At 38.1% G+C, this 57,671-nt stretch carries 59 protein-coding genes (2 of these 59 only partly in view); 31 read left to right on the forward strand and 28 right to left on the reverse strand.

Annotated elements, in window-relative coordinates:
* The 4 genes in view from FW768_RS02590 to leuB are tightly spaced (at most 31 nt apart) and all read left to right on the forward strand, a layout consistent with a single transcriptional unit that may run on beyond the window.
* Positions 1 to 1,104, forward strand: partial view of a 2-isopropylmalate synthase gene (locus tag FW768_RS02590; RefSeq protein ID WP_153392114.1) — the 3' portion only. It extends 60 nt beyond the left edge of the window; only the last 1,104 of its 1,164 coding nucleotides appear in the window; its start codon lies beyond the left edge, outside the window; it ends in the stop codon at positions 1,102 to 1,104.
* 24 nt (positions 1,105 to 1,128) lie between these two features.
* Positions 1,129 to 2,517, forward strand: coding sequence for a 3-isopropylmalate dehydratase large subunit (leuC, locus tag FW768_RS02595; RefSeq protein WP_153399748.1), 1,389 nt, complete (start codon positions 1,129 to 1,131; stop codon positions 2,515 to 2,517).
* A 31-nt stretch (positions 2,518 to 2,548) separates the two neighbouring features.
* Complete coding sequence (gene leuD, locus FW768_RS02600; RefSeq protein WP_153392116.1) at positions 2,549 to 3,154, forward strand: 3-isopropylmalate dehydratase small subunit; 606 nt, start codon at positions 2,549 to 2,551, stop codon at positions 3,152 to 3,154.
* Positions 3,135 to 4,259 (forward strand): 3-isopropylmalate dehydrogenase, encoded by a 1,125-nt coding sequence (gene leuB / locus FW768_RS02605; protein WP_153392118.1) that lies wholly within the window; start codon positions 3,135 to 3,137, stop codon positions 4,257 to 4,259. The genes leuD and leuB overlap by 20 nt, the downstream gene beginning before the upstream one ends.
* Positions 4,260 to 4,368: 109 nt before the next feature.
* On the opposite strand, the gene FW768_RS02610 is transcribed toward leuB, so the two are convergent.
* The 9 genes from FW768_RS02610 to FW768_RS02650 form a co-directional block, all read right to left on the reverse strand.
* Entirely contained in the window at positions 4,369 to 5,049 is a 681-nt protein-coding gene (locus FW768_RS02610) for an IS110 family transposase (protein WP_185151925.1), read from the reverse strand.
* Between the two features lie 518 nt (positions 5,050 to 5,567).
* A complete protein-coding gene (locus tag FW768_RS02615; protein WP_153392122.1) occupies positions 5,568 to 5,753 on the reverse strand; it encodes a hypothetical protein in 186 nt (61 codons plus the stop codon).
* Between the two features lie 13 nt (positions 5,754 to 5,766).
* Positions 5,767 to 6,372, reverse strand: coding sequence for a DUF4230 domain-containing protein (locus FW768_RS02620; RefSeq protein WP_153399750.1), 606 nt, complete (start codon positions 6,370 to 6,372; stop codon positions 5,767 to 5,769).
* Between the two features lies 1 nt (position 6,373).
* The gene (locus FW768_RS02625; protein WP_153392124.1) at positions 6,374 to 6,940 is read right to left on the reverse strand and encodes a TlpA family protein disulfide reductase; all 567 of its coding nucleotides are present in this window, start codon (positions 6,938 to 6,940) and stop codon (positions 6,374 to 6,376) included.
* Between the two features lies 1 nt (position 6,941).
* Complete coding sequence (locus FW768_RS02630) at positions 6,942 to 7,409, reverse strand: pyrophosphohydrolase domain-containing protein (protein WP_153392125.1); 468 nt, start codon at positions 7,407 to 7,409, stop codon at positions 6,942 to 6,944.
* A gap of 326 nt (positions 7,410 to 7,735) precedes the next feature.
* Complete coding sequence (locus FW768_RS02635) at positions 7,736 to 8,155, reverse strand: hypothetical protein (protein ID WP_153392127.1); 420 nt, start codon at positions 8,153 to 8,155, stop codon at positions 7,736 to 7,738.
* Between the two features lie 10 nt (positions 8,156 to 8,165).
* The gene (locus tag FW768_RS02640; RefSeq protein WP_153392129.1) at positions 8,166 to 8,870 is read right to left on the reverse strand and encodes a glycohydrolase toxin TNT-related protein; all 705 of its coding nucleotides are present in this window, start codon (positions 8,868 to 8,870) and stop codon (positions 8,166 to 8,168) included.
* Between the two features lie 398 nt (positions 8,871 to 9,268).
* On the reverse strand, positions 9,269 to 12,199 hold the full coding sequence (locus FW768_RS02645) for a reprolysin-like metallopeptidase (protein WP_153392130.1): 2,931 nt from the start codon (positions 12,197 to 12,199) through the stop codon (positions 9,269 to 9,271).
* A gap of 203 nt (positions 12,200 to 12,402) precedes the next feature.
* On the reverse strand, positions 12,403 to 13,542 hold the full coding sequence (locus FW768_RS02650) for an acyl-CoA dehydrogenase family protein (protein WP_153392132.1): 1,140 nt from the start codon (positions 13,540 to 13,542) through the stop codon (positions 12,403 to 12,405).
* A 191-nt stretch (positions 13,543 to 13,733) separates the two neighbouring features.
* On the opposite strand from FW768_RS02650, the gene FW768_RS02655 reads away from it, so the two are divergent.
* From FW768_RS02655 to purF, 5 genes are all read left to right on the forward strand, one after another.
* A complete protein-coding gene (locus FW768_RS02655; RefSeq protein ID WP_153392134.1) occupies positions 13,734 to 15,599 on the forward strand; it encodes an endonuclease in 1,866 nt (621 codons plus the stop codon).
* A 266-nt stretch (positions 15,600 to 15,865) separates the two neighbouring features.
* Positions 15,866 to 16,471, forward strand: a complete 606-nt coding sequence (locus FW768_RS02660) for a SatD family protein (RefSeq protein WP_153392136.1) — start codon at positions 15,866 to 15,868, stop codon at positions 16,469 to 16,471.
* Between the two features lie 2 nt (positions 16,472 to 16,473).
* Positions 16,474 to 16,680, forward strand: a complete 207-nt coding sequence (locus FW768_RS23920) for a DUF3307 domain-containing protein (RefSeq protein ID WP_310000206.1) — start codon at positions 16,474 to 16,476, stop codon at positions 16,678 to 16,680.
* A gap of 34 nt (positions 16,681 to 16,714) precedes the next feature.
* Positions 16,715 to 17,434, forward strand: coding sequence for a phosphoribosylaminoimidazolesuccinocarboxamide synthase (purC, locus tag FW768_RS02670; RefSeq protein WP_153392138.1), 720 nt, complete (start codon positions 16,715 to 16,717; stop codon positions 17,432 to 17,434).
* Positions 17,435 to 17,512: 78 nt separating this feature from the next.
* Positions 17,513 to 19,012, forward strand: coding sequence for an amidophosphoribosyltransferase (gene purF / locus FW768_RS02675; protein ID WP_153392139.1), 1,500 nt, complete (start codon positions 17,513 to 17,515; stop codon positions 19,010 to 19,012).
* Positions 19,013 to 19,096: 84 nt separating this feature from the next.
* Here purF and FW768_RS02680 read toward each other — a convergent pair whose 3' ends face one another.
* From FW768_RS02680 to aroB, 5 genes are all read right to left on the reverse strand, one after another.
* Complete coding sequence (locus FW768_RS02680; RefSeq protein ID WP_153392141.1) at positions 19,097 to 19,798, reverse strand: porin family protein; 702 nt, start codon at positions 19,796 to 19,798, stop codon at positions 19,097 to 19,099.
* Between the two features lie 356 nt (positions 19,799 to 20,154).
* Complete coding sequence (locus FW768_RS02685) at positions 20,155 to 21,864, reverse strand: DUF262 domain-containing protein (RefSeq protein ID WP_153392143.1); 1,710 nt, start codon at positions 21,862 to 21,864, stop codon at positions 20,155 to 20,157.
* Between the two features lie 328 nt (positions 21,865 to 22,192).
* Entirely contained in the window at positions 22,193 to 22,876 is a 684-nt protein-coding gene (locus FW768_RS02690; RefSeq protein WP_153392145.1) for a porin family protein, read from the reverse strand.
* A 369-nt stretch (positions 22,877 to 23,245) separates the two neighbouring features.
* Positions 23,246 to 23,869, reverse strand: coding sequence for a porin family protein (locus tag FW768_RS02695; RefSeq protein ID WP_153392146.1), 624 nt, complete (start codon positions 23,867 to 23,869; stop codon positions 23,246 to 23,248).
* Positions 23,870 to 24,150: 281 nt separating this feature from the next.
* Positions 24,151 to 25,197, reverse strand: a complete 1,047-nt coding sequence (gene aroB / locus FW768_RS02700; RefSeq protein ID WP_153392148.1) for a 3-dehydroquinate synthase — start codon at positions 25,195 to 25,197, stop codon at positions 24,151 to 24,153.
* 101 nt (positions 25,198 to 25,298) lie between these two features.
* Here aroB and FW768_RS02705 point away from each other — a divergent pair, with 101 nt between their 5' ends.
* Positions 25,299 to 26,480, forward strand: a complete 1,182-nt coding sequence (locus FW768_RS02705) for a pseudouridine synthase (protein ID WP_231128617.1) — start codon at positions 25,299 to 25,301, stop codon at positions 26,478 to 26,480.
* A 109-nt stretch (positions 26,481 to 26,589) separates the two neighbouring features.
* Here FW768_RS02705 and pncA read toward each other — a convergent pair whose 3' ends face one another.
* Entirely contained in the window at positions 26,590 to 27,195 is a 606-nt protein-coding gene (gene pncA, locus FW768_RS02710; RefSeq protein WP_153392150.1) for a bifunctional nicotinamidase/pyrazinamidase, read from the reverse strand.
* 97 nt (positions 27,196 to 27,292) lie between these two features.
* Between pncA and FW768_RS02715 the strand changes: the two genes are divergently transcribed.
* Genes FW768_RS02715 through FW768_RS02730 form a run of 4 tightly spaced genes read left to right on the forward strand, consistent with a single transcriptional unit; the run spans position 27,293 to position 29,251 of the window.
* Positions 27,293 to 27,829 carry a YfiT family bacillithiol transferase gene (locus FW768_RS02715; protein WP_153392152.1) on the forward strand — a complete coding sequence of 179 codons (537 nt, stop codon included), beginning with the start codon at positions 27,293 to 27,295 and terminating at the stop codon, positions 27,827 to 27,829.
* Positions 27,823 to 28,284 (forward strand): DUF1569 domain-containing protein, encoded by a 462-nt coding sequence (locus tag FW768_RS02720; protein WP_231128618.1) that lies wholly within the window; start codon positions 27,823 to 27,825, stop codon positions 28,282 to 28,284. The genes FW768_RS02715 and FW768_RS02720 overlap by 7 nt, the downstream gene beginning before the upstream one ends.
* Positions 28,281 to 28,658: a bacillithiol system redox-active protein YtxJ gene (gene ytxJ, locus FW768_RS02725; protein WP_153392154.1), complete on the forward strand. Its 378-nt coding sequence runs from the start codon at positions 28,281 to 28,283 to the stop codon at positions 28,656 to 28,658. Before FW768_RS02720 ends, ytxJ begins: the two co-directional genes overlap by 4 nt.
* Positions 28,658 to 29,251 carry a Crp/Fnr family transcriptional regulator gene (locus tag FW768_RS02730; RefSeq protein WP_153392156.1) on the forward strand — a complete coding sequence of 198 codons (594 nt, stop codon included), beginning with the start codon at positions 28,658 to 28,660 and terminating at the stop codon, positions 29,249 to 29,251. The genes ytxJ and FW768_RS02730 overlap by 1 nt, the downstream gene beginning before the upstream one ends.
* Here the strand turns inward: FW768_RS02730 and FW768_RS02735 are convergent, their stop codons facing one another.
* Entirely contained in the window at positions 29,252 to 30,664 is a 1,413-nt protein-coding gene (locus FW768_RS02735; RefSeq protein ID WP_153392158.1) for an aminotransferase-like domain-containing protein, read from the reverse strand. It abuts the gene before it with no gap.
* A gap of 95 nt (positions 30,665 to 30,759) precedes the next feature.
* On the opposite strand from FW768_RS02735, the gene FW768_RS02740 reads away from it, so the two are divergent.
* From FW768_RS02740 to FW768_RS02785, 10 genes are all read left to right on the forward strand, one after another.
* Complete coding sequence (locus FW768_RS02740) at positions 30,760 to 31,641, forward strand: DMT family transporter (RefSeq protein WP_153392160.1); 882 nt, start codon at positions 30,760 to 30,762, stop codon at positions 31,639 to 31,641.
* Between the two features lie 481 nt (positions 31,642 to 32,122).
* Positions 32,123 to 32,719, forward strand: coding sequence for a Crp/Fnr family transcriptional regulator (locus tag FW768_RS02745; RefSeq protein ID WP_153392163.1), 597 nt, complete (start codon positions 32,123 to 32,125; stop codon positions 32,717 to 32,719).
* A gap of 56 nt (positions 32,720 to 32,775) precedes the next feature.
* Entirely contained in the window at positions 32,776 to 33,390 is a 615-nt protein-coding gene (locus tag FW768_RS02750; protein WP_231128619.1) for a Crp/Fnr family transcriptional regulator, read from the forward strand.
* Between the two features lie 176 nt (positions 33,391 to 33,566).
* On the forward strand, positions 33,567 to 33,869 hold the full coding sequence (locus tag FW768_RS02755; RefSeq protein WP_153392165.1) for a hypothetical protein: 303 nt from the start codon (positions 33,567 to 33,569) through the stop codon (positions 33,867 to 33,869).
* A gap of 12 nt (positions 33,870 to 33,881) precedes the next feature.
* Positions 33,882 to 34,265 carry a hypothetical protein gene (locus FW768_RS02760; protein WP_153392167.1) on the forward strand — a complete coding sequence of 128 codons (384 nt, stop codon included), beginning with the start codon at positions 33,882 to 33,884 and terminating at the stop codon, positions 34,263 to 34,265.
* A gap of 93 nt (positions 34,266 to 34,358) precedes the next feature.
* The gene (locus FW768_RS02765) at positions 34,359 to 34,868 is read left to right on the forward strand and encodes a CinA family protein (protein ID WP_153392169.1); all 510 of its coding nucleotides are present in this window, start codon (positions 34,359 to 34,361) and stop codon (positions 34,866 to 34,868) included.
* 93 nt (positions 34,869 to 34,961) lie between these two features.
* A complete protein-coding gene (locus tag FW768_RS02770; RefSeq protein WP_153392171.1) occupies positions 34,962 to 35,639 on the forward strand; it encodes a response regulator transcription factor in 678 nt (225 codons plus the stop codon).
* Positions 35,640 to 35,754: 115 nt separating this feature from the next.
* Positions 35,755 to 37,038 (forward strand): sensor histidine kinase, encoded by a 1,284-nt coding sequence (locus tag FW768_RS02775; RefSeq protein ID WP_153392173.1) that lies wholly within the window; start codon positions 35,755 to 35,757, stop codon positions 37,036 to 37,038.
* Positions 37,039 to 37,107: 69 nt separating this feature from the next.
* A complete protein-coding gene (locus tag FW768_RS02780) occupies positions 37,108 to 37,893 on the forward strand; it encodes a phosphatase PAP2 family protein (RefSeq protein WP_153392174.1) in 786 nt (261 codons plus the stop codon).
* Between the two features lie 10 nt (positions 37,894 to 37,903).
* On the forward strand, positions 37,904 to 38,938 hold the full coding sequence (locus tag FW768_RS02785; RefSeq protein ID WP_153392176.1) for a sulfite exporter TauE/SafE family protein: 1,035 nt from the start codon (positions 37,904 to 37,906) through the stop codon (positions 38,936 to 38,938).
* On the opposite strand, the gene FW768_RS02790 is transcribed toward FW768_RS02785, so the two are convergent.
* Entirely contained in the window at positions 38,935 to 39,738 is an 804-nt protein-coding gene (locus FW768_RS02790; RefSeq protein ID WP_153392178.1) for a helix-turn-helix domain-containing protein, read from the reverse strand. The two genes, FW768_RS02785 and FW768_RS02790, sit on opposite strands and share 4 nt — an antisense overlap.
* Positions 39,739 to 39,804: 66 nt before the next feature.
* On the opposite strand from FW768_RS02790, the gene FW768_RS02795 reads away from it, so the two are divergent.
* A complete protein-coding gene (locus tag FW768_RS02795) occupies positions 39,805 to 40,947 on the forward strand; it encodes an Atu1372/SO_1960 family protein (RefSeq protein ID WP_153392180.1) in 1,143 nt (380 codons plus the stop codon).
* 389 nt (positions 40,948 to 41,336) lie between these two features.
* On the opposite strand, the gene pdxR is transcribed toward FW768_RS02795, so the two are convergent.
* On the reverse strand, positions 41,337 to 42,770 hold the full coding sequence (gene pdxR / locus FW768_RS02800; protein WP_153392182.1) for a MocR-like pyridoxine biosynthesis transcription factor PdxR: 1,434 nt from the start codon (positions 42,768 to 42,770) through the stop codon (positions 41,337 to 41,339).
* A gap of 101 nt (positions 42,771 to 42,871) precedes the next feature.
* On the opposite strand from pdxR, the gene FW768_RS02805 reads away from it, so the two are divergent.
* From FW768_RS02805 to FW768_RS02815, 3 genes are all read left to right on the forward strand, one after another.
* Positions 42,872 to 43,327: a cupin domain-containing protein gene (locus FW768_RS02805; protein ID WP_153392184.1), complete on the forward strand. Its 456-nt coding sequence runs from the start codon at positions 42,872 to 42,874 to the stop codon at positions 43,325 to 43,327.
* A gap of 139 nt (positions 43,328 to 43,466) precedes the next feature.
* A complete protein-coding gene (locus FW768_RS02810) occupies positions 43,467 to 44,348 on the forward strand; it encodes a dihydrodipicolinate synthase family protein (RefSeq protein ID WP_153392186.1) in 882 nt (293 codons plus the stop codon).
* Between the two features lie 9 nt (positions 44,349 to 44,357).
* Positions 44,358 to 44,591, forward strand: a complete 234-nt coding sequence (locus tag FW768_RS02815; protein WP_153392188.1) for a thioredoxin family protein — start codon at positions 44,358 to 44,360, stop codon at positions 44,589 to 44,591.
* 86 nt (positions 44,592 to 44,677) lie between these two features.
* On the opposite strand, the gene FW768_RS02820 is transcribed toward FW768_RS02815, so the two are convergent.
* The 5 genes from FW768_RS02820 to FW768_RS02840 all read right to left on the reverse strand — a co-directional run bounded on the left by FW768_RS02820 (position 44,678) and on the right by FW768_RS02840 (position 47,107).
* Complete coding sequence (locus FW768_RS02820; protein WP_153392190.1) at positions 44,678 to 45,184, reverse strand: pyridoxamine 5'-phosphate oxidase family protein; 507 nt, start codon at positions 45,182 to 45,184, stop codon at positions 44,678 to 44,680.
* A 144-nt stretch (positions 45,185 to 45,328) separates the two neighbouring features.
* Positions 45,329 to 45,688: a rhodanese-like domain-containing protein gene (locus tag FW768_RS02825; RefSeq protein ID WP_153392192.1), complete on the reverse strand. Its 360-nt coding sequence runs from the start codon at positions 45,686 to 45,688 to the stop codon at positions 45,329 to 45,331.
* On the reverse strand, positions 45,685 to 45,987 hold the full coding sequence (locus FW768_RS02830; RefSeq protein WP_153392194.1) for a DUF3817 domain-containing protein: 303 nt from the start codon (positions 45,985 to 45,987) through the stop codon (positions 45,685 to 45,687). Before FW768_RS02830 ends, FW768_RS02825 begins: the two co-directional genes overlap by 4 nt.
* 2 nt (positions 45,988 to 45,989) lie before the next feature.
* Positions 45,990 to 46,448, reverse strand: a complete 459-nt coding sequence (locus tag FW768_RS02835; RefSeq protein ID WP_153392196.1) for a hypothetical protein — start codon at positions 46,446 to 46,448, stop codon at positions 45,990 to 45,992.
* 68 nt (positions 46,449 to 46,516) lie between these two features.
* Positions 46,517 to 47,107, reverse strand: a complete 591-nt coding sequence (locus FW768_RS02840; protein WP_153392198.1) for a TetR/AcrR family transcriptional regulator — start codon at positions 47,105 to 47,107, stop codon at positions 46,517 to 46,519.
* Between the two features lie 148 nt (positions 47,108 to 47,255).
* Here FW768_RS02840 and FW768_RS02845 point away from each other — a divergent pair, with 148 nt between their 5' ends.
* Positions 47,256 to 48,470, forward strand: a complete 1,215-nt coding sequence (locus FW768_RS02845) for an MFS transporter (protein ID WP_153392200.1) — start codon at positions 47,256 to 47,258, stop codon at positions 48,468 to 48,470.
* A gap of 280 nt (positions 48,471 to 48,750) precedes the next feature.
* Here the strand turns inward: FW768_RS02845 and pdeM are convergent, their stop codons facing one another.
* From pdeM to FW768_RS02870, 5 genes are all read right to left on the reverse strand, one after another.
* On the reverse strand, positions 48,751 to 49,395 hold the full coding sequence (pdeM, locus tag FW768_RS02850) for a ligase-associated DNA damage response endonuclease PdeM (RefSeq protein ID WP_153392202.1): 645 nt from the start codon (positions 49,393 to 49,395) through the stop codon (positions 48,751 to 48,753).
* A 107-nt stretch (positions 49,396 to 49,502) separates the two neighbouring features.
* Positions 49,503 to 51,956 carry a ligase-associated DNA damage response DEXH box helicase gene (locus tag FW768_RS02855; RefSeq protein ID WP_153392204.1) on the reverse strand — a complete coding sequence of 818 codons (2,454 nt, stop codon included), beginning with the start codon at positions 51,954 to 51,956 and terminating at the stop codon, positions 49,503 to 49,505.
* Between the two features lies 1 nt (position 51,957).
* On the reverse strand, positions 51,958 to 53,538 hold the full coding sequence (locus FW768_RS02860) for an ATP-dependent DNA ligase (protein WP_153392206.1): 1,581 nt from the start codon (positions 53,536 to 53,538) through the stop codon (positions 51,958 to 51,960).
* Positions 53,535 to 54,557 (reverse strand): ligase-associated DNA damage response exonuclease, encoded by a 1,023-nt coding sequence (locus tag FW768_RS02865; protein WP_153399758.1) that lies wholly within the window; start codon positions 54,555 to 54,557, stop codon positions 53,535 to 53,537. Before FW768_RS02865 ends, FW768_RS02860 begins: the two co-directional genes overlap by 4 nt.
* Positions 54,558 to 54,802: 245 nt before the next feature.
* Positions 54,803 to 55,258 carry a PPC domain-containing DNA-binding protein gene (locus FW768_RS02870; RefSeq protein ID WP_153392207.1) on the reverse strand — a complete coding sequence of 152 codons (456 nt, stop codon included), beginning with the start codon at positions 55,256 to 55,258 and terminating at the stop codon, positions 54,803 to 54,805.
* A gap of 346 nt (positions 55,259 to 55,604) precedes the next feature.
* Here FW768_RS02870 and FW768_RS02875 point away from each other — a divergent pair, with 346 nt between their 5' ends.
* Both FW768_RS02875 and FW768_RS02880 read left to right on the forward strand, forming a co-directional pair.
* Entirely contained in the window at positions 55,605 to 56,264 is a 660-nt protein-coding gene (locus FW768_RS02875; protein WP_231128620.1) for a chloramphenicol acetyltransferase, read from the forward strand.
* A gap of 313 nt (positions 56,265 to 56,577) precedes the next feature.
* Positions 56,578 to 57,671 carry the 5' portion of a tellurite resistance TerB C-terminal domain-containing protein gene (locus tag FW768_RS02880; protein ID WP_153392209.1) on the forward strand. Its footprint extends 367 nt past the window's final position, so 1,094 of the gene's 1,461 nt are visible here — the first part of the coding sequence; its start codon is at positions 56,578 to 56,580; its stop codon lies off the right edge, out of view.

Raw genomic sequence — 57,671 nt, forward strand, 5'->3', positions numbered from 1 at the left:
GGATGTAAGCTGAATACCCAGCAAAAGCTGATTATCGCTGAAAGCCTTGATGAGCTAGGGATTGATGTAATAGAAGCCGGTTTCCCGATTTCAAGCCCCGGAGATTTTGAATCGGTTTCAGAAATTTCAAAGCTGATGCGAAATGCTAAAGTATGCGGACTGACAAGAGTTAATAAAAAAGATATTGATACCGCTGCGGAAGCTCTGAAATATGCAAAGAAACCACGTATCCATACCGGAATAGGGACTTCAGATTCTCATATCCGATACAAATTCAATTCAACAAGAGAAGCTGTTCTGGAGCGGGCTGTAGAAGCTGTAAAATATGCCAAAAGCTATGTGGAAGATGTAGAATTCTATGCGGAAGATGCCGGAAGAACAGATAATGCCTATCTGGCAAAGGTTTGTGAGGAAGTCATTAAAGCAGGCGCTACGGTTCTTAATATTCCGGATACCACAGGATATTGTCTTCCTGAAGAATACGGCCGGAAAATAAAATACCTGAAAGAAAACGTAAAAGGTATTGAAAAAGCAATTTTATCCTGCCATTGCCATAATGATCTGGGGCTGGCTACGGCCAATTCCATTGCAGGAGCGGCTAACGGTGCACGTCAGATTGAATGTACAATCAACGGATTGGGAGAAAGGGCTGGAAATACAGCTTTGGAAGAAGTGGTTATGATCCTGAAACAGCATAAACACTTAAATCTGCACACCGATGTGAATTCCAGGATGCTTAATGAAATGAGCCTTATGGTTTCAGATCTGATGGGAATGCCGGTACAGCCTAATAAAGCGATTGTAGGAGCCAACGCATTCGCTCACAGTTCCGGAATCCACCAGGACGGTGTCATCAAGAACAGGGAAACCTATGAAATCATTGATCCTGAAGAAGTAGGAGTGAATGCATCTTCTATCATCCTTACAGCAAGAAGCGGGCGTTCAGCTTTGGCCTACCGTTTTAAACACATTGGATATGATATTACCAAAAATGAATTAGACTTTCTGTATCAGGAATTTTTGAAGATAGCAGATCTAAAAAAGGAAGTTAAAAATGATGATCTGTATCTGATGATGGAAACTTTCAGCAGAAAAATAGGATAGATGAAGATGAATAATCAAGACCATATGACAATGAATAAAAAAACTCTTTTTGACAAAGTATGGGATGCCCATGTTGTGGAGACTGTTCCGGACGGACCACAGATTATCTATATTGATAAACATCTGATTCACGAAGTAACCAGCCCTCAGGCCTTTGCAGAGCTTGAAACCAGAAACCTGAAAATATTCAGACCGGAGCAGATTGTTGCCACCGCTGATCATAATGTCCCAACATTGGATCAGGAACTGCCGATCAGGGACGACCTTTCCCGGAATCAGGTAGAGCAGCTGGAAGAAAACTGCGCAAAAAATAATATTGAACTTTTTGGCCTTGGACATCCGTATCAGGGAATCGTACATATCATTGCCCCGGAGCTGGGAATTACCCGTCCCGGAATGAGTATTGTATGCGGAGATAGCCACACTTCCACACATGGTGCTTTCGGAGCGATTGCTTTCGGGATAGGAACCAGCCAGGTTGCACAGGTTTTTGCCAGTCAGTGCCTGCTGCTGAACAAGCCTAAATCGATGAGGATTACCGTGAGCGGAAAACTGAATAAAAATGTCCAGCCTAAAGATGTGATCCTTTATATTATCTCCAAAATAGGGACAGACGGTGGAACCGGTTACTTCTGCGAATATGCAGGGAATGTATTTGAAGAAATGTCGATGGAAGGAAGAATGACCGTCTGCAATATGAGTATTGAAATGGGCGCAAGAGGCGGTATGATCGCTCCTGATGAAACGACTTTTGACTATGTGAAGGGAAAACCTTTTGCCCCTCAGGGTGAAGAATGGGAGGCTGAACTGGCGTACTGGAAAACACTAAAAACGGATGAAGGAGCCGTATTTGATCAGGAACTGAGTTTTGATGCTTCAGAAATTCATCCTATGATCACTTATGGAACCAATCCGGGAATGGGTATTTCTGTGAATGAAGTAATTCCTGCCCCACAGAATGAATCTGAAGAAAAAGCCCTCCGATATATGGGATTAAATGCAGGACAGACGGTTTCAGACATCAAAGTGAATTATGTATTTATAGGGAGCTGTACCAATGCCAGGATAGAAGATTTCAGATCGGCAGCACAATATATTAAAGGAAAGAGTAAAGCGGACAATGTTAAAGCTTTGATTGTTCCCGGATCTCAGCAGGTGGTAAAACAGATTTACGAGGAAGGTCTTGACCGGATTTTTAACGAAGCAGGGTTTCAGATTCGCCAGCCCGGATGCTCCGCGTGTCTTGCGATGAATGATGATAAGATTCCGGAAAGTGAATACTGTGTTTCCACTTCCAACAGAAATTTTGAAGGAAGACAGGGACAGGGAGCCAGAACAATACTGGCCAGTCCGCTTACAGCAGCCAAAGCAGCCATTGAAGGCAGAATTTCAGCTTTTGAAAATTTAAATTAAAAAGGTTTTAAAATATATTTTTTAACAACACATGCAACAATTAAAGCGAATACAATCCCGCGCAGTTCCGCTGCCGGCAGAAAATATAGATACAGATCAGATTATTCCTGCAAGATTTCTTAAAAGTATAGAAAGGCAAGGTTTTGGCGAAAATCTGTTCAGAGACTGGAGATTCAATATCCATACGGGGGAGCCCAATCCGGATTTTGTCCTGAACAACCCCAGATATAAAGGGGAGATTCTTGTAGCAGGTAATAATTTCGGGTGTGGAAGCAGCAGGGAACATGCAGCATGGTCCTTAACGGATTATGGTTTTAAAGTGATCATCTCCAGTTATTTTGCAGACATTTTTAAGGGAAATGCCTTGAATAACGGCCTTCTTCCGGTAAAAGTCTCCGAAGAATTCCTGAAAGATATTTTAAAAATAAGCACAGAAAATCCTGAAACTGAAATCACGGTGGATGTGGAACAGCAAACCATCAGCTGTAATGGAAAAACCGAAACTTTTGAACTCGATTCTTATAAAAAGATATGCCTTCTTAACGGCTATGACGATATTGATTTTTTAATCAGCAAAAAACAGGCGATAGAGCAATTTGAACTAAAAACACAAAAGTATGAGCAAAAAACAGTTTAAAATAGCAGTGCTTCCCGGTGATGGAATTGGTCCTGAAGTAGTTGGAGAAAGTATTAAAGTACTTGAAGCTGTTGGTGAGGTTTTCCAGTGTGAATTTCACACGGAATACGGACTGATTGGTGCGGAAGCTATTTTTAAAACAGGAGATCCATTACCAGAAGAAACCTTGCAGATCTGCAGAAATTCAGATGCAGTGCTGTTTGGAGCGATAGGGGATCCTGTTTTTGATAACGATCCTGATGCGAAGGTGAGGCCGGAACAAGGACTGTTGAAACTCCGTAAGGAATTAGGTCTTTTTGCCAATATAAGACCTTTGAAAACGTATGCTTCTCTGATTGAAAAAAGTCCTTTAAAAAGAGAAATCATTGAAGGAACAGATATTCAGATCTTCAGAGAGCTGGTGAGCGGAATCTATTTCGGAGAAAAATTTACCGATCCGGAAGGTGCTTACGCTTATGATATCTGCAAATACAGCCGTGAAGATATTGTTCCTATCGTTCATATGGCTTTTAAAGAAGCGGAAAAGAGAAATAAAAAGCTTACCCTTATTGACAAAGCCAACGTTCTGGATACTTCAAGGCTTTGGAGAAAGATTTGTAAGCAAATTGCGTCTCAGTATCCGGGCGTTCAGCTGGATTATCTGTTTGTTGACAATGCGGCCATGCAAATGATCCTTAATCCCAGACAGTTTGATGTGATCCTGACTGAAAATATGTTCGGAGATATTATCTCAGATGAAGCAAGTGTGATTGGCGGGTCCATAGGGCTTCTTCCTTCAGCTTCTATTGGTGAGGAAAATGCCCTGTTTGAACCTATACACGGTTCTTATCCCCAGGCAAAAGGGAAAGGCATTGCCAATCCTGTGGCTTCTATTCTGAGTACAGCCATGATGCTTGATCATCTTGAACTTTATGATGCTGCAGATAAATTGAAAAGAGCTGTAGAACACGCCCTAGAAAATAAATATGTTACGGTGGATCTTAATGCGGAACAGCATTATTCCACACAGGAAGTGGGAAGCTTTATTTCCGATTACATCCGGTATTCTGAAAAATCCTATTATAATTTTGAAAATATCAAGATCGGAAAATCTACCATTGTATAGACACCACAGCCCATATAATAATAGATTAGAAAGAAAGGTTCTGCTCCGGCGGAACCTTTTGATTTTGGATAAGTACTATTGGCCTACATGTTGGCTTACGCAAAGATTTCTATGTTAATAAACAAATATTATTAGAATTTTTTATTGATAAAAATTCTTCCTTTGGTAAAAATGGCTGTTTTCGTTTGATTACGGCCATTATTCGGTGTACTAATTTATTTCTTACGGCATTGAGAACACTCATTTTATTTTTACCCTGCTCTACTTTTCTCTGGTAATACGTTAATAGCTTAAACACATACACATCGTGGCTCTTAGCTTCCCGCAATTGATTTTCCAGTGCTGTCTTCTGCAATAGCAGTGTATCACGGGATTTGGCCAGTACATTCATTTGTTGTATAACTTCCTCTGGTTCTTCATAAGGCATTATTTTATCATGATAACGCACAGCATATTCTGCAATTTTTCTGGCATCTTTCCTATCGTCTTTTCCTCTTAAATCACTTGCTGCTTTTTTGATTTTCAAAGGATATTCCACCCAAAGTAGATATTCTGATTTTGAACAGACTTTTTCCAATGGACGGTTATAAATCCCCGTATTTTCGCAACAAATCAAAAGATCTTCTTTTGTTATTTTTAGCATTTTTAAAAGATCTTTTAAAAAAATAGTAATTCCTTTCTCTGTATTGGGGATAATCAGCTCACATTGAACTTTGTATTCAAAATTCATTACTGTACAATCTAGTTTTAATTTGGAAATATCGATGCCAATAACATACTTTTGTCTCATAACTTTTGAGTTTATCATTCACATTGAGAGTTTTGTCTAAGCCCTTGATAATAGGTCCTAAACCTAAATTTCTATTATGACCTTGCTCTCAAAGAAACAGGGTTCATAATCTTTGCATAGGTCTAAGAATCCTCTGACGCAATATGGTTCACCCTGTTTCTTGTGAATGGTTTAATTCTGTAAACTTAATTTCTTTTTACAAACTAAAGGACGCTATTTTTCTTTTACATGCTGTGGTATAAGGCGCCAGGATTTTATCTTCGATAAAATTGGGATCATGTATATTTTGCCTGGAACTTTTTTAGACTTAGTTTTAGCACACATCAAAAATTTCATTCTTGAATTTGTGGTACATAAAACACGGAAATTTTTATCCCCAGATTTTACAGATATATAAACCTGCTTAATCTGCTAGATCTGCCGAGAGAAAATAAAAACAGAAATCTTTACAATTCTCTATAAATTTTCAAGGTGATAAAATAAAAAAGGCTCTGCTATTGAGACAGAACCTTTGGGTTTTATTTTTCAGTGTTATCCGTTTTTCCCGACTTGTTTTTGGAAGACTTTTGAACATCTTCCTTGTCAATATCAGGCGGATTGGTCTTTTCTGATGATGCAGGAATATTCTGAAAATCCTGATTTTGCTTTTTCGTTTCTGCTGAATTCGCAGATTCTTTCTTTTTGTGATTGTCTTCTGAATTCATAGCTTCTATATTTTTAGAGTCCTAAAATACCGAGTTTGCCGGTTTTATCTTCTATAGTATAATTCAAAGCTTTTGCCAAAACGAAAATATTATTCAGATTTTCCATTAATTGTTTACGACCTTCAGTCCGAAGCTGATTCTGATCAATAGATTTCATAGCAGTTTCCTTGGCTTTCTGAGTTACATTCTTAATGTCTTTTTCAGAAATCCTGTTGAAGAACGAATCATCCAGAGACTGGATTTCAACACTTGGTGTAATTCTTATATCCGCATCGGGAAGTTCTGTGATCACCAGCTTTTTGTTGATGGAGTCCACTTCTATCTTCATTTTGTTCAGATCATAAGAAACCTGGGCATTGGTTTTCGTGTAAGTGATGATACTATTGCTTGAAACTTCCTTTCCAAACACCTCGTAACCCATTTTGGTTTTCTGCATACTGGAGGTATTTTGTTCCATCACCACCATTTTATTCATCTTGGAAATCTGGTTGGTCAGGATATAATAATCTGACTGTTCCGTTTTTCCGCCAAGATTCAGACATGATTTAAGGCCGAAGAATAGAATCAGCATAGCAAGAACTCCTGCTGCAAACGATATGATTACTTTATAATTTCTCAACTTATTTGCCAAAAATTTCTTTAATTACAGAACCGTCATCTTTTTTCAGGATTTCAACCAGGTCTCTTTCGATATAGCCGGTTTTAGGCATTTCAATAATCCTTCCGATTTCTTTTCCATATTTTTCTACAATAATGGTAGGAACCTTTTGAATGTTGTAGCGCACTTCATCTCCGTTTGGAGATTCTTTTTTCCTGTTGACAGCAATAATCGTTAGTTTATTGTCCGGGTATTTCAATTCTTCCAGAATTCTCATCAGTCTTGGAAAATCCCTGTGGCTGTCTTCACACCATGTTCCCATGAAAACGACAAGTGAATACGTGTTTAGTTTTCCTTTTCTCAGTTCGCTGATCGCTTTCTGGTCAAGGGCATATTCATCATATTCCTTCACATACCAGTCTGCATACGGAGCCTTTAAAAACTGTTCTTTCAGCTGATTTCCCAAAAGCATTTTACCGTCATTCTGAGTCTCTACCTCACGGTTTACTACCACTTTTTGAGCGCTGAACTGTTGGGCAGCCAGAACAATACATGAAACGGCAACAATCTTTGTAATAAATTTCTTCATATTATTTTTCGATAATTGTTTTCAGATCTGCAGGGGAGTAGTATTTGTTTTTTAATACTTTATGATCTGCCTGTCTGTAAACATTGAATTTTTCTCCAGACTTTTCATAAAAAGATTCTACTTCCTTTGCTTTATAAAACTCAACAGTTTCCTGTGCCTGTTCTTCATTGTCACAAGCTTTCGACATATTGGAACGCTGAACTTCGTTGAATAACTCTACAAATTTACTGCCAAGTCCGAATTCAAGCACAGCTCCGCTTAAAACATACTGAAGATCACACAGTGCATCAGCAATTTCTACAATATTATTGTCGGCAATGGCCTGTTTTAATTCATTAAGTTCTTCCTGTAAAAGTTCTACTCTAAGGTTGCATCTTTCGGGAGAAGGGATTTGCGGAGTATCTAAAATAGGGGCTTTGAAAGTAGTATGGAATTCTGCTACTTGGTTCAGACTGTCAATTTTATCCATGAAATTTTTTATTTACGCAAAGATAGAAAACGATTTGTAAATGGGGAAATTCTAAAGATATAATCCTTTTGTAAATAAGCAGTGTGCTGTATTTTAATAATTTGATGAGACTTTAAATGTTAAAAATAACTTGTGAATGATGAAAGGCATATGTTTATTGCTAAACCTATAAGGTTTGAACGTAATTCAGCCATAACTTCCTCACAGATCAGCAGGTTACTACGGTTAATATCAACAAAAATCTGCTCCATCTGCGAGCAATAAAAAATCCACAACCTAAAATTGTGGACCTTGTTTTTATTATTCGTAAATATATTCAATATCAATTATTTAAGTTCTTTATATTTCCATATACCTGAAATCTGTAATGCCGTTAGTCCCGGCTGCTTTTCTCCATAACTAAATATACCGATATACTTTGCAGGGCAGGTTTTACAGCTGGTTCCGAAATATAAAGTGGGCAAATTATTGACAGTCAATTCCCCGAAATGAATCATTCCTTTTGAGGTTTCAGCAGCCATCCCGTTTTGAAGCAATTCGTTTTTAGATAGTATTTTATCTTCGTGGTACACCTGAAAAATAGGAAATCCGGATTGATAAGGAATGATTTCAACCATATTTTCATGGCTGCAGTCACAGCAGATGAATTTTGTAATGGCTGAAGGGTTTATTTCACCATTGGTGAAGATGCTTTTTTCAATGAGGGCTTTTTTGCTGATGCTTATTTTTGTTGATATTGAATACATTTGAATGGTTTTATTGCTGAATAACTGTACCTGCTAAGTTATTATATTTTCCGCTTGGACTTTTCTTAATCGTGATTTTTACATATCCTTCAGCTGCCAGCTTATTCCACGTTTTCTGATAACCTGTAGCTGGGTCAATCGGGATCTTCCACATGGTCTGCTTACCATTTCCTGCCTGATTAAACCATGGAATAATATCTGCCGTCTGAGACTGGAAAGGTAATGAATTCAGGACATCTATTTCATAATAAAAATCATATTTGTTTTCAGGCTGGTTAAGGGCTCTCTGTGTAAAGGTGTAAGTGTATCCGTTAATGATAGGACTTGTGAAGCTTCCTCCCAGAGTAGGGTTTCCGGTTCCGTCATAGTTTCCGATGGCCCCACTGTATCGGTCGAATTTTTGTCCTGCCAGAATGGGAACATCATCCACAATATTATAGCCGCCGTTTGCAGGAGGCCATCCTCCGTTTAGGTTATTACCCGTGAAAAAGTATTCCATTTCAGTCCATCTGCCTTTTTTGTAGAGGTCAAAGACATAATTTCTGGCTTCAGATCCTACTGTTCCGGTGGGATCATAGGTGACTGCAAGTTCATCCGCATTTTTATAGAATACATGCGTAACGTTTCCTGTGTTTTCATCTTCTCTGTCTGAGCTGCAGGCCATTGAAAAAAAGGCCATTGAGAAAAATAAAATGTACTTAAATAAATGTTTCATATAAATAATTTAAACTATTAATGATTTAATCAAGTATTTAAGAGAGGAGAATGTCCGCAGATTCCGCAGATTTTATGATGATGTTTTTTAACCGTTTACAGATGTACTTCAGATTACCGGCAGTTAATTTTCAGGAAAACAGTAATGCCATAGAAAACAGGTTCAAGGTTCCCTTAAATACCTTTGGGTAAAACAGTACAATGAATAAGCGTTTGAGTTGTAAATTTAAATCAAAAAAGTAAATTATGTTGAATTTTATTAAAATAAATTATTATTAATAAATTCATTGTGTTAATAGTATGGTTTTTAACATATTTATATTAAAATTAATTTGATTTTATATAAAAAAGACCGCTCAATAATTGAACGGTCAGTCACATCGCATTAAAAAATGAATATTAATTCTTGATGAATCTCTTGGCGCTTTCTCCAATCTGGATCATATAAGCTCCTTTAATAAGTCCGCTTACATTTATGCTGCCTCTTTCTAGTTTTCCTGAATTGATTAGTTTTCCACCCATATCGAAGATTTTATAATCTTCAGATTCCGTATTTGAAATATATAATACATCTTTTACAGGATTTGGATATAGTCTGAATCCGGTGATTAAATCTTTGGTATCAGAAAGCTCTCCTCTGCCTGAAGAAACGATATTAAGGGTATAGTCTTCAACCTGGCCGTATGTGAATGCTTCACAAGAAGAAGTTGGGATAGAGCTGTACTTCATCATTACTCTCATTCTTGTAGAACCAATGGCTGCGGTTGCAGGAATGGTAATGCTTCCCGTTACAGGAGTTGTTGTAGAGCCTGCCTTAGACCATGCTAATTCTCCGCTGTCGGTAAAGTCACCGTCTCCGTTATAATCAATATAAACGGCATAAGCTTCGCTGTATTTAGTTGAGGTCCATACAGGGGTTATAGAGATGGTATAAGCGCTTCCTCTGGTAACATTGGTAGAAACAGATGTGAAGTTTTCATAACCTGCAGTTCCTGTTGAGGTATTGTTGATGGTTCCGAATTTTACATTTCCAATTCTTTCATCTGCGGTATTGCTGGCTGATGAAGAACAGTAGGTTACCGTACCTCCTGAAAGTGTTGTTACACTTACGGTATTGCTGGAAGGGGAAATATTTCCGGCGGCATCTTTAGCTTTTATACTGAAGCTGTAAGTTGTTGCAGGGCTTAAACCTGTTACGGTATAAGTGGTAGACGCTGTATTTCCGATCACTGAACCGTTCATGTATACATCATATCCTGTTACGGCTACATTATCAGTAGCTCCGCTCCATGAAAGATTGGTGCTTGTGGCTGTTGTTCCTGAAGCTGCAAGAGTAGGGGCTGTAGGTGCAACAGTATCTGTTCCGCCTGAGCCTGCATTTACAGTAATGTTGGCATTGTTCACATCAAAGAAAATGTGATTTGAACCTTTTACCATCAATCTTCCGCTTGTTGTAGATGAATTAGGGATGGTTACAGCCTGAGATCCGTCGTTTGGCGTTCCTGCCAGAAGAGTAGTCCAGGTGTTTCCGTTATCTGTAGACCAAAGAATATCTACGTTAGCGGCATTTACTCCGTTGGAGGTAGTCCCTGCTTCGTTCCATGTTACCGTTTGAGAGCTTCCGCCTGCGTAAGTAGTGGCTGAGTTTTGCGAAGTGATACTGAAAGGTCCCGCTGTTCCGTTAACAGTAATTACTGCATCGTCTGAATTATTTCCTGCACCGCCGGCTCTGTTATCCCGAACGGTAAATCTGAAATTGAGTGCTCTGGCTACATTAGATAAAGCTTCTACTGTGATTTCTGACCCCGCGGTAGTGGTTGCTCCGGTAAGAATGGAGGCCATTCTAGGGAAATATCTTACAGGGGAAGTAGTAGGTGCCCATGATCTGAAAGTAGGTCCGGATGCTTTTGTGGCACTTGCTGCTGAGCTGGCTCCTGTTTGTGAGGAGGAAGCATTATCCATCTGCTCCCAGATATAGGTTAGTGAATCTCCGTTCGCATCTGTTCCTGTTCCGGTCAGCATGAAAGGAGTTCCTTTCGGAATTGTATAATCAAGGCCGGCGTTTGCTGTTGGAATTGAATTTCCTGTAGAAGTGCTTACCGGGCATGTTTTAGCTTTAATATTATTGGTAATCTGCTGAATACTTACCGCATGGAAAAATGCATCTGAGTGTGGCTGTACATCCTGTGCTGTAATTCCTGCGTAGCCCATAATGGTTGATCCGGAACCTGGTTCCATATTTACACCTGTTCCTTCATTTCCGTGAGAGAAGGTATGATTTCCTCCAAACTGGTGCCCCATTTCGTGAGCTACATAATCAATGTCAAAATTATCTCCTGAAGGAATAGCATCTGCCGGAGAGGTGTAGCCACTACCTTTTGACCCGTTGGTACAGATACAGCCGATACAGCCTGCATTTCCGCCTCCTCCGGAAGCTCCGAACAGGTGTCCTATATCATAATTGGCTTCACCAATTACTGAAGTCAGGGTGCTTTGAAGCTGGGAATTCCAGCTGCTCATTCCTGAAGCTGCAGAATAAGGATCTGTAGAAGCGTTGGTATAGATAACGGCATCGTTATTGGCAATAAGAACCATTCTGGCGGCAAAGTCTTTTTCGAAAACACCGTTTACGCGGGTCATGGTTGTGTTCATGGCGGCCAGCGCATTTGCTTTAGTTCCTCCGAAATAACTAGTGTATTCTCCTGTGCATGATAATGCAAGCCTGAATGTTCTTAATTTGGCATCATCTGCATTAGGTCTTGCAGCGAGGCTGGCATTGGAAGCACCTTTCTGGGCTACATCAATCACCGTACATTCGAATTTGTTGAGGTTGTCTTTTTTATCAGACTTTTTGTAAACCACATACGTAGAAAGATCTTTGGTATACGGTTCAATAAAAACGGCAGATTTGTCGCCGTAAATTTCCATGGAAGACAGGCCTAGCGGGGAAACACTGAAGTAAACGGTAGAGTTGGGGTCGCTTAAACCTTCTCCAACGTAAGATTTGATGTCGGGATATTTTGCAGCAAGCTGAGGGTCAAAATTGGATTGCTCTCTTACTTTAAAATTTTCCATCTTTCCTTCAGAATTAGGGAAAGAAATAATGATTTCTGATTTTTCTCCCTGAGCAAGCCTTTTAGGTGCTTTGGCCAGTACGTTTTTCAATCCGTTAATGTCAAGGCTGTAAACTTTAGGGTTGCTGATGTTGGTTTTGTTTTCAAAAACCTCTGAAGATGCTTTTTTAGAGCCTTCAGTCCATAGACGATCTGTCTGCGCGAATGAGATACCTGTAATAAGCAGCATCCCAATCATGGAGAATTGTTTTTTCATATTAATTATTTGTTTTGATTGTGGAATATCAAAGCTAATAAATTTTATATTACGAAAAACAAGTTTTTTTAAGAAAATTTTAGATAATTCATTTAAAATACTATGCGATACATTAAATGTAATGAAAGACGTATTATCCCGAAAAAAGAAAATAGCATACGCAAAATACGTATGCTATTGATTTATTGATGAAATATTTCTAATTATTTGGTAATATCTCTTCCGATCACTAATCTCTGGATTTCTGAAGTACCTTCACCAATGGTGCAAAGTTTAGAGTCTCTGTAGAATTTCTCAGCAGGGAAGTCCTTAGTATATCCATAACCTCCGAAGATCTGAACAGCATTGTTGGAAATTCTTACACACGCCTCAGAAGCATATAATTTAGCCATTGCACCTTCCTTCGTCATTTTTTGCTTTGCATTTTTAAGCGTTGAAGCTCTTTGAATAAGAAGTTCTGCTGCGTCAATTTCTGTTGCCATATCAGCAAGCATAAAGTTAACCGCCTGGAATTCAGAGATTGATTTTCCGAACTGGTGTCTTTCTTTAGCATATTTTAAAGCCGCTTTGTAAGCTCCTCTTGCAGTTCCTAAACTTAAAGCTGCGATAGAAATTCTTCCGCCATCAAGAATTTTCATGGCTTGTTTGAATCCTTCACCTACTTCTCCAAGACGGTGTGAATCTGGTACACGTACATTGTCGAAGATAAGTTCTGCCGTTTCAGAAGCACGCATTCCTAATTTATTCTCCTTTTTTCCGGAAGTAAACCCCGGCATTCCTTTTTCTAATACAAAAGCTGTAGAGTTATTTTTTGCTCCTTTTTCACCAGTTCTGGTCATCACTACGGCAATATCACCGGAAATAGCATGGGTGATGAAGTTCTTAGCCCCGTTAATGATCCATTCATCACCGTCTTTCACCGCTGTGGTTGACATCCCTCCGGAATCTGAACCTGTATTGTGTTCTGTAAGTCCCCAGGCGCCAATTACCTTTCCGGAAGCCAGCTGAGGAAGCCATTTGTTTCTTTGCTCTTCATTTCCGAACTCATAAATATGGTTGGTGCAAAGTGAGTTGTGTGCAGCTACAGAAAGACCAATAGAAGGGTCTACCTGAGAGATTTCATCCAGGATAGCAACATATTCATGATAGCCCAAGCCGGAGCCTCCGTACTGCTCAGGAACTACAATTCCCATAAAACCCATTTCTCCTAACTGGTGAAAAAGATCTTTTGGAAATGTCTGGCTCTCGTCCCACTCCATAATATTCGGTCTGATATTTTTCTCAGCGAATTCTCTTGCTGTTTCAGCTATCATTTTGATGTTGTCAATAGTCTCTGTATTCATATAGATAATAGTTAGTTCCCAAAGATAAATAAATTGAACGAATGCTAAAAAAAATTATTTCTTCCATAGCAGTTTATTTGCAAAATAGTAGTTTTCAATTTTTTATATTTTACGAATTAATGTTTTTTTAATAAAATTTTCAGAACTTTAAGTGTTTTAATTTACTACTTTAGCCTCCCAATTTTTAAGGTATGAAAAAACTTCTATTTCCTGTTATTTTAATTTCGTCACTTCTATCCGCCCAGGCGCCGGCAGGATACTACGACGGAACAGCCGGACTTACAGGCTATGCTCTGAAGTCTAAGCTGCATGATATTATTGCAGCGAAGAATATTAACTGGCATTATGGTGATCTTCAGAATTACTATAACCAGACGGATCTTGATAAATATTATGATCACAATGCTTCCAATACGACATTACTGCTGGATATTTATTCTGAAATACCGTCAGGGCCGGATGCATATGAATATACAAGCGCCCAGATGATCGGGAGCTCCGGAGGTGAAGGTGAAGGATGGAACAGAGAGCATATGATGCCTCAGAGTACATTTTATAGTAATTATCCAATGTATTCGGATTTATTTTATGTTATTCCTACGGATGCCAAAATTAATCAGCTGAGAAGCAATTATCCTTATGGAGTTATTAACTCTACCATCCATTATACTTTCACTAATTCGTCAAAAATAGGTAATAGTGCCATCCCTAACTGGGTTTATACCGGCAGGGTATATGAACCTATTCCTGAATTCAGGGGAGATATTGCAAGAAGTCTGCTTTATTTCGCTGTAAGATATGAGGGAAAATTAGGAACATTCAATTTTAATAACAGTACTAATCCTGCTTCGGATACCAATCCGCTGGACGGAACGGAAGAAAGGGCTTTTGAGCCTGCTTATATTGCGATGCTGCTGCAATGGCATGCTGCCGATCCTGTTTCAGACAGGGAGAGAGACCGTAATAATGCAGTGTATGCCATTCAGAATAATAGGAATCCTTTTATAGATAATCCTTCCCTGGTAACAGCCATATGGGGGCAGAATCCTGATACTGTGGCACCTCAGATTCCGTCTAATCTTACGGCGGTTCAGACCAGTGCTTATTTTACTACATTGAGCTGGTCTCCCAGCGCAGATGCAGATGTAATCGGGTATAAGGTTTACCAGAACGGAACATTGGTTGCCACAACAAAAGGCACTACGGTAAGCATTGACCACCTGACTCCCTCCACAACCTACAATTTTACAGTAAAAGCATATGATAACGGGTATCTGTCGTCTGCTGACAGTAATACATTGCCGGTAACAACACTGGCTACAGATGTGTATGCAAAAGATTTGTATATTTCCAAATACCTGGAGGGGACAGGTAATAATAAAGCTCTTGAGATAACCAACAAAACAGGCCATCCTGTTAATTTAAATAACTACAGAATTTCTATCCAGCTGCCAAGCGGGGCAAACTATTATTTCCCTGCTCCTTATGAATTGGAAGGTACTGTTCAGAATAATGAAACATTTGTGGTTTTAAATCCAGCAGCTAATTTTTCCTGCTATACTATTAATCAGGCCCGGTTTGTAACAGCAGCTCCGCAGATGACATTTAATGGTAGAAACTATGTGGAATTAAGATATAAGTCATCCAGTGTTGATGCCATTGGAGTGGTAGGACAGGACAATTCATCAACGTTGCAGGATAGATCTTTATACAGAAAGATTACGGTAGACCAGCCGGTGACTACATTCAATATTAATGAATGGGATACTCATCCTATGAATTATTGCCAGAATCTTGGAGGAACCTTATCTGTTACAGATTTAATGACCGATACCAAAGAATTTAAAATCTATCCGAATCCGGTTTCTGAAAATTTATTTGTAGCCGGAGAAACAGAAAAAGTAAAAACAGCCCAGATTATTGATCTTTCCGGTAAGGTAATTTATACAGAGAAAGAACCGTTCAGAAGTAAAAAGAATATTTCCGTTCAGAATCTTTCTGCCGGTTCTTACTTCCTGAAACTGGATGATAAAGCTTACCAGTTTATTAAAAAATAACAAAGTAAGGTTAGAAGGACAGTTCCATAGCCCTGATAGCAGCGGTTACCCCGCAGCATGAAGCTGGAAAGCTGATGGCGTGAGGAGTATGAGCGGATAGCAGGAAACAGCTCCTTATCATAAGAGTGGTAAAAAAGTTTTACTAATCTTCTTTAAACCTTATTTTCCCTGCATAATCGATATAAGCAGATTCACTAATAATTAATATCTATAAGTGTTTCTGCTTATATTTTTTATTTATAAGTAATTATGCTTATATTTGCATTATGATAGCGGTTATTACCGGAGATATTATAAATTCACAGCATGCAGACACGGAAGCCTGGTTAACCAGACTCAAAAATCTTCTGGAAACTTGGGGGAGCTCACCGCTTGTATGGGAAATCTACAGAGGAGACGAATTTCAATTCAAGTGTAGCATTGATGATGCATTCTGGCATTTTCTAGCCATTAAATCACTGATAAAAAGCCAGGAAAATCTGGATATAAGACTTGCCATAGGCATTGGAGAGGAAAGTTTTTCATCTGAAAAGATCACCGAATCTAATGGTACAGCGTACGTACATTCCGGCAGACTTCTGAAAGATTTGAAAAGCGACGGGCATACTGTGGCCATAAAAACCTCCAACGAATCTGTAGACCGGGATCTTAATATCCTTCTGAAATGGTCTACCAAAGATTTTGATAACTGGACCGTAGCAACGGCAGAAATCATTCACGAAATGATTATGAACCAGGATATCACACAGGAAGACCTTGCTAAAAAGTTTGCTATATCACAGTCCTCGGTAAGTCAGAGGCTGAAACGCGCCAACTACGAACTGATCGTAGAAACCAATCAATATTTTAGAAAGAAAATCTCGGAACTGTAAGCATGATCTTTACTCAACTCATATTGGCACATCTACTCGGAGATTTTATTCTTCAGCCAAATTCATGGGTTGCTGATAGAGAGCACCGTAAGCTGAAAAAGTTCCGGCTTGTATCTGTGTGTTCTGATTCCAGGCGAAGCAGAGCGTATGCGATTGGTCTATCATTGAGTTCAGGAATGGCGGCTTTAACAGGAATTTTAATAAAATAATTTAAATAAATCTAACTAATAAGAATTTTTAGAAATGGAAAAGAAAGAAATGTTGTACGAAGGTAAAGCAAAACAGGTATTTGCAACCGATAATCCTGAGGAAGTAGTAGTACGTTTCAAGGACGATGCTACCGCATTTAACGCTCAAAAGAAAGGACAGGTGGACCTTAAAGGTGAAATGAACAACGCCATCACCACTTTGATCTTTGAATACTTAAATGAAAAAGGGATTAAAACTCATTTCATTAAACAATTAAACGAAAGAGAGCAGCTGGTAAGAAAAGTATCCATCATTCCTTTGGAAATGGTAGTAAGAAACTATTCTGCAGGAAGCATGGCTCAGAGATTAGGGGTTGAAGAAGGAATTAAATCTCCGGTAACCATCTTCGATATCTGCTATAAAAAAGACGAATTGGGAGATCCGCTTATCAACGATCACCATGCTGTTTTCTTAGGAGCAGCTACTTATGAAGAACTTGATGAAATGTATGAACTGACTTCAGATATCAACGAAATCCTGATCGATCTTTTCGATAAAATGAACATCATCCTGGTAGATTTCAAAATTGAGTTAGGAAAGACTTCTGATGGTGAGATCATCCTTGCAGACGAAATTTCTCCGGATACGTGCAGACTTTGGGATAAAGATACGATGAAGAAACTGGATAAAGACAGATTCAGAAGAGATCTTGGAGAAGTTACAGAAGCGTATGTAGAGATCTATAACAGACTGAAAAACCTACTTGGAAAGTAGTTTAAAAATGATCATTGAAGTTAACTTATTCTGATTATCAATATCTAACGGTTAACTTCTAAATTAGAAAAAATAGAAATGAAAAGTTTAGACATTCATAAAAGTGAATATTTAAAACAGTTTAAAGACCAGACCTACGGACGCAATCTTTTCAGAACGCAGGAGGAGGAAAGACTGGATGCTCCCAATGAGGAGTGCGGTATTTTCGGACTGTATTCCGACAATGATCTGGATACGTTTTCTTTGTCTCAGTTCGGTCTTTTTGCCCTTCAGCACAGAGGGCAGGAAGCCTGTGGTATTTCCGTTCTGAAAAATGGAAAGATCACCAATATGAAAGATGAAGGACTGGTTTTGGATGTTTATAAAGAAATCCAGGAGCCGGAAGCCTTTATGGGGAATTCTGCGATTGGTCATACGAGATATACAACAGCAGGGGATAAAAAGAAATATAATTTCCAGCCGTTCTTTGCGAAAAACGAGTACGACCAGATTATCCTTTCCATTGCCCATAACGGAAACCTTACCAATGCAAAAGAGCTGAAAAAAGAATTGGAAGCTGAAGGAGTGGTTTTCAGAGCTACATCAGATTCTGAAGTTATTCTGAGACTGATCCAGAAGAACCTTGATTTAGGTCTTCGCGGAGCCATTAAAGCTACAATGGAAAAAATTGAGGGAGCGTATTCTGTAGTAGGAATGACGAGAAATAAATTCTTTGCCTTCAGAGATTTTAACGGAATCAGACCTTTGGTTCTGGGGGCTATTGACGAGAAGTCTTATGTGGTAGCTTCTGAATCAGTAGCTTTGGATGCCGTAGGTGCTCAGTATGTAAGAGACATCCTTCCCGGAGAAATCATTTACACCAATGAAAATGAGCCTGGAAAACTGCACTCTTATATGGTAGATGAAAAGAGAGGAAAACAGAGAATCTGCTCATTTGAGTATATTTATTTTGCAAGACCTGACTCTTCTCTAGAAAACATCAACGTATATGAGATCAGAGAAAAATCCGGTGAGAAAATCTGGGAACAGGCTCCGGTAGAAGCTGATGTGGTGATAGGAGTTCCTGATTCAGGAGTTCCGGCAGCAATTGGTTTCTCAAAAGCTTCAGGAATACCATTCCGTCCCGTACTGATTAAAAACAGATATATTGGAAGAAGTTTCATCGTTCCTACACAGGAGATGAGAGAAAGGGTTGTCAATCTTAAGCTAAACCCGATTATCTCTGAAATCAAGGATAAAAGAGTAGTCATTATTGATGATTCTATTGTAAGAGGAACAACTTCCAAAAGACTGGTGAAAATTCTGAAAGATGCAGGGGTAAAAGAAATTCACTTCAGAAGTGTTTCTCCGCCCATTATTGCACCTTGCTATCTTGGAATTGATACCCCATCCAAAGATGATCTGATTTCAGCTAACATGACTACAGAACAGCTTAGAGACTATCTTGGAGTAGATTCTTTAGAGTTTTTAAGCACAGATAATCTGAAAGAGATCTTAGGATCTTCCAATCACTGCTTCGGATGCTTTACAGAAGAATATCCGGTAGGAAAAGGAGAGGAAGTAGAATTATTTAATTAATTTACTTTAAATACAATGAAAGGCCTGATTTAATACATTAAATCAGGCCTTTGCTATTGGAGTTAAAAAATTGGTTTTCTTTGATTAGAATTTGTAGTTTACCCCTAACTGGAAAACTCTGTTGTTGTTTTCAGCGGCAGGTACACTTTTATCAATCTTGGTAAGACTGTTTACATATCTCGCATTAATTCCGATGTTGGAAGTAATATCATACCCTAAACCTAAGCCTAAACCGAAGTTGAATCTGTTGATGTTATCCTTATTAAGGTCTTCAGAATGAGACTGCGTCTGAGTGGTTGTGATTCCTCCTGTAGTACTGGCTACAGTAGCTTCTCCTTTATTCTTTCCGTTGATGAAATAACTGAATTCCGGTCCGGCTTCCACATAGAACTTTTCCATAGGTCTCATCTGAACCATTAACGGAACGGAAATATAGTTCATTGTTACTTTATCCTGTCCTTTGGTTTTTATCGTAGTTGCTCCTACTGTCTGTTCTGTGGAGTAAGCTACATCTCTCGCACCCATTTGGTTGTATAAAACCTCTGGCTGGAAGCTAAATTGCTTTGAAATGGGAATGTTAACAAATGCTCCTGCATGAAAACCTAATTTCTGGCTGTTCAAACCAAAGCTTTGCTGGCTAAACTGAGCTGAGTTTCCTCCTGCCTTGATCCCGAATCTGATGGGTTGTGTTTCCTTTTTGATGGGTTCCTGAGTTACAGTTTTTGTTTCCTGCGCAAAAGTCAGAGTGCCAGCAGCGGCTGCCAGCCCTAGAAATAACTTCTTCATAATTTTATTTTTTAATTTTACTATTTTACTTCTTATCCAATTTTTCAATCAGACTTCATGTATTTTGCAAAATGCTTGCCAAACTTCGAAAACCCTTATCCGTAGGCCTTTGGCGATGGTTTTGGTTATTGTTTTTTGTAGCTTTTTCTTTCGTTTTTGTAAAATATTGATGGCCGTAACCTGAATTTTTTAAAGAATTTTCTGCTTTCAAAAGGATTCGGTTGGTTTATTTTAATGGCGGAATTCCGTAAATAAAAATGCCGGAACTTTTATAAAAGTTCCGGCATTGATTCCTAAAACAGGATTTTAATTGAATTTATATAGGTGCCAACTCTGAAATACATCATTGTTTTTAATCAGATTGACCATATTTTCTTTGCTTTTTCATACAGAAACTGTGCTCTGTCTTCAATAGTCTGTTCATTCCATTGATCAAGAGTTAAGTATTGGCTGATTGTTTCAAGCCCGGCTGAATAAGTATTTAATCCTTGTTTATCTCCTTTTCCTTTTCTTTTAATATTCCAGTTGGCATCCCGGATTACTGAGTTTAGATTTTGTGTAATGATGGTTAAATTCCCTAAAGTCAGAAGCTTTCTGTTACGCTTCATTTTATCTTCCTGACTGGTCAGTTTTCCCCAATGATTCTCCCATTTTTTAGGCATGAGATGCTCCAGACTGTATTTGCTGATCCCCAGAAGCTGTGTAGACTGTAAACTTCTGTTACGTATTTTAGATTCAATAAAATATAAAATTCCTGCGGATTGTTTATTGATCAGATAGGAATTTCCGAAACCGTCTTTAAGTTCTTTATCGGATGGAAGGAAGTTAACTTTATCGGCCTGGCCTTCCAAAAATTCAAGGAACTGTTTTTTAGATAGAATTTCATGGCTAATCAGTCTGTCTGTAAAAAGCTGATTATAATTCTTTGTGGTAGCATGAACAGCCATTCGCCGCATAATGTAGGTTTCAAGGAAATCAAATAATTCATTACGGTCCCTATCATTTGTAACATTTTTAAGAATGTAAAGTACATAAGGGATCAGGGTAGAAGTATCTAATCCAAAAATAATAGCATTGATTCTTTCTATTCCGGATTGGTTAGTAAGTTCATTCTCTATAATATCGAAATCAAAGTTTTCCTGAAAGATCAGTGCATAGTCTTTTATTTCAGCAAGTATAGTTTTCTTGTCATTGTTCAGATAATTTTTGATAAAGCTTTTATAGGATTCAAACAAATGTTCAACTTTTGAAAATTCTATTTTGTCTTCTGTTTTTACATTAAGTGTTTTATCCTGAATTTTAATCTGAAGATATGAAAAGAAGAACAGGTCAATGAATGTTCTTTTTGATCTTCCGGTTGTAATTTCTTTATCCCAATAGTTTTTGGCTTCATCATCCTTTTCAAAAATATTTTTCCAGTAGGTCTGATAAGCTGAGATTTCATCTCTGTTAAAGAAATGATTTTTCAGGAGTTCAGCAGTCGTCAGTTTAACGCCTAGTGAATTGATGGTGTCAAAAATCTGCTGTTCATCTTCATTTTCGTCGAGGTCAATACCCACAAATAAAATTTTTGAGAGAATATTGTTGATATCTAATTTGTCCGCATTCATATTCTGCTTAAAATAGAGATAGGCTTTGGTGATATTATCAGTGCCGGTCAGATCTTTCAATTCCATTAAGTTCATTACTTGTTCGTAAGCATCAATATCGTTATGATTGTGCTGAATGGCAATTAAATCTCTCAGTTTAAACATCCTGTTATACTCATAATCATCACCCGTATTTAACGAAAGTACTTTGAAAAATATGGATAGGGTAGTCAGTCGCTGCTGCCCGTCAATAAGAGTTCTTTTATCTCCAACTCTGCTGCCGGTTGCCGTGGGTTGCTGCTTTAAAATGACAGAACCTAAAAAATAAGGCTTATTGGCAAAACTTATGTTTTCCATGTCTTCTAAAAGTCTTTCCCATTGTTCTTCTCCCCAAACATAAGCTCTTTGAAAAAAAGGAACTTCCAGAATCCTGTTTCCGTTAAAAATGTCGTTGATGGTTCTTTTTCCTGCGTCCATAGTTGATTTTATATTCAAATCTAAGACGCTTAAGGTCGGCTGCCTTACGGATTCCCGTAATGAATGATTATTTTACTCAGTTCGGAATATTTGATGGATGCAGGTTTTAAGCTGGATGATGGAAGTTATGAAAGTCATTAACAGTAAATATTGATTTTTTTATTCAATTTGATTTTCTGATAGCTTTCAATAGGTATCACTAAAAGTAACTTCCAGCCTTTACATTTAAACTCCTTAACCCGAACGCAGGTTAATTTGCTATATGTTGTAAAGCAAAAAAAGCCGGACTTCTGAGAGAAGCCCGGCATTTTTTTGAAAATATATGTTCTTATTTGAATTTATAAGCTACACCCACCTGGAATGCATTGTTTCTGATAGCATCTCCTGAGTTTTCTTTAAATATATCAGTAACTCCTGCTGTAAATCTGGCAGTAACTCCAAAATTCTCAGTGAAATAGTATCCAGCACCAACTCCAATTCCGAAATTGAACTTATTATAAAGCTCTGTAGGGATTTTATCGGAGAACTTTTCTGTTTTTGTTGTGGTTGTATTACCCATTGTTTCGGTCAATGTTCTGTCTCCTTTTGATTTTCCGCCTAATAACAATCCGAATTCCGGACCTGCTTCTACATAAAGCTGAGGAAGGATATTATACTGTACCATTACAGGCATTGTGATATAATTTAAATTTAATTTATAATCATATTCCTGCTTAAATCTATAATTGTCTGAATAATACGTGTAGCTGTCTTCTGTTTTTGAACCTAGCTGACTGAAAAGAAGTTCAGGCTGGATACTGAATTTTTCAGCAATAGGAATATTGGCGAATACCCCTGCATAGACTCCTGCCTTTAGCTTCTGGTCATTGTCATAGTTGTCAGATTTACTTAAAGTAGCTGCGCTAAGTCCGGCTTTAACACCAAAAGTAACAGGAGAGGTTGATTTTCCTTTTTCTTGAGCATACGTGAAAAGGCTTCCCGCAAGAGCTAGTCCTAAAAATAGTTTTTTCATGATTTTTAATTTAATACTTGTTCACCATTTTGCAGCAAATGTCTTACCAAAACAAAGAAAATGATAAAAGTCATATAAAAATGAAAAGGTCAGATTTAAGTACATAAACCTGACCTTTTCTATTGAAATCAAAATTTGTTAAAAATGAAAATACATCTGTGAAACTCAGAAATAAGTTAAATTTCACCGATGATCTTTTATAGGCAAACTTCTTGCCAAAAGGAGAAACAGGTAAAAAGAACAATCAACTTTTTTAATGTTGTGCTAAACAAAGCTGATCAGTTGTTGAATAAAAAAGAGCCGGACTGAAAACAGCCCGGCCTTTCTATTGAATATAAAAATTTGTTACTTGAATGAATGTTAAGCCTATTATTTGAATTTATAAGCTAAACCTACTTGGAATACATTGTTTCTAATAGCGTCTCCAGAGTTGTTTTTTACAACGTCAGTTACCCCGGCGATATATCTTGCTGTAAGTCCTAAGTTTTGTGTAAAATAGTATCCAGCACCAATACCGATACCTAAGTTGAATGTACTTAAGTTATCTTTATAGTTATCTGTTGTGGAAGACTGTCCTGTAGATTCGTTTTTGAATTTGTTTTTAGCGCTTACCATAAATCCGAATTCCGGACCTGCCTCTAAATAAAGGTTTGGAAGTGCGTTATACTGGAACATTACCGGTACTGTAATATAGTCTAATTTAGTAGAGTTAGAGAACTTTGTATTACCTACTCTATAATCAGACTTCTCACCATATTGCGAGTATAATACCTCAGGCTGGATGCTGAATGAGCTCGCGATTGGGATATTAGCGAATGCACCTGCATTGAATCCGATTTTAGATTTTTGGTCATCTAAACCTTCAGTCTTTGAAAGTGAAGAAACGTTCATACCTCCTTTTACACCAAATGTAATTGGGTTAGAAGATGAAGTGGTTTGAGCGAATGCTAATGATCCTGCAGTTACTGCTAATCCTAAAATTAACTTTTTCATAACTTTAATTTTTTAGTATTTTACTATTTCTAATTTTAAATTTTACTACTGTCAACCGTTTACTACTCCGTTTGACGCAGAGTATCTTTCAAATTGCTTGCCAAAAATATTTTTCATGATGAAAGTCAGTAAAAAAACTGCTTACATTGTAAGCGGTTTTAAATTTAAATTGTTGATTATAAGTGTGTTATGAATTTAATTAAACGGTTGTTTAGAAGAGGTCTAAATTATTATTCTGCAATAAAATGAATAAAAAAGAACAATTCTATTCCTAAAAATAGTTAAGCATTATTCAGATTTCTATAAAAATGTAACGATTTTAGAATATTTTGTTGGCTGCACTGGTGGTCGTAGGTACATGATCCGATTCCGGAAAGAAGGGAGAAGTTAATTTTACTATCCGTATTCTTCTTATCATTAAGTAAAAGTGTTGTAATATCTTCATCGGTGAAGTCACTGATGTCCATATAAGGATAATAACGCTGAATATTCTCAATAATGGTTTGTGAGTCCTCTTCAGGGATAAGACCTTCAAGGTAGGAGAGATGAGCCTCAGAGATCATTCCCATCGCTACAGCTTCCCCGTGAAGGATAGGATTTCCCTGGTTCAGGCACAGACTTTCAACGGCATGACCGATTGTATGGCCGAAATTCAGCGTTTTTCTGATATTTTTCTCATGAAAATCTTTTTCTACTACATCCTGTTTGATGTCCATAGAAGTCTGGATATGCGGAACGACTGCTTCTATATCCAATTTATGAATCTGGATCAGCTGCTCCCAATGCAATTTATCTGCAATTAATCCATGCTTCAGCATTTCAGCGAATCCGCTTCTCAGTTCTTTAAATGGAAGAGTTTCTAAAAATTTAGGATAAACAAAGATCTGGTCCGGAAATGCAAATGTTCCTACCATATTTTTATAATGCATCAGGTCTATACCTGTTTTCCCGCCAATGGAAGCATCACACATGGATAAAAGGGTTGTAGGAATATTAATAAACTGAATTCCTCTTTTATAAGTAGAAGCAACAAACCCGCCCATATCGGTAATTACCCCGCCGCCAAGATTAATAACCAGAGCTTTTCGGTCTGCCTGCATTTCTGTCAGGATTTCCCAAAGCTGGTTGGCCGTCTGAATGTTTTTCATTTCCTCACCAGCCTCAATTTCCAGGATTTCAAATCCAAGATCGGTTTCCATATTGCCTAACAATACCGGAAGACAGTATTCATGTGTATTTTCATCTACAAGAATAAAAATCTTACTGAACGTTTTTTCGTGAAGGAAATCGTTGAGCTGGGAAAAATTATCATCTAATATTGTTATCATGAGTTACTTTTCTATAAAATTAAATTAAAACTATATTGCAAAGTTATGATTCTTAATTTTTAACTCGTAACTAAATTACTATCTTTGCAGAAATTTTTAGAATGAGCAGAGATAACAATAATTCAGAAAGACCAAAGAGACCAAGAATTTCAAATAGAAAAAATTCTGATGATTCTCGTGCTTCCAGATCTGGAAATTCTTCAGGATCAAAACCTTTTAAAAAGCCTTTCCCGAAAGCAGGTGAAAGAAACTTTGAGCATAAAGGTACTAATTCCAAATTCAATAAAAGCCCTTTCAGAAGTGAAAGTGGTTCTGACGGCAGAGACGAAGATCACGGTTCGAAATCTGAACGTAAGCCTTATATCACTAATTCAAGCGAAAACCGTGAGAAAAGATCTTTCGGAAAATCGGCTCCTAAAAGAGGCGGAAAGAATTTTGATACAAGAGACAAGTATGAAAGAGGCAGCCTGAAATATGGCAGAAGACCATCTAATGGAGAGGAAAGAAATGATGACAGAGCAAAATCTTTTGTACAGAAAAGAAGGTTAAACAAAATTGAAAAGGACGTACATAAAGATACCATCCGTCTTAATAAGTATATTGCCAACTCAGGGATCTGCAGCAGAAGAGAAGCAGACGAATTGATTACGCAGGGGCTTGTAGAGGTAAACGGAACCGTAGTAACGGAAATGGGATATCAGGTTCAGAAAACAGATAAAGTGGTTTTCGACGGACAGAGTATTACCCCTGAAAAACCGGTATATGTACTTCTAAACAAACCTAAAGGTTATATTTCAACAACAAAAGATGATAAAGCAAGAAAAACCGTAATGGATCTTGTTGCCAATGCATCGCCATACCGTTTGTTTCCGGTAGGAAGACTTGACCGTTCCACAACGGGAGTTATTCTTTTAACCAATGACGGACACATGACGAAAAAGCTGACGCACCCATCTTTTGATGCCAAGAAAATCTATCACGTAACATTGGATAAGAAACTAACACATGAAGACATGAAGCTGATTGTAGAAGGGATTCGTCTTGATGAAGGGGTAGCCGTAGTAGATCAGATTTCATTCATTGAAGGAAAACCGAAAAATGAAATAGGAATTGAGATCCATATCGGATGGAACAGAGTGATCAGAAGAATTTTCCAAAGATTAGGATACGAAGTAGAAGCTTTAGACAGAGTGATGTTTGCCGGAATGACGAAGAAAAATATCAAAAGAGGACACTGGAGAATCCTTACAGAACAGGAAGTGAACAACCTTAAAATGCTTTAAGAGCTATATAATATAAGGTATGTCAAATAAAAAGACCGCAGATTTTTCTACGGTCTTTCTTATTTTTAATAACAACCCTGAATATTATTCATTACTAATTACTAATTATTTACCCCAATACCGTAACTCCCTTCTGGATCATTTCATAAATAGCATCTTTACCATTATCAGGTTTTACATTAACGGCTCTGGTTCCGTTGAAGTGCAGGCAGGTAACATATCCGGCAGTTACAGCATCAAGACAAGTGTATTTTACACAGTAGTCCATGGCTAAACCTACAATTTCCACCAATTGAATATCGTGGTATTTAAGGAAATCATCAAGACCGGTCTTCATAAAATGGTTATTATCCTGAAAGCCGCTGTAGCTGTCTATTTCCATATTTTTTCCTTTCTGGATAATGTGGGTTACTTTATCTCTGTTCAGATCTTTGTGGAATTCTGCTCCAAAAGTTCCCTGAACACAGTGATCAGGCCACATAAACTGTGGAATGGAGTTCAGAATAATACTTTCACCTACCTTTCTTCCGTTGTTGCTGGCAAAACTTTTGTGATTGGCAGGATGCCAGTCCTGGGTAAGAACAATCTGGTCATATTCATTTTCCTCCATTAAAAGATTAATATAAGGAATGATCTCATTAGCTCCCGGAACCGCAAGTGAACCCCCTTCACAGAAATCATTCTGTACATCTACGATTATTAACGCTTTTTTCATATTTAGATTTCTCGAATTTTTGATAAATTTACTCAAAAAACTGTCCAAAACGGAATTATCGGACAAATCGGCAATATAAATTTTTAACATTAATAGAATGAGCAGTTTAGAACAAAAGAAATTTCCCATCGGTCCGTTTCAGCAGCCGGAGAACATCTGTGATACCAGGCTGGATGAGCATATCAGGGTCATTAAAAGCTTTCCCGGGAAATTAAAAGATTTAATTGAAAACTTTACAGAGGGTCAGCTGGATACACCTTACAGAGAGGGAGGATGGACGGTTAGACAGCTGGTTAATCATATTGCCGACAGCCATATTAACAGCTTTATCCGTTTCAAACTGGCTCTTACAGAAGAAAATCCTGTCATCAAACCTTATGATGAAGCCAAATGGGCAGAGCTTCAGGACAGTGTGCATATGCCGGTAAGGCCTGCAATGAGAATGATCAAAGGAACACACCAACGATGGACCGTTTTGCTGAATACCCTTACCAATAAACAATTCGAAAGAACTTTTCATCACCCGGAACAGAACAAAGATTATAATCTCAGACATTATCTTGCTTTTTATGTGTGGCATTGCAACCATCATTACGCTCATATTGAAAATCTGAAGAAAGAAAAAGGTTGGTAAAGAAGAGTCTTCATAATCCTGTTCATTTTGAGGAAATCATCGAAAGAATTTCCTGTCTTACAAGAAACTCCATTGCAAAATGGGGGAAGATGGATGTATGTCAGATGCTGAAACACTGCGATCTTGTTCTTCAGGTACCTTTAAGAAAAATTGAACTTCCTGCCATTAATCCGTTCTTTGAAGCCATAGGAGTCATAACGAAATGGGAAATGTGGGTTTTTAACAATGGAATTCCCCAAAATATGCCGACTTTTCAAAAACTAATCGTTAATTTTGAATGTGATTTTGATGAATCCAAAACCAATCTGCTGAATACACTAAAGGATTTTCGGAAAGTATCTATAAATAAGGAACTTCCGGACCGGCACAGGCTATTCGGTAAAATGACTGAAAAAGACTGGGGATTTTTAGAATATAAGCATCTGAATCACCACCTTAAACAATTTAATGTATGAGTTTTTTTGATAAAATATTCGGAGGAAAAGAAAACGACCCTGAACGTAAATCCTTCTGGACAAAAATAGAATCTGAAGAAGATCTTGCTAAAGCCATAGAGAATTCCTATCATCATAGAGTTGCCATCTTCAAGCATTCAACACGCTGCTTTATAAGTAAGACAGTATTGAAAAATTTTGAAAGAGATATAGACAATTTAGATCGTGATCTGGATTTATATTACTTAGATTTGCTGCTGTATAGGCCCATCTCCAACAAAATATCTGAGGATTTCGGAATCAGACATGAAAGCCCGCAGCTGATCGTAATAGAAAACGGAAAAGTAGTCAATACAGCTTCACATGAAGACATCTCTATAAGCCAGATCGCATAATGAAGAATATTAATAATTATCTAGCTAAAGTATTAAATGTTCCCATTGAAAAAGTGAACACGTGCAGCCTGCACTATGAAGTAAAGAAAATTCCCAAAAATCAGTTTCTTTTACAGTATGGTGAGATCTGCCGTCATATATTCTTTGTTGAAAAAGGGCTTTTAAAAATGTATTCCATTGATAAGAACGGAAAAGAACACATTATACAGTTTGCCCCTGAAAGCTGGCTGATTTCTGACCGAAGCAGTCTCTACTTCAACGAAAAATCCATTTATTACATAGAAGCCGTTGAGGATGCGGAAGTTCTGTTTTTGCACCCTGACTTCTTTAATAAACTGGTAGAACAGTTTCCAAACAGTATTGAGCGAAGTGATTTTCTGCTTCAGAAACATATCAGAAGTCTTCAGAACAGGATCAATTCCCTCTTAGGCGAGACTGCCGAAGAAAGGTATATGAAATTCATTAAAATGTATCCTGATCTTCTTTTGAGAGTTCCGCAATGGATGATCGCTTCTTATCTGGGAATCACGCCTGAGAGCCTGAGCCGGGTAAGAAAAGAGCTGGCAAGGAAAAACTTCGTTCCGGATAAATAATCAGATCTTTTTGGCAAGACTGCCTACCTGCTGTAATTGTAAGCGGGTTTCATCCGACCAGGGAAGCCCGATACACAAACGCATGCAATTCTGAAACTGATCCTGAAGGGTAAACATTCTTCCGGGAGCAATACTTATGTTCTGCTTGATGGCTAAATCATACAACTCGGTAGTACGGATTTTTTTATCAAATTCTACCCACAGAGAAAGTCCTCCCTGCGGACGGCTTGTTTTTGTTCCTTCCGGGAAAGATTCTGCAATGGTCTGAGCGTAGTTCTGGTAATTATTCTGAAGGGCCTTCCGCATCTGTTGAAGATGTTTTTCATACCTTCCGGACTTAAGAAAATTAGCCACAGCCTCATTCACGATAGATATAGATGAAGTGGAATGAAGAAGCTTAAGCTTTAAAATTTTGTCTTTATACCTGCCGGGAGCAATCCATCCTACACGGTAGCCCGGAGCCAGTGTTTTTGAAATTGAGCTGCAATAAAGCACATTTCCATCTTTATCGAAAGATTTACAGCATTTCGGGCGGCTGGCACCAAAATACAGGTCGCCGTATACATCGTCTTCAATGAGCGGTATTCCGTTTTCTGACAGGAGTTTAACAATCTCTTTCTTATTTTCGTCCGGCATACAGCTGCCCAGCGGAGAATTAAAATTAGGAATCAGCAGGCACAGATTGATTTGTGGAATTACTTTTTTCAGGGCTTCAATTTCTATTCCGGTTGTAGGATGGGTAGGAAGTTCAAGGACTTTTAAACCGAGACCGTTAGCCAATTGAAGAATACCAGGATAGCAAGGGCTTTCAATCGCAATCGTATCGCCGGGTTTTCCCAGAGCCATCAGGCAGAATGACAATGCATTCATCCCTCCGTTGGTGGTAACCAGGTCATTTTCATTAAGATTCCCTCCCCATTGAAGCGATCGGATGGCAATCATTCTGCGCAGTTTTAAATTTCCCTGAAGCTCTTCATATTCAGTTCCGCCGTCTTTTAATTCGCGGGTAGCATTAATGATTTCTTTTTTTAGCTTGGCCTGTGGTAAAAGGTCTCCCGAAGGAATTCCTATGGAAAAAAAAGTAATCCCTTTCTTGCCCATATTTTCATAAACTTTGCTGATGAGCTCATCAGGTTCATCATTATTAGCAATTAGAGACGGACGGCTTACTTCCGGGAGAGGAAGCTTTATTGACATTAGTTTGCTTACAAAGTACCCAGATTGCGGCTTTGATTCTACTAACGACTGTGATTCCAGTTCCAGAAAGACACGTTTAGCCGTGTTCATGCTTACCTGATGTTCATGGCATAACATTCGTACAGACGGCAGTTTGTCTCCGGCCTTCAATACTCCGTTTCTGATTTGCGCAGCTATTCTGTCTGCAATTTCTGTGTATAAAAATTCTTTACTCATTTTTTCTAACTGTGCTCATGCAAATATACAAAACTGATACTGTGTTTATCTGTTTTACCTTTCTAATTTTGAATCATTAAAATAGAGTTACAATCATGAGCAACACAATATCAAAAAATGAACACATCAACGGTTGGATTAACGGCTTTATAGGCGTTTTACTATTCAGCGGATCAATGCCTGCTACTAAGCTGGCCGTAATGGAAATGAGTCCTATATTTGCAACCATAGCCCGTGCAGGTATTGCCGGGATTCTCGCTCTCTCTGTGTTATTGATCTATAAAGAAAAGCGTCCGGATAAAAAACAAATTTTTCCATTATTGCTGGTCTCGCTAGGTTGTGTAATCGGTTTCCCTTTACTTTCTGCTTTAGCTCTTCAGTATGTCAGTTCGGCACATTCCATTGTATTTCTTGGAATGCTTCCCATGGCTACTGCCATATTTGGAGTTCTCCGTGGAGGGGAAAGGCCTCATCCTGTATTCTGGTTGTTTTCCGTGATAGGAAGCCTATTAGTAGTAGGATATGCATTTTCGCAGGGAATTTCTGCATCGCCTGTCGGTGATATTCTGATGCTTGTAGCGGTTATTTTATGTGGTCTGGGGTATGCAGAAGGGGCCAAACTTTCGAAAACATTAGGCGGATGGCAGGTAATATCATGGGCATTGGTACTTGCGCTTCCTGTGATGATTCCGTTATTTTTTATTTATTTCCCTGATCACATAGAAACGATCAGCTTCCGCGGATGGTTCGGGCTTGCTTATATTTCCCTGTTCAGTATGTTTATTGGGTTTATCTTCTGGTACAAAGGGCTTGCTCAGGGTGGAATTACCACAGTAGGTCAGCTTCAGCTATTGCAGCCATTCTTTGGATTGGCCCTGGCGGCTTATTTTCTTCACGAACCGGTAAGTATGGGAATGTTGGGGATAACAATAGGGGTTATTCTTTGTGTTGCAGGGACTAAAAAGTTTGCGAAATAGTTAATAATAAAAGATTATGATTGTAATCATAAAAGATACGGTTTGTCGTGGTATATATTTGAAAGCCCACAAAATTTATGATTATGAAACTTACCTGCTCAGTTATTTTTAAAATTAGCTTCCTGAATTTGACACATCAGTTCCAATAATAATTATCAGAAATTAAATTCATCCATTCATAGAATTACAGATCCCGTTTTGCCTGGCGAAGCGGGGTTTCTAAATCAATTCATTGATGTAATTCAGCTCACAGATTTTCTGTTGGGCTGAATTTTGTTTGTCGTAAAATTAATTGTTATTTTAATGTAAATTATAATCAATAAACTATAAATATTGAATATTAAAGATGTTTTTTTAACTTATTTTAACGTTTTGTGTAATTGTTAAGGTTTGATTTTTGCATTCATAATCCGGTAACTTCCCAATGCATTTTTACTAAGAGATTTAACGAAACAGGTGAAACCACTAAACATAGTTATTTATGGTTATTGATGAAAATATTTTGCATTCAGCGGGAGCAGAGATCAGACAGTATAAACCTTCAGAACTTCTGTTTTGTGAAGGAGACAGCCCCAATTATTATTACCAGATCATTCAAGGACAGGTAAAACTCAACAACTATAATGAAGAAGGAAAGGAATTTATACAGAATATCCTATCAGACGGACAAAGCTGCGGAGAATCTATTCTTTTTATTGACAAACCATATCCTATGAATGCAGAAGCACTTACTGAATGTGTAGTTTTGAGGCTTCCTAAATCTGCATTTCTGAGTTTGCTGGATCAGTCTCCAAAATTATATATGGACATCAGCAGGTTTCTTTCACAGAGGCTTTATTATAAATTCATTATGATGCAGAATCTTTCATCCCAGAATCCCACAATACGATTGAAAGGGCTGATGGATTATTTAAAAAGCTTCCATGAAGATGAAAGCCCGTATTCTTTTATGATTCCATTTACAAGACAGCAGATGGCTAATCTTACAGGGCTTTGTGTGGAAACTGCAATCAGGACTATCAAACATATGGAAAGAAATAAGATTGTCAGGATTAAAGACCGCAAAATTTTGTATTAAAAGAATTGAATCAATATAAATTGCTATTTTAACGGAAATATTAAAAATAAAATATAATGAAGACTATAAGCTGCATGAATATTGATGAAAAGCTTTTGCTGGCATCAGGAGGAGAAATGAAAAGGTATAAAAAAGGAGAGCTCATCTACAGGGAAGGTCATCATGCACTTTATTTTTTTCAGATAGCAGAGGGGAAGATCAAACTCAACAATTATGATGATGAAGGAAAGGAATTTATTCAGAATATTTTAGGAGGAGGACAGAGTTTTGGGGATTCCATGCTTTTCTTAGATAAGTTTTATCCGATGAATGCTGTTTCCTTGGTTCCCTCGGAAGTTATAAGAGTTCCTAAAGACCAGTTTTTAAAGCTGATTCAGATACACCCTCATCTTTCCATGGAAATGAATGCTTGTCTGTCTCAAAGATTATACTTCAAAGCAATAATGCTTCAGAATTTGGCTTCACTGAATCCTATTTCAAGACTCACCGGCCTTCTGGACTATCTTAAAAGCTATCATGATGATAGCTGCGGCTCGTGCTTTCATGTAGAACTGACAAGGCAGGAAATTGCCAATCTGGTAGGATTGCGTGTGGAAACCGTGATCCGAGCTTTGAAAAAAATGGAAAAAGAGGGAAAGGTCACGCTGGAAAACAGAAAAATAGTATATTGATATGATCCAGGTCATAAAAATGTGAATTATTTAATCCTATATTTGATCTAGAAGGTTTTCAATTTTTATTGCAAACACCATTTTCAGGATGTGAGTTATAAAAGGACGGGAACGAAGGTCCAAAGACCACCTGTCTGTGAAAATGAATCAGATTTAAACCACGAATACTCAAATATATGGACTGTCAGAAGATTGTAAAAAACCTAAAACATAAAGACTTCAAAAAAGTTCCTAATAAAGGAGAATGGTTTGAAGAAGGAGCAGCTGTCTATGCTAAGGAGATCAAAGAGAATATTTTTTTATTATTTATTATTCTGAAAGATATTCAGATAGAGAATATTCAGGCGCTTATTGCCCACTTTGACTGCTTCAGCAGCATCGGACTGAAAGAACCGGAGCAGGTGATGTTTTATCTTTCTATCAAAGACAAGGAAGACCTGCATTATTTTGAAAAATATTTACAAGTAACCGATAACTGATAACCTGCGGATATGATATTTGAAAATGATACTTTAAGACTTTCCGGATTGAATGACAAAAACAATATGATAGAGAATGAGTCTTTATTCCCTAGCGTTATTAATTCATACGGAGTAACAGCTTTTCTCATTAAATCACTGGAAAAGATAAAGAATAATGCGCAGTGTGAGATCCTTAAAAAAGTGATCAATACTTATATTGAAGAATATCTTCTGCATATCCGGGAATATCACAGTGAAAGTACGTTAAATGTTACTGAACAAACTGAAATAAAGATTGAAAATCCCTCTTTCACATTGTATGCAAAAACGGCATATTATAAAGTGTTAAAGGAAGAAGAATACCTCAACAGACTGTTAAATACGTTGAGTAAAGACAGGAACAGCACAGAATAAATATACTTTATCAGTTCTGCCAATAGACCCGTATCTACACAAAACAGAAAGACATAAAGACACCTTTCACACCACTCACTTAATATTTAATTTATGGACTTTCAGAAAAATCTTTTAGACTACATAAGCCAGTCATTAATGACTGCAGGAGAAACCATTGCTATAGCAGAAAGTGTTACATCAGGCTGTTTGCAGCTGGCTTTTTCACAAATGCATAATGCTTCCCTGTTTTATAAAGGAGGAATAACGGCTTATACACTGCCGCAGAAAGTAAAACTGCTGAATGTAAACAGAAAAGAAGCGGAGGAATGCGACTGTGTCTCAGAAAATATAGCTTCGGTTATGGCTCTTAATGCCGCCCGGCTTTTTGAATCCGACTGGTCTATTGCTACTACGGGATACTGTACTCCCATAAGAAACTCTGCCTATAAAATTTTCGCTTATTTTTCCTTTTCTTATAAAGGAGAGATTGTTCTTGCTAAAAAGCTGGAGCTTCACCATAAAACACAGGCTTTAAATGCACAGATGTATTATACGGAATTTATTCTGGGTTGTTTTAAAAGTGAAATCAATCAGCTGCTTATTCTGAGATCGGATGGGTAGCCATTAAGAACTGGTTTATTTTTATTCCACTTTCAATAATCTTTAGTATCTTAATTCAGAATTTCTTCAAAATTGAACATATACCTTTGCTGAATGAAAATTCTGATCATAGAAGACGAACCTGAATTGGCCCGGAGTATTGCCACATATCTTTCGGAAGAAAATTATTTATGTGAATTTGCGTCTAGTTTCGGAGAAGCTTTTGACAAGATCAAAAGTTTCAGCTATGATTGTATTCTGCTGGATATTTCACTTCCGGACGGAAGCGGTATGAAAATTCTGGAAGAACTTAAAAAAGATAATAAACAGGAGGGGGTAATCATTATTTCAGCAAAAAATTCATTGGAAGACAAAATAGAAGGTCTTCAGACAGGGGCTGATGATTATCTTACCAAACCGTTTCATTTATCTGAACTTTCAGCGAGAATTTACTCTGTTATCAGGAGGAAACATTTTGGGAGTACAAACATAATAACTCAGGATGAGTTACAGATTGATATTCTGGCAAAGACGGTTACTGTAAATAATACCCCGGTGGTTCTCACGAAAAAAGAATTTGATCTTCTGCTGTATTTTATCAGTAATAAAAATAAAGTAATCTCTAAAAGTGCTCTGGCGGAACATCTTTCCGGAGATTTTGCAGATATGCTGGACAATCATGATTTTGTATATGCTCACGTAAAAAATCTTAAGAAAAAACTCTATGATGCAGGCAGCAGGCATTATCTGAAGACGGTGTACGGAACAGGATATAAATGGAGCGGGGAATAGAAGAACATCAGAATATGAATTGTCAATTTTACTTTGTAAGTGAATGGTAATGGTGAATCGCGTCAGATGACTTATTCACAAGAATCATTACAATTTTAAACCCAGAACAGAACTTTTGAAACCTCTATTAGCCAAAACCACCAAACCGTTTCTGATCTATGTGCTGATTATTTTAGCCGTTAGCATTCCTGTATACTACTGGGTGGTAGACGGTATCTGGATCAGTGAACTGGATGAACACAATAAAGTTATTGCAGAAAAATCAGCGTATGAGCTGAACCAGTTGCATCTTTCTGATGAAGAACTGGAAAAAAGCATTGCTTTGTGGAATACAATCCAACCGGGTACTGATATCCAAAAAATTCCTTTCAACTCACTGAAAAAAGATGTAATTTTTACCATAGAGAAAAAATCTTATACTTCAGAACCGGAATTTGACCGTTTCAGATGTCTTGAAACAGTAGTCTATATTAAAAACAAACCTTATCTTTTTACAGTAGAAACCAACGTGGAAGAAAGTCATGAAACCGTTACAGTCATCGCCTTTACCACACTTTTTTTCTTTATTGTGATTGTCATCGGGCTTCTGATCTTGAACAGAAGACTTTCCAACACGGTATGGAAACCTTTCCATGATACACTCAACCGGCTTAAATCTTTTGATCTCAGCAGCGGAAAGAAAATCAGTTTTGAGAAAACAGATATCAAAGAATTTGAAGAACTCAGCCAGGCTCTTTCAAAGCTTATTGATCATAATATTTCTGTCTATAAAACTCAGAAAGAATTTACAGAAAATGCTTCCCATGAGTTGCAAACTCCTTTGGCTATCCTCCAGAATAAACTTGATGTACTTATCCAGGATGAACATATGACAGAACAGCAATATCAGGTCATTGAAGATCTTAATAAAACGCTGGCAAGAAGCTCCAGAATCAATAAAAACCTGCTGCTGCTTGCCAAAATTGAAAACCAGCAGTTTGCAGGAAATGAAAAGCTGTTAATCAGTGAAATCACAACACAGTATTCTGCTGTATTCCATGAGCACTTTGAGCAAAAAAATATTTCTTTACATGAAGAAATCGAAAACGGAATAGAAGTTTCCGGAAACAGGACTCTTACCGAAACCATGATCAGCAATCTTCTGGTAAATGCTGTAAGACATACAGAGGCAGGAGGAAATGTTCATGTAACATTATCAGAAAAATCACTGGAAATTTCAAATTCCGGAACAGCTGAACTTAATAAAAATACCCTTTTCAAAAGATTTTCGAGATCTTCAACAGACAATTTAGGAAGCGGGCTGGGACTTGCCATTATCAAAGAGATCTGTGTCCGCCAGAACTGGATCATTTCTTATGATTTTAAAAATAATTTCCACATTTTCAGCATTACCTTTTAAAATTCAAAATTTCTTCTAAATTGAAATGGAACTTTGCGGTATCATTAATACAAAAGATACTGCACACTTATGAAAGGTTTCATTTCAAGCTTACTATTTATATGGGTAAGTTTTCAGCAGATTCACGCACAGGACAGTTTAGCCGTTGAAAAAATTCAGGACAGCGTTATCATTCAGGATGAGGTTCCCGCAGATAAAACCCATCAGTTCAGATATAAAAAGCTTATTATTCCGGCTGTATTTATTTCCTACGGATTTGCAAGTCTGGGAATCAGCAGCTTAAAGCAGCTTAATTCTTCTACTCAGTATGAGATCAGTGAACATAAACCGGACCATATCAGACTGGATAATTATACCCAGTTTGCTCCGGCAGTATTGGTGTATGGGCTAAATGCATTCGGAGTGGAAGGAAAACATAATTTCCGGGACAGAAGTATTATTTACGGAACTTCTCTGCTCATCTCTTCAGCATTTATGCTTCCTTTAAAACATATTACCAAAGAAGAAAGACCGGATGGTTCCAATCGGCTGTCATTTCCTTCCGGACATACGGCGATGGCATTTGCTTCTGCACAGTTTATGTTCCGGGAATATAAGGACACCAATTTCTGGATAGGGATTTCCGGGTATTCACTTGCTGTATTTACCGGAGTTTACCGAATGTTGAATAATAAACACTGGTTTGGAGATGTTGTAGGCGGAGCCGGGTTCGGAATTTTGTCTACCGAGCTGGCATATTGGCTGTATCCTAAGATCAATACTCTTTTAGATGGGAAAAAGGAAAAGTCCCAAATGATGATTTTGCCTTATTACCAGAAAGGAAATGTTGGAATAGGATTGGTGAAAAACTTTTAAAAATAAGACCATGGCCATTTATATCACACTGCTTTTCTTTGCTACCATCGCTGCTTTTTGGATCAGTACAATCTGTGGAGGAGGTGCCAGCCTGATTCTTATCCCGATCCTGAATATGATGCTTCCTGGTTCTTTAGTCCCGTTTTCACTGACGGTAGGAACTTTTACAAGTTCTTTGTCCCGTATTGCTGTTTTTAAAAAGCATATCAGATGGAGGATTTTTTTGTGGTTTGTCCCTTTTTCTATTCCTGCTGTTTTAGTAGGGGCGTGGCTCATCAAATATGTCAATCCGAACTATTTGCAGTTAATTGTTGCCTTTTTCCTGATGGCCAATGTTCCGGAATTGTTCAAAGCAAAAAAAACGGAACAGGAACCTCAAAAGCTTTATCCTTCGGCAGCCCTGGCACTTATAGGATTTTGTGCAGGATTTGTTTCCGGTATTACAGGAGCTATTGGGTTGCTGTTTAATCGTTTTTATCTGCGATTTGGGCTGAAAAAAGAAGAAATTGTGGCAACAAGAGCGGCCAATGAAGTATTCCTCCATTTCATCAAGCTGATGATCTATCTTTCACTCGGTTTATACTCAGGAAAAGCATTGTGGTTTGGGCTGGCTATTGCTGTAGCGGCCATTATTTCATCATATACTATAAAATATATTCTTCCGTATTTAAGCGAAATGATGTTTAAAAAGATAGGATATGGTGCAATGGTAGTCTCCGGAATAATGCTTCTGGTGGGAACTTCAGATAAAATAATAAAAGAAGATAAAATTGCTTTTTCATCCACCCTGCACAGCGGAGAGACGGAATCTGTGATCTCATGGCGGAAAACCGATTTTGTTGTTGAATTCGCATTTGATGATGGTTTTGAAGTGGAAAGACCTATAAAACCAGAGGAACTGCCAGATCCCCTTAAAGAAAAATATCTACAGCTGGAACCGTATTATGACCGCATTCATCTTGAAAAGGTCTTTATGTTCAGAAAAGAACCTGCTTATGAATTTTACTGCTATAAAGACGGAAAACTTACAAAATTTGAAATTTAATGTTTACGGATCTCCGGCCTGGATTTCATAATTGCTTTGTAAGAAGAAGTAAATGCAGACAGACTTTGATATCCGACCTTATAAGCAATCTGGCTTAAAGTATATTGCCCGGTGTCCAGCAGTTCAATACTTTTTAAGATGCGTACCAGCTGATGGTATTTCTGAAGCGTAATTCCTGTTTCATTTTTAAAATTTCTCTGAAGGGAACGAACAGACATTTGCGCCTTTTCTGCAAGCAACTCTGTATCCAGACTATATCTGAAATTTAAATTGATATGCTCACATACAGGAATAAGCCTTATATCCGCAGGAACGGGGATTCCAAGGTATGAACTTTCCTTACAGAAGTTAGGAAGGCTTTTTAGAATTGCTTTAAAAAACAGATCCTGCTCTTCATCTTCAGTAAGCAGCTGATTCCATTTAGAAGCATACAAAAGCATTTCCTTCAAAACCGGAGGGACGGCAAAAACATGAACATTCTTATAAAAATCTTTCTTGAAAACCGACTTAAATAAAAAGACCATTAAATTCACCGTTTTTGCTTCTGAAGTGATCCGGTGGGCCTTTTCTGAAGGAATCCAGATGACATGATGCTGAGGTACCAGATAGATCTTCTGATCGATATGAAAGTATTGATATCCTTCTTCTACAAATGTAAGCTGTGCCCGGCTGTGGGTATGGTCATAATCATCATGTTTCCAGTCTTTTTCACACCAGACATACGCTTCCTTTTCAATGCTGTCTACAAAACTGCTTTGGGTATATTCTGTTAAACCGCATTTGGTATTGTCGTTCTGCATATATTTTTTGGCAAATTTAATAAAAACGACAGTATTAATTTTGTATTATCAATTATAGTATTCAAAATGAAAAAATTAAGTACACTTTTTGTATTCATTCTATTATTAAAAACTACCACCATTATGGCGCAAAATCAAAAAGCCAGCATATTGGTTCTTATTCATTCAGACAATGGAGGAACATATGAACTGGCAAAAGAAATAGCATCCGGTATTGAAAGCAATGGCAGTGCTTCGGCTGTCATTAAGCAGGTTAAAGAATCTCCGAATGCCAAATTAAAAAATATCCCTGTGGCTTCAGTGGATGAGCTGCCTTCCTATGACGGAATTGTTTTCGGATCTCCGGTCTATTTTGGGAATATAAGTACAGGAATGAGTGAGTTTTTGTCTAAAACCGTTAATTTATGGACGAATCATGCTCTTGAAGGGATGCCTGCCTCTGTATTTATGTCTGCCGGAAGCGGTGCCGGAAAAGAACTGGCATTACAGGCCTTCTGGAACAGTCTTGCTGTTCACGGAATGGTATTGGTTTCTAATGGCATCAGAGGGTATGAAAATATGAATAAAACCATACCACAGGGGAACAGCGTGCTTGGAATTACCAGTATGGCTTCTCTAAAAGACGTGGAAAGACCTACAAAAGACGAACGTATTCTGGCAGAACTGCAGGGAAGAAATTTTGCTAAAACGGCTTTGGCCCTAAAGGGAACTTTTAATAAAAAGCTAACCACCACAGTAAAACCTGCATCAGAAGATATCAATGCCACAATGAAGATTAAAAATATTATGCTGCCTCAGGTTCCTAAGCCAGCCGGAAATTACAAACCTTTCGTACGTTCCGGAAATCTGGTATTCATTAATCAGGTAGCCTTAAAAGAAGGAAAAATTCTTTATCCAGGAAAATTAGGAGCTGACGTGAATGAAGAACAGGTAAAAGAAGCCACAAAAACTACTATGCTGAATGTAATTGCTGTGCTGAAAGAAGCTGTTGGCGGAGACCTGAATAAAGTAAAACAATGTGTACAGCTGACCGGAATTTTCAATACCAAAGACAATTATACCAAACATGCCGATCTTATGAATGTCGCTTCCGATCTTACAGTGGAAGTATTCGGTGAAAAAGGAAAACATGCAAGAGCTACGCTGGGAGCTTCTTCTATTCCTGTCAATTCTTCGGTAGAAATACAGGCTGTTTTTGAAGTGGAATAAGCTCTTTCAACAATTTACAATCAACTGCAGATTTGTGAGAATTTCAATCTCATGGATTTGCAGTTTTTTATTTCCCACAAACCCCACTGAGATTTGTGGAAATTTCTCTCTCAGCTTATTTTATTTGAAAAAATTGCTGAAAAACTCTGGTTTTGTGCCTTAAAGCAGCATAATGATTCAAAACCTTTCGCCATACGTATCCCAGGAAATATCTGATTAAAAAAATAATACAGTCTATTTCGATAAAATTAAAAGTATAAGTAAGATAACACGCAGTGAAAATAACCATCTTCATCCGTGCAATCTGCGCGATTTGTGGGAAATATTTTTATCGCTAATTCACGAATTAATCTGTACCTCCATGCAAAATATAATTAACTGTAAAATATCTATATCTCTTGAGCCAGTACGTCACCGATTATCTTTATACTCTGTTCCAGCTGTTCTTCAGAAAGGGAACCATAGCTCAGTCTAAAACCGTTGATTGTCTGATCAAAGCTGTATTGTTCAGGATGGATGATATTGATGTTTCTTTCAATAAGTAAATCTGTTACGGTATTCCAGTTCAATTTTGCTTTGGGTACAATCCAGAAGGCCAGTCCGCCATCCGGAAGTATAAAATCAGAAGAATTCTTTATGTATTTTTCCAGAAGCCCGGCTACAAAATCTCTTTTGTTCCTGTAATGTAATGTGGCTTTTTTAATATGTTTTTTTACAGCTCCATCTTTAATCAGCTGTAGTACGGCCTGTTCCATAATCACATCACCCTGAACATCAATTATTTTTCTGAGATCTCCGATTCTTTGAAGCAATTTCTGATCTTTGGATACCAGATAACCAATTCTTAAAGCTGGTGCAACTACTTTACTTAGTGTTCCGATATATACGTAATGGTTAAGAGCCGGGAAACTGGAAACGGGAAGAATAGGGCGGTACCCAAAATGGAACTCATTATCATAATCGTCTTCAATGATGGTAAAACCATACTTGTTTGATAATGCAATGAGCTGAAGCCTTCTTGCCAGGCTTAAGGTAACGGTTGTAGGGTATTGCCTGTGAGGGGTGATATAGATCGCTTTGATATTTTTATGGATGGTTAAAAGTTTCTCAATATTTTCAATAATGATCCCTTCATGATCCACTGCTACAGGTAGAAGCTCTGCTCCTGTGTATTCAAAAGCTTTCCAGGCGGGCTGGTATCCCGGGTTTTCTATGATCACCTGATCTCCCGGCTGTAAAAGCGCCTGAGCAGTCAGAAACATGGCCATCTGGCTGCCTCTTGTGATAGATATTTCATTCTCATTGATATTCATTCCTCTTTGATGATTCAGCATCTGGGCAATACTTTTGCGGAATGCAGGATCTCCGTGCTCACTGCTGTAACCCATCATCTGCCACTTGGCTTTTCTGCTGAAAATCTGCCTGTATGCTCTGGCCAGCTCTGTTACAGGGGCAATTTTACTGTCAGGATGTCCGTCGTCAAAATTAATCATCATAGGATTGTCCTGTCGTTTTTCCTCTTCCGGTCCGGATTCTTTTTGAGATGATCTCCGTTGTGAAACCGGCAGTACATCTGAGACAAAAATTCCTTTTCTTTCCTTTGAAATTACCCATTCTTCATTAATGAGTACCTGATAAGCTTCTACTACTGTGTTCCTGTTAATATTCAGCAGCTGGGCCAGATTTCTGCTTCCCGGAAGGGCATCTCCTGCTTTTAATCTTGCTGAACGAATATCTGCAATGATGGTATCAGCGATCTGTAAATAGACTGCTTTATCAAGTTTTTTATCGATTTCCAATTCTAATTTCCAAGGTCTGAGCATCTGGACTATCTATTTATATGAAAACTGTATCAGTTAAACAGTCCAAATATAAAATAATTTTGTCATGCAATAATGCAAAGAACATTTAATTTTTTTAAATCATGGACAAGAAACAATTCAGTTCAAAAGACTTTCATGAAACTTTTGCAAGACCTAAATACGTAAAACCAGGCCATCTGATTCATAAAAACGTAGAAAATGCGGGGGAACACAACCAGTTTTCAACGGAAAGAAAACATCCTGTTTTTTTTGTAGATCTTCCCAGTAAAAATGTAAGTATGACAATAGGAGGTCTTCTTCCGGGCCAGCAGACCAACAGACACAGACATACCTATGAAACGGTATTGTATGTGATTGAAGGCAAAGGATGGACAGAAGTGGAAGATGAAAGAGTGCATTGGGAAGCGGGAGATGCTGTTTACATTCCTTCATGGGCCTGGCATAAACATCAGAATATGAGCGATACTGAACCTGCCAAATATATTGCCTGTGAAAACGCACCGCAGCTACAAAACCTGGGTGTTGCCTTAAGGGAAGAAGAAGGCAGAGATCTTTAGTTACCAGCCATTAAGAAATACTGAAAGTTTAAGCTTCGTTAAGAAAGTCATTCTGATTTTAAAGAAAACCTGCCGTAAACAATCTTAACTGCTTAAACTTTCTTAATGGAAATCATTTAATTTTTAAAATCAATAAACAATGAAAAATGTTCCATTTAAAGGAGTGATTGCTTATCCTATTACCCCTTTCGACGAGAATGAAAAAGTAGACATCCCTCTCTTTAAAAAACTGACTGAAAGGCTGATCGTTTCCGGAAGCCACGGAATAGCTCCGTTAGGAAGTACCGGAGTAATGCCTTATCTGTCCGATGAGGAAAAAGAAGCCGTAACAGAAGCAACAATAGAACAGACCCAGGGGAGGGTCCCGACACTTGTAGGAGTATCTAATCTTACCACAGATAAGACCGTTCATCATGCAAAATTTGCTGAGAAAGCAGGGGCTGATGCTGTAATGATCATTCCTATGAGCTACTGGAAGCTTACGGATGATGAAATTGTATCTCATTATGATACAGTAGCCAGCAAGATTTCTATTCCTATCATGGCTTATAACAATCCGGCCACCAGTGGAGTAGATATGTCTCCAGCTCTTCTTAAAAGACTGTTGGAGATTCCTAATGTAACGATGATCAAAGAGAGTTCCGGAGATATCCAGAGAATGCATTATCTGCGAAAAGAACTGGGAGAGGATGTTGCTTTTTATAACGGATCCAATCCGCTGGCCCTGGCTGCATTTACTGCCGGAGCAAGAGGCTGGTGTACCGCGGCACCGAATCTGATCCCCGAACTGAATGTTGCTTTATACAACGCGGTGGAAGAAGGCAATATAGAAAAAGCCCAAGAGGTTTTCTACATGCAGTTCGACCTGTTGAAATTTATCGTTAATAAAGGACTCCCAAGAGCTGTAAAAGCTGGTTTAAACATTCTGGGAGAAGAAGGCGGAAACCTGAGAAATCCGTTAAAGCCTCTAACGGCTGAAGAAACGCAGGAACTGAAAAATATTATTAAAATCCTTAATTAATTTAATCTTATGAAAAAGTCAATTTTTTATCATGCCGGATGTCCGGTTTGTGTAAGTGCAGAGCACGATATTGTTAACCTTATTGGTGCAGAAAATGTAGAAATTATTCATTTAGGAAATGACAGAAGTAAAATGACAGAAGCTGAAAAGGCGGGGATACAATCTGTCCCTGCTTTGGTAACACCTAATGGAAATGTCCTTCATATCAATTTTGGAGCATCTATGGAAGATGTAAAAAAATAAAAATTCCCGGTGGCTGAATTTTTCAGAATCACCGGGGTTTTCTGTTCTTTTACAAAAGGCAGCCTGAGTTTTCGGCTGTTTTTTCTTTATACAGTGGCATTGCCTTCAACACCGTCTGAATTATTCGTTTTAATTCCAGTTATTGCAGAAGCTACAAAACTGAACAGGCTGACCAGTTTTCCTGCTTTTGTATCCCAATAATACGTTTCTTCAGGCTCTACACGAATGATGGTAACATCCGGATCATTTTTACCGTCAAACCATGCTTTGGCCATCGGAGACCATTTCTCATCAATCGTTGCTTTATCTTTATAAACAGAAGCTTGTCCATATACAGAAAGATATTGAGAGACACTATTGTTCATGAAAAAAAGCTGTACCCTCCGGTCTTCTTTTATTTCAAAATTCTTGTTGCTTACGGCACTACTGATAAACCATAGGTTCCCGCTGTCATCTGTTTCCTGAAGAGTCATAGGCCGTGAATTGACCGGTACGGTTTCCAGTTCTGTACAGAACATGCATATTCTTGCTTTTTCTGACAGTTCTTTGATCTTTTTAATGGCTTCGAGGTGGGTTAAATTCTGTGTTGACATATTATTATATTTTAAAGTTTGGTATTACTGGAAAATAAAAATAAGTGGATTTCTGAAACTGAATTTCAGTAATATTCACTATTAAATATTCAAATACCTGACCAAACAGAATGATTATTGCAAGGAATATCCTGAGTTTATGTATTATTGATCTGAAATCATTTTCTGAAGATCACTCCATGCACCGCCATTGTATACATATTTAAAGCCTTTTTCCTTTAAAATATGCTCAGCTTTTACGCTCCGTAATCCATGAGAACAGACTGTGATGTAGGTTTTATTCTGGTGAAGTTCAGTATATCTTTCGCGGATGCTTCCTAAAGAAATATTAACAGATCCTTCAATATGCCCTGTTTTATATTCTTGTTCCGTTCTTACATCCAGAATAATGGCTCCTTTTTTAATATGGGTTTCAAGATTGTTACCTAATGTCTGGTATTTGTAAACCCGGTAAATAATATACACTGTAAGAGCTATTCCGCAGAGGATTAAGGCATTTTTCATAGTCTGCTTAAAATTTTACGGTCAATATAAAAGGTGCCAAAAGGAATAAAGCACGCCAGGATTACTTTCCAGGTCGTTTCTTTAAATTTCCATTGCTGTTCAACCCCTACACTTAAGGTATTAAACAGGAAAAGAAGAAATAATGTTCCATGAACCGGACCCATTAGTTTTACAAGTCCCGGGTTTCCCAACCCATATTTCAATGGTACCGCAATGAATACCAGAATGAGCAGGGAGATTCCTTCCAGAATGGCCAGAATCCTGAGACGGCCGGCTTTTGTTTTTAATAAATTCATCATAATTATCTAAAATAAGGTCTGTTGGCAAGAGGGGAGAATGGCCATGGGATAGCCATAAAAATAAGTACTAACGCAATGAAATACCAAATAAGCATTGTTCTGAATTTTTCCCGGTCTGTTTCTTTTCTCTTAGCCAAAGCAGAACCTATGGTGATCAGCACAACTGAAGTAATCATTAGTAAAATATGAATCAGCCCGAAGAAAAGCAGGTCCAGAGAGGCTTTAGATTCACTGAAGTTCTTCCAGAAATATTTTACGATTGGACTCCTGGAATAAAGGACAATTCCCAAAACCAGCTGAATATGGGCAATGGTTGCTGTCCAGTGCCGTACCGAATCTTCCTTTTTTCCAAATGTTTTTTGATAAAAATATCCTCTGAAGGCTATCCATATGCTGTAAATAAGGCTTAATAAAACGATCCACCGGAACAGGGAATGAAGAAATGTAAGCGTCTGGTACATGATTAATTTTTAGAACACTTCAAAGATAGAATAAAAACATACTAATTAGTATGTTTTTTGGTAAAAAATTATTCCAAAGATTTGAAATAAGATTTAAGTCCTTTTAAATAAATGAGATACACGGATTTTGAGTTTTCCAGTTTCCCTAAATTCCGCACTCCCCAATAGCCGGACATTACAAAAACGGCAATTTCTTTTGCGTTGACATTCTCTTTTAACGAGTTATTTTTCTTTCCGTTTTCAATACACGAAATAATGGCATCCTCCCATTGTACAGAAAGTTTATTCAGAGCCTTGGTAAAATCTACATGCCATGGAGCCATTTCCTGCGTGAAATTGGAAGCCGGGCAGCCGTATGCAACCTTTAACAAATCATTTTCCATTAAAACGTTATACAGCAGGTTGTAAATACTTTCTAAAGGCTGATCGCTGTTTTGCAGAGGTTCAATGAAGATGCTTTTGAAATTATTGATCAGAAGTTCATTAATGATGGCCAGACCCATTTCATCTTTTGTTTTAAAATGATAATAGAAAGCCCCTTTTGTTACCTGGGTGGTTGCAATGATTTCATCGATGCTTGTGGTCTGATAACCTTTCACATAAATCAGTTCAAAGGCTTTCTGAAGAATATTTAAACGGGTTGCTTCTGATTTTTTCATAGGGAGGCACTGTCTTTACTGCAAAGAAACGGAATTTCTAAAAACTTAACTATCATTATTCTGATAATAAACTACAATTTAAATAATTTTTATAATATAATTTTTCGTCAGAACTTTGTCTGGTCAAAATCAATAAAATCTGAATACGATGAATAATCAGAAAGAAATACAGATTCAGGCACAGGGAGTGAAAAGCAAAGGCCTTCCTGCTGCATTATGGGCACTTACAATAAGTGCATTCGGAATAGGAACCACCGAGTTTGTCATTGTAGGGCTTCTTCCTACAGTAGCATCAGACCTTGGCATCAGCATTCCTTCAGCGGGACTTTTAGTAAGTCTTTACGCAATAGGGGTTGCCATAGGAGCACCTATACTGACAGCCCTAACCGGGAAAGTTCCGCGAAAGATTCTTCTAATTTCGATTATGCTGTTATTTGTTATTGGTAATGGATTGGCTTCAGTAGCTCCGGGATTTTTTACACTGGTTTTGGCCAGAATTCTGACCGGATTTGCCCATGGAGTTTACTTTTCTATAGGCTCCACAATTGCCGCGTCGTTAGTCACTGAAGAAAGACGGGCAACGGCTATTTCAATTATGTTTTCAGGGCTTACCCTGGCGATCGTGACAGGAGTTCCACTGGGAACTTTTATCGGGCAGCATTTCGGGTGGAGAGCCACTTTTATCGGCGTTTCCATTCTGGGAATCATAGGACTGATCGCAAGTATGCTGTTGGTTCCGAAAAACCTTAAAAGCGATCAGACAGCCTCTTTAAAAAGCCTGCCCAAAGTATTGGGAAACAGACGTCTGATCTTTGCATTTTTAATGACAGCCATGGGATACGGAGGAACATTTGTTGTGTTTACCTACTTATCACCGATTTTACAGCAGATCACAGGATTTCAGGAATCCACCGTAACATTCATCCTTCTGGTATATGGAATTGCGATTGCCCTGGGAAATCTTTTCGGAGGAAAAATGGCCAATAAAAAACCGTTAAAAGCTCTTTTATGGATGTTTGCAGCACAAGGTCTGGTATTACTGGCATTTTATTTTACAGCTGCCAGTCCGGTACTGAGTATTATCACGCTCTTTCTTTTAGGAGGCTTATCTTTTGCCACCGTGCCCGGATTGCAGCTCTTGGTAGTACAAATCGCAGAAAAAGAAGTTTCCGGTACAGAAGATGTGGCATCAGGAATCAATATTGCAGCATTTAATATCGGGATTGCGATAGGATCTTATACTGGTGGGCTTATTGTAAACTCTTCTTTAGGATTGAACAGTACACCCTGGATCGGAGCGGTATTTCTATTAGCAACAGTATTAATCACATGGTACAGCATCCATTTGAGCAAAAAGAAATAAGAAAGGGAGAAGGAAGAGATTATTTATTATTTTTTTCTCTCGCTGATTTTGCAGATAACGCAGATCTTAAAATAACGGTATGTATATGAATAAAGTTATAGGTGATTGACAATTCTCGTTATACTGCCTTGCTTTTAGTTGACTCAAATGTAATATTGTTTAAAGCCTGAATATTCAAAAAATCTGCAAGAAATTTTTTAATTTTAATATTTTCCCTCATATTAAAGAGTCTCTAAGCTTTTTTTCAGAACAAAATAATTTCCAACCTCTCTCTTCCACCTTAGATTTCATGAATTTCAGAATCTGTAAATACAAAAAACTTTCCGCTTTTGGGAATATTTTTGGTATCAAGTCCTGTAAATTCACTGAAGGCAGGTAGAAGAAGCTGTCCGGAAGTCTGTACAAAACAAGGAAGTCTGAAGCTTTTCACTGAAGAATTCAGGATAACGCCCGGATGAATATGCCCGGTGATCTGAAATCCGGAGCGTGTTTTATCAAAATCATGAATGAAGATAAAATCGTCGATCTGCAGAAGTTCAGCCCTGAAATTCAGGCATAATTTACGTTCCAGGGCTTCTGTAATCCGATCGTGGTTACCTTCGATAAGATAAAATAAGAGATCAGGATACTGATTTCTCCATCGGCAAAACTCATCCACGTCAGAATTATCTCCGGCATGGAGCAAATCACCAACAATAATGAATTTATCAGGGTTAAAATAGGCTATGAGAGCAGATAATCTTTCCAGATCGCTTTTCATAATATGATTGGCCAGAGCAATCCCGTTTTTCCGGAAATGAGCTGTTTTCCCGATATGAAGGTCAGACAGGATTAATGCTTTCTCTCTTTTCCAGAATGCGGCGCGCTGATTGGTTAACGTGAAAACTTCGTTGCTGATCGTGATATTTTTTACGGCAATATTCAAGACTGTAAATGATTAAAAATGTCAATGGTGAATTATACTTCGTAAGTCAATTGTCAATTAGCTTCGCTGTGAATTTTACCAAATGAAAAGCATTGACGGTGACTTATCTATAACAAAATATTTTTTCCGGCCTGTTCCACCATTTTCCTGATCCTGGCATCAAGGCTTTCACTGGATAAGGTCTGCCTCAGGCTATCTACTTTGATCGGGAAGCTGAGCGGGGTAAAGGTATTGGAATATTTTAAAATAATTTTTGATTTTTCTATTCTTTTAAAGGCTTCCACCAATCGCTGTTCCTGAAGCTGTATATTGAAAACCTCTGTATACGCCTGTCTTACAAGAAAATGATTGGGGTCGTGATCTTCTAAAACCTTAAAGATTAGTCCGGCTGAACTCTGCAACGACTTATTGGAGCGCTGTTTTCCTGCATAATTCTGGATCACCATTCCGGAGATCACAGCAATATCCCTGAATTTTCTTCTGGCCATTTCCGCTGAATTAATGCTGGCGATTACATCATTCATCAGGTTTTCCCGGGTGAGAACAGCATGCAGATTTTCTTCATTCAGAGGAATTTCCTTGTCACTGAACAGTTCAAAACCGTAATCATTCATCGCCATGGAAAAAGAGATCGGGGCCAGCTTTGAAATACGGTAAGCCATCAGGGCTGCCATCACTTCATGCACAAGACGCCCTTCAAAAGGGTACATAAACAGATGATAACCTTCTCTGTTTTTGATCATTTCGACCAGAAACTCATCTTCTTTGGGAATATGCGAGTTCTTTTCCTGCCGTACCAGAAGCGGATGCAGGAATTTCAGTTCTTTTTCCGAAGTTTTGGGATTCAGGGCATGGGAAAGTTTTTCTCTTAAAAAATGTCCCAGATCAGAGCTTAGAGGAAGCCTTCCGCCCAGATAACTAGGAGTTATTGCCTTTCCTTTGGCTGATCTTACATAGACGGTCATATCTTTTATCATGGTCACTTCAAGAGTACGTCCTGCCAGAATAAATTTTTCTTCTTTTTTGAGTTTTGAAATAAAATATTCCTCCACCATACCGATATAACCACCTGAAATAAATTTTACTTTCAGCATAGCATCACTTACAATAACGCCCATATTCATACGGTGGAGCATAGCGATTTTTCTTGAGGTCACTTTATATAAACCGTTTTCCATAATGATAATCTTATGAAATTCCTCATAGCTTTTTAAGACACTTCCCCCGATGGTCAGAAAATCAAGACAGCTTTTCCATTCATCATCCGTCATTTCCCGGAAAGCATATGTTTTTTTGATCCTTTCATAAGTTTCTTCGGGATAAAAGCCATCTCCAACGGCTAAAGTCATCAGAAACTGAACCAGCACATCAAAGCATAATACCTGAGGCTCGCGGGGTTCTGTTACTTTTTGTTTGACCGCTTCTTTTAATGCTGAAACCTCGATCAGTTCCAGGGAATGAGTAGGGACGCAGTAAATTTTAGAGGTTTCAAAAGGGGAGTGGCCACTCCGTCCGGCACGCTGAAGAAACCGGGCAACCCCTTTGGCTGAGCCAATCTGGATGACTGTATCAACAGGCTTAAAATCTATGCCGAGATCCAGAGAGGAAGTAGAAACCACCGCTTTCAGTTTCCCACTGCTTAAGTTCTCTTCAATCCAGATCCGGAGGTGAGCATCAATAGAGCTGTGATGAATGGCGATCTGACCTGCAAAATCAGGATAGGCGTTCAGCAGAAGCTGATACCACATTTCACTCTGGCTTCTTGTATTGGTAAAAACAATGGTAGAAGTAGATTCAAGAATAACCGGAACGATTTTATCTGCCAGTTTCGCGCCCAGATGTCCCGCCCATGGAAGAACCTCCACTTCATCAGGGAAAACAGGAAGGATTTCAATTTTTTTATATTCTTTGGCGGTAATTTTTGTTTTTTTGATGTCGTAAGGAATCAAAACCTCTATAGCTTCATCCAGATTTCCGATGGTTGCGGTAATTCCCCAGATTTTCATAGCTGGAGCATATTTTCTCAATTGGGAGATGGCCAGTTCTACCATAACTCCGCGTTTAGAGCCCAGCAGTTCATGCCATTCATCCACTGCGGCACATTTCAGATCCTGAAAAAACCTGCTGTGATTTTTCTGCCCCAGAAGCAGATGAAGACTTTCCGGAGTAACAACAAGAATTTCAGGCATGTTTCTTACCTGTTGCTGCCTTACTTTGGGGTCGGTATCGCCATTTCTTACTCCTACGGTCCAGTCCAGACCAATCTCATTCATGGCTTCTTCCATGGCTTTGGCAATATCTTTTGCCAGAGACCGGAGCGGAGTGATCCAGATCATTTTTAGCCCTTTTTTATACTTTTCTGGATGGTTCATAAAATCTAAAACCAATGCCAGAAATACAGAAAACGTTTTTCCGAACCCTGTGGGAGCTATCACCATACCGCTGTAGCCGTTTCCGAATTTGCGCCAGGTCTCGGTCTGGAATTTAAATGGAGCAATACCTTTTCCGGTCATCCACTGCTGAATGACTTTAAAGCCGTTGGTATTTTCAAATGTATTCAATTTACTGGATCAGTTTTTTTATTTCTTCAAGATCATCAATTTCATCAACGGTTTTATCTCTCCGCCATCGTACAATCCGGGGGAACCTCAAGGCAACCCCGCTTTTGTGCCTGCTGCTGAATCCTATGCCCTCAAAAGCTATTTCAAAGACCAGCTCTGCTTTTACCGTCCGTACAGGTCCGAATTTTTCAATGGCATTTTTATTGACAAATTTGCTCACTTCCATGATTTCTTTATCCGTAAGCCCCGAATACGCTTTAGCGATGGTTACCAGAGAATCTCTGTTTTTTACGGCAAAAGTATAATCCGTGTAATAAGCGCTCCGTCTGCCACTTCCTTTTTGGGCATAAATGAGCACTGCATCAATGGTCAGCGGGCTTACTTTCCATTTCCACCAGTCACCTTTTTTTCTTCCGGCATGATAGGGTGAATTCTTTTGTTTCAGCATCAGTCCTTCACTGTTGATCTCTCTGGATTTTTCCTGGATGCTGTTCAGTTCGTCCCAGTTTTCGAATGTTATAGTCTGCGAAATTCTGATTTTTTCAGGATGTTCATTCAGTAACAATTCTTCCAGCATAGCTCTTCTTGCCTCCATAGGTTTTTCGCGGAGATCGGTTCCTTCCAGTTCAAGAAGGTCATACACAAAAACTTCAATCGGAATATCTGCCAACATTTTTTTAGTTAAAGTTTTCCTGTTTAATCTTTTTTGTAACTCATTAAAATTTAAAATATTACCATCCTTTACCGCAAGTATTTCTCCATCTAAAACAAAACTTCCTTTCATCATTTTTACAGCATCCCTGATCTCAGGAAACTGTTCAGTGACCAGCTCTTCACCCCGTGACCAGATGAAAACTTCATCATTTCTTTTGATGATCTGTCCACGGATGCCATCCCATTTATATTCAATCTGCCATTCTTCAGGGGCTCCCAGCTCATCCAGTCCTTTTTCAAGAGGGTAGGCCAGACAGAAGGGGTACGGCTTTGAATTATCAGGATTAATTTTTTCTGCAGAAATCAGCTCTTGAAATGATATTTCACCGGGTTGCCATTTTCCTGTGAGGCTATGTGTAAGGGTACTGGCTTCCTGTCCGGAAAATTTCGTCAGGGCATTGATCAGTGTTTTGTCTGAAACCCCGATGCGGAAACTTCCACCTAAAAGTTTGTTGAATATCAGTCTTTCCGTATAATCCAGTCCGTTCCAGGATTGCAGGACAAATGCTTTTTTTTCTGCTTCGGTTTTATCTTTTAAATGAAGAATATCGGTCATCCATTCAGATAAAGTACGTTCAATTTTCTGTTCAGGAGGGGGGAGAATAAGAGAAAGTGTTTCTCCGAGATCCCCTACAGAAGAATACGATTCCTGGAAGAGCCAGAAAGGCAGCTGTGTAATTTCCAGTGCCCATTCTTTCATATAATTGGTATTGACGTTCCGTTTTGGTCTTTTTCCGGTAAATAAAGCGATAAACCATACTTTATCTTCATCCGGGGCACGTTCCAGATAATCAATGATGGCATCAATTTTCGCATTGGTCTTATTGGTGGTTTCCAATGCATTGATCAGATCTGCAAAGTGTTTCATAATTCCGGAGTTTCAATGATTTCTTTTTCAGATTCTTCTTCATCTTCGCCGAAAAGAGTTTCTATCACATCCGCCTTAATCCCGATTTCGTTGAGATATTTTGAGAAAATATCGGTCTGTCCATGTGTTACATGTACTTTTTCTGCCTCTGTAGCTTTTACGGCCTGAAGAAGCCCTTTCCAGTCTGCATGGTCGCTTATAGGAAATCCTGCATCCGCACTTCGCCATCTTCTGGCTCCCCGTACCTGCATCCATCCTGAGCATATAGCAGTGGCTGCATCCGGTATTTTTCTGATGATACTGCTGTCCAATAAAGCAGGCGGAACAATCACAATCTCATGCTGAAGTTCTTTGATATTTTCTCTGAAGTCTGCAATCTTATAATCAGGAAGCAGAATACCCGATTCTTCAAAAGCTTTATTCAGTTTCCCGATAGAATAATGCACATATGTTTTTCCCAGACCTTCGACGGCTTTCATGATTCGCTGGGCTTTACCTAAAGAATATCCTATGAATACAGAAGTTTTTGAGTTTTCCTGATTTTTCAGTACCCAGCTTTGAAGTTTTTTATTAAGGTCATTAACTTCCAGCCAGTTGTAAATGGGAAGCCCGAAAGTACTTTCTGTAACAAATTCATTGCAGCGAACCAATTCAAAAGGAGTGCTCAAACCATCATCCTGTATTTTATAATCCCCTGAAACAACGGTTACAAATCCTTTGTATTCAAGCCTGATCTGAGCCGAGCCGATAATGTGGCCTGCCGGATGGAGGGATACTTTTACCCCGTTGATGTGTACTATTTCACCATATTCCACGCTCTGGCATTCAATATCCGGTCCTATTCTCTGGTAAAGAACGGGTTTGGTAAAATGATGACACAGGTATTTTTTCATTCCCCAGCGGGCATGATCAGCATGTCCGTGTGTAATGACAGCCAGGTCTACAGGTCTCCAGGGATCAATATAAAATTTCCCCTGAGGACAGTAGATTCCTTTTTTGGTGAATGTGATTAGTTTCAATGGTGTGATCGGTTTATATTTTACATTCAAAAATCCCACCAAATTAAGATAAATCATGGATATCAATATTTCTTATTTCGGGACTTTCATATTTCCTGATCTCCGGAAGCTATTTCAAAGGACTTTCATCCGGATGTGTGGTTTTATTTATTCCACTGTTTATTACGGATTCCTGCTTTCATTCAAGGCTGAAAACTTATAGAGCAGCTTTAGAAACTCAGTGAAATTTTTCAGAAGTCAAGAGATTATCTTTCAAAATCATAGAAATTAATTCCCACGTCTTCATTTTTGATTTTTACTACTCTCATATTTAACGGATAAAATATAAATTCTCCTGCACCGGATATTCTGGCGTCCAGAAGATGCCCTGCCACTGCGGTATAATCTTCTCTTCCCAGTGTAATATGAAGATGAAGACTTGGTTTTCCTTCAATTTCTGAGACATTTCCGGATATATTGGTGATTTCCATCTGTTCTCTAAATGTTCTGTCAACATATTTTTTTTCGGAAGGTCTGAAAAAACGCAATGTTGCCTCATCCACCGCACCTATGCCAGTCACTTCTCCTGCATGGATATTGTGAGCGGTAATAAAATCAGTGAGGGCTTCTACAATTCCGGCTCTGTTTTCTATGCTTACGATGTAGATTCCGTCAACTTTTCTTGCTGACCAGTGTTTTCCTTTATAATTTTGTATTTCCATAATATGAATTTTAATCTGTTCTTATGAATTCTGATTTTCAATTTTAGACGTCCAACGGACAAAATAAATGCAATAATTGTGCTTTAATGTTTATTACCAGATTACGCAGATTTTTTTGTTGTGTAGGGCTGTTTCGAAAAATAAAAATTAAGGCAAAGACTATTTTTGAAATTACTGATTCTGAGTAACCAAAGGAATGCGGTTTTGTCACTGATGAAGCTGTAGGGCTACAGGTATGCTTCATCGAATAAACGGAGTTGATTCTAAGATTAGCGAGAAAAATTTTCAGCTTTTTCAGATGTATATCATTAATTTCATTTCCTGCAAGTTTTAAAAGTTCCAAAACATGACGAAATTTGCAAAAAATCATTCAATGAAGATCATCGATATAGAAAACTGGAACCGTAAAGAGCATTTTGAATTTTTCTCAAAAATGGCAAGCCCGTATTTTGGCTTTACAACAGAAGTAGACTGTACCAATGCTTACAGACATGCCAAAGAAAACGGGTATTCTTTTTTCGCTTCTTATCTTCATAAATCAATGAAGGCCGTAAATGCAGTTGACGAACTGAAACTCCGGATCCTTGACGGAAAAGTGGTTTTGTATGACACGATTCATGCAGGAACGACCATAGGCAGGGCAGACGGGACTTTTGGTTTTGCATTTATGAATTTTTCAGAAGATTTTAAAACTTTCAATGCAGCGATGCAGGAAGAAATTGCTGAGGTACAGGAAACATCAGGAATCAGGCTTAATAATGGGGAGCTGGGAAAAGATCTGATTAGGCATACAACTATTCCGTGGAACTCTTTCAGTGCATTGCTTCATCCGACAAATCTTGACCGCACGGAATCTGTTCCGAAGATTACTTTCGGTAAATTCAATATCCAGGATGACCGAAAATATCTTCCGGTTTCCATAGAAGCTCACCACGGGCTGGCAGACGGAATCCATATCGCGAAATATCTTGAGGAATTTCAGAAGCAGCTGAATAATGGTGAATGAATAGTCAATTAGCTTTGCAGTGAATGTAATTGTGAAAAAATAGTTTACATAATTGATTATCAGGTGTTTTTAAGGCCTAATGGGTGGTGTTTGGAGGGCCATTTTTTCATTAAAAAGATAATGTGGATTTTTATATTTCTTCAGACTCTTAGAAAATAAAATGGGTCGTTCATTTTTAATTCTTACGGGAAACCGTAATGGATTTTTCTCTATTTCACCTAGTTTTGAATCTGGAATTATTATACTATATTAGAAGTTTAATTCATTCAATATAGATTAATACACAACAGACCTTCAAAATACTGACGAAACCATGCAGAACGATCCTTTTATGTCTCATGACGAATCCATCATTGATGTTTCCGGAAATGCTGATGTTCCTATCCATTACGGAACAGCTGTTCCTGAAAACAGTCTGGCTTCAGACGAATCCTCATCTGATTCTGAAAGCTGGAAAACAGGAAGAAAATATTCCAGAAAGCTTAATCTGACGGCTGAACAGGCTGTTGTAATGGATAAGCTATGGTTCACAACCAATGTTTTTAACGAAATTGAATATTGCAGAATACAGATCCTGAAACAGTTTTTAAGAGCTTTTGAATTTCTTCAGAATAACTGTATTCCGGTCAACAGGGCTTATGCTTCGGTGATTGAAGAGCTGTCGGAAATTATCGTCTGCCTTCAGTATAATTACAAAAAAGACAGCTTAAACTACCAGTATACTTACGATTCTGTGCAGGGAGAGATCCTGAATCATATCTTAAAATTATGTGAGAATAATGTTCGTGAGGCTTACGGAATTAAAAGAAAAATCAATACCGATTTTCCTTACGCCAATCCGGACATACAGCATCAGTATAACAGAAAAATTGTTTCTAAGCTGGAGATTTTTCTTGCTGAAAACCGGAATCAGATTCTGGATGCCGATTATAAAACCAATATCATCCTTAATGAAAATAATACAAGCCGCTGGAAAACAAAGTTTGATGAAATTAAGGGAGATTATTCCAACCCGGCGGCTTTTGAAAGGGAAATTTTCAGGCTAGCAGATGTTAATATTAAGAATCCTTCAATAGATCTGATCTTTTTTGAAGCTTCAAAATTTGTTGCCAGCCATGATAAAAACTGTGCACTGAGACTGTATATCCATTACCTGGATAAAGATATGAATTCTCCGAAGCTTGACAGAAAACAGCTGACTAAGAGCATTCAGAAAAGCCTTTTTTCCACTACAGAACAGGTACATGATTTTGAAAGAATTCTAAGTAAATTTATCAGAGACCGAAATCTTGAGGAAGCTATTGAAAAGGCCAATCAGCTTTATCTTCCAAAGCGGAAGAAAATCGTTATTGATCCTGATGCCGTTGAGGATGTCAAAAGACAACATTCAGGAACGGTGGCTCTGCT

This window comes from Chryseobacterium vaccae (assembly GCF_009602705.1).
Classification (GTDB): domain Bacteria; phylum Bacteroidota; class Bacteroidia; order Flavobacteriales; family Weeksellaceae; genus Chryseobacterium; species Chryseobacterium vaccae.

Coding starts and splice junctions, on each gene's coding strand:
- leuC (WP_153399748.1), top strand. CDS start 1,129: ATGACAATGAATAAAAAAACTCTTTTTGACAAAGTATGGGATGCCCAT.
- leuD (WP_153392116.1), top strand. CDS start 2,549: ATGCAACAATTAAAGCGAATACAATCCCGCGCAGTTCCGCTGCCGGCA.
- leuB (WP_153392118.1), top strand. CDS start 3,135: ATGAGCAAAAAACAGTTTAAAATAGCAGTGCTTCCCGGTGATGGAATT.
- FW768_RS02610 (WP_185151925.1), bottom strand. CDS start 5,049: ATGAGACAAAAGTATGTTATTGGCATCGATATTTCCAAATTAAAACTA.
- FW768_RS02615 (WP_153392122.1), bottom strand. CDS start 5,753: ATGAATTCAGAAGACAATCACAAAAAGAAAGAATCTGCGAATTCAGCA.
- FW768_RS02625 (WP_153392124.1), bottom strand. CDS start 6,940: ATGAAGAAATTTATTACAAAGATTGTTGCCGTTTCATGTATTGTTCTG.
- FW768_RS02630 (WP_153392125.1), bottom strand. CDS start 7,409: ATGGATAAAATTGACAGTCTGAACCAAGTAGCAGAATTCCATACTACT.
- FW768_RS02635 (WP_153392127.1), bottom strand. CDS start 8,155: ATGTATTCAATATCAACAAAAATAAGCATCAGCAAAAAAGCCCTCATT.
- FW768_RS02640 (WP_153392129.1), bottom strand. CDS start 8,870: ATGAAACATTTATTTAAGTACATTTTATTTTTCTCAATGGCCTTTTTT.
- FW768_RS02645 (WP_153392130.1), bottom strand. CDS start 12,199: ATGAAAAAACAATTCTCCATGATTGGGATGCTGCTTATTACAGGTATC.
- FW768_RS02650 (WP_153392132.1), bottom strand. CDS start 13,542: ATGAATACAGAGACTATTGACAACATCAAAATGATAGCTGAAACAGCA.
- FW768_RS02655 (WP_153392134.1), top strand. CDS start 13,734: ATGAAAAAACTTCTATTTCCTGTTATTTTAATTTCGTCACTTCTATCC.
- FW768_RS02660 (WP_153392136.1), top strand. CDS start 15,866: ATGATAGCGGTTATTACCGGAGATATTATAAATTCACAGCATGCAGAC.
- FW768_RS23920 (WP_310000206.1), top strand. CDS start 16,474: ATGATCTTTACTCAACTCATATTGGCACATCTACTCGGAGATTTTATT.
- purC (WP_153392138.1), top strand. CDS start 16,715: ATGGAAAAGAAAGAAATGTTGTACGAAGGTAAAGCAAAACAGGTATTT.
- purF (WP_153392139.1), top strand. CDS start 17,513: ATGAAAAGTTTAGACATTCATAAAAGTGAATATTTAAAACAGTTTAAA.
- FW768_RS02680 (WP_153392141.1), bottom strand. CDS start 19,798: ATGAAGAAGTTATTTCTAGGGCTGGCAGCCGCTGCTGGCACTCTGACT.
- FW768_RS02685 (WP_153392143.1), bottom strand. CDS start 21,864: ATGGACGCAGGAAAAAGAACCATCAACGACATTTTTAACGGAAACAGG.
- FW768_RS02690 (WP_153392145.1), bottom strand. CDS start 22,876: ATGAAAAAACTATTTTTAGGACTAGCTCTTGCGGGAAGCCTTTTCACG.
- FW768_RS02695 (WP_153392146.1), bottom strand. CDS start 23,869: ATGAAAAAGTTAATTTTAGGATTAGCAGTAACTGCAGGATCATTAGCA.
- aroB (WP_153392148.1), bottom strand. CDS start 25,197: ATGATAACAATATTAGATGATAATTTTTCCCAGCTCAACGATTTCCTT.
- FW768_RS02705 (WP_231128617.1), top strand. CDS start 25,299: ATGAGCAGAGATAACAATAATTCAGAAAGACCAAAGAGACCAAGAATT.
- pncA (WP_153392150.1), bottom strand. CDS start 27,195: ATGAAAAAAGCGTTAATAATCGTAGATGTACAGAATGATTTCTGTGAA.
- FW768_RS02715 (WP_153392152.1), top strand. CDS start 27,293: ATGAGCAGTTTAGAACAAAAGAAATTTCCCATCGGTCCGTTTCAGCAG.
- ytxJ (WP_153392154.1), top strand. CDS start 28,281: ATGAGTTTTTTTGATAAAATATTCGGAGGAAAAGAAAACGACCCTGAA.
- FW768_RS02730 (WP_153392156.1), top strand. CDS start 28,658: ATGAAGAATATTAATAATTATCTAGCTAAAGTATTAAATGTTCCCATT.
- FW768_RS02735 (WP_153392158.1), bottom strand. CDS start 30,664: ATGAGTAAAGAATTTTTATACACAGAAATTGCAGACAGAATAGCTGCG.
- FW768_RS02740 (WP_153392160.1), top strand. CDS start 30,760: ATGAGCAACACAATATCAAAAAATGAACACATCAACGGTTGGATTAAC.
- FW768_RS02745 (WP_153392163.1), top strand. CDS start 32,123: ATGGTTATTGATGAAAATATTTTGCATTCAGCGGGAGCAGAGATCAGA.
- FW768_RS02750 (WP_231128619.1), top strand. CDS start 32,776: ATGAAGACTATAAGCTGCATGAATATTGATGAAAAGCTTTTGCTGGCA.
- FW768_RS02755 (WP_153392165.1), top strand. CDS start 33,567: ATGGACTGTCAGAAGATTGTAAAAAACCTAAAACATAAAGACTTCAAA.
- FW768_RS02760 (WP_153392167.1), top strand. CDS start 33,882: ATGATATTTGAAAATGATACTTTAAGACTTTCCGGATTGAATGACAAA.
- FW768_RS02765 (WP_153392169.1), top strand. CDS start 34,359: ATGGACTTTCAGAAAAATCTTTTAGACTACATAAGCCAGTCATTAATG.
- FW768_RS02770 (WP_153392171.1), top strand. CDS start 34,962: ATGAAAATTCTGATCATAGAAGACGAACCTGAATTGGCCCGGAGTATT.
- FW768_RS02780 (WP_153392174.1), top strand. CDS start 37,108: ATGAAAGGTTTCATTTCAAGCTTACTATTTATATGGGTAAGTTTTCAG.
- FW768_RS02785 (WP_153392176.1), top strand. CDS start 37,904: ATGGCCATTTATATCACACTGCTTTTCTTTGCTACCATCGCTGCTTTT.
- FW768_RS02790 (WP_153392178.1), bottom strand. CDS start 39,738: ATGCAGAACGACAATACCAAATGCGGTTTAACAGAATATACCCAAAGC.
- FW768_RS02795 (WP_153392180.1), top strand. CDS start 39,805: ATGAAAAAATTAAGTACACTTTTTGTATTCATTCTATTATTAAAAACT.
- pdxR (WP_153392182.1), bottom strand. CDS start 42,770: ATGCTCAGACCTTGGAAATTAGAATTGGAAATCGATAAAAAACTTGAT.
- FW768_RS02805 (WP_153392184.1), top strand. CDS start 42,872: ATGGACAAGAAACAATTCAGTTCAAAAGACTTTCATGAAACTTTTGCA.
- FW768_RS02810 (WP_153392186.1), top strand. CDS start 43,467: ATGAAAAATGTTCCATTTAAAGGAGTGATTGCTTATCCTATTACCCCT.
- FW768_RS02815 (WP_153392188.1), top strand. CDS start 44,358: ATGAAAAAGTCAATTTTTTATCATGCCGGATGTCCGGTTTGTGTAAGT.
- FW768_RS02820 (WP_153392190.1), bottom strand. CDS start 45,184: ATGTCAACACAGAATTTAACCCACCTCGAAGCCATTAAAAAGATCAAA.
- FW768_RS02825 (WP_153392192.1), bottom strand. CDS start 45,688: ATGAAAAATGCCTTAATCCTCTGCGGAATAGCTCTTACAGTGTATATT.
- FW768_RS02830 (WP_153392194.1), bottom strand. CDS start 45,987: ATGATGAATTTATTAAAAACAAAAGCCGGCCGTCTCAGGATTCTGGCC.
- FW768_RS02835 (WP_153392196.1), bottom strand. CDS start 46,448: ATGTACCAGACGCTTACATTTCTTCATTCCCTGTTCCGGTGGATCGTT.
- FW768_RS02840 (WP_153392198.1), bottom strand. CDS start 47,107: ATGAAAAAATCAGAAGCAACCCGTTTAAATATTCTTCAGAAAGCCTTT.
- FW768_RS02845 (WP_153392200.1), top strand. CDS start 47,256: ATGAATAATCAGAAAGAAATACAGATTCAGGCACAGGGAGTGAAAAGC.
- FW768_RS02860 (WP_153392206.1), bottom strand. CDS start 53,538: ATGAAACACTTTGCAGATCTGATCAATGCATTGGAAACCACCAATAAG.
- FW768_RS02870 (WP_153392207.1), bottom strand. CDS start 55,258: ATGGAAATACAAAATTATAAAGGAAAACACTGGTCAGCAAGAAAAGTT.
- FW768_RS02875 (WP_231128620.1), top strand. CDS start 55,605: ATGACGAAATTTGCAAAAAATCATTCAATGAAGATCATCGATATAGAA.